Source organism: Ekhidna sp. (genome assembly GCF_040220215.1).
In the GTDB taxonomy this organism is placed as follows: Bacteria; Bacteroidota; Bacteroidia; order Cytophagales; family Cyclobacteriaceae; genus Ekhidna.
On the sequence record NZ_JAVJTR010000020.1, the window covers coordinates 57672 to 115342 of the forward strand.

At 42.5% G+C, this 57671-nt stretch carries 19 protein-coding genes (2 of these 19 cut by a window edge); 9 read left to right on the forward strand and 10 right to left on the reverse strand.

All coding sequences use genetic code 11. The features are described 5' to 3' along the window. The 8 genes from RIC88_RS14115 to RIC88_RS14150 all read right to left on the reverse strand — a co-directional run. Window positions 1-12973, reverse strand: the 5' portion of a protein-coding gene (locus RIC88_RS14115) for a non-ribosomal peptide synthetase (protein ID WP_350218199.1). 1433 nt of this gene lie to the left of the window's left edge; the window shows 12973 of its 14406 coding nt (coding positions 1-12973); the start codon lies at window positions 12971-12973; the stop codon falls past the left edge of the window. A gap of 38 nt (window positions 12974-13011) precedes the next feature. Continuing rightward, a complete protein-coding gene (locus tag RIC88_RS14120) occupies window positions 13012-13971 on the reverse strand; it encodes a cupin-like domain-containing protein (protein WP_350218200.1) in 960 nt (319 codons plus the stop codon). Beyond that, window positions 13943-25807 carry a non-ribosomal peptide synthetase gene (locus RIC88_RS14125; protein ID WP_350218201.1) on the reverse strand — a complete coding sequence of 3955 codons (11865 nt, stop codon included), beginning with the start codon at window positions 25805-25807 and terminating at the stop codon, window positions 13943-13945. The genes RIC88_RS14120 and RIC88_RS14125 overlap by 29 nt, the downstream gene beginning before the upstream one ends. A gap of 6 nt (window positions 25808-25813) precedes the next feature. After that, on the reverse strand, window positions 25814-30304 hold the full coding sequence (locus tag RIC88_RS14130) for a type I polyketide synthase (protein ID WP_350218202.1): 4491 nt from the start codon (window positions 30302-30304) through the stop codon (window positions 25814-25816). Between the two features lie 58 nt (window positions 30305-30362). After that, window positions 30363-33752: a non-ribosomal peptide synthetase gene (locus RIC88_RS14135; RefSeq protein WP_350218203.1), complete on the reverse strand. Its 3390-nt coding sequence runs from the start codon at window positions 33750-33752 to the stop codon at window positions 30363-30365. Between the two features lie 37 nt (window positions 33753-33789). Then, window positions 33790-40935, reverse strand: coding sequence for a non-ribosomal peptide synthetase (locus RIC88_RS14140; protein WP_350218204.1), 7146 nt, complete (start codon window positions 40933-40935; stop codon window positions 33790-33792). A gap of 138 nt (window positions 40936-41073) precedes the next feature. Then, the gene (locus tag RIC88_RS14145) at window positions 41074-42777 is read right to left on the reverse strand and encodes a carbamoyltransferase N-terminal domain-containing protein (RefSeq protein ID WP_350218205.1); all 1704 of its coding nucleotides are present in this window, start codon (window positions 42775-42777) and stop codon (window positions 41074-41076) included. 184 nt (window positions 42778-42961) lie between these two features. Next, window positions 42962-44557 carry an ATP-binding cassette domain-containing protein gene (locus RIC88_RS14150; protein WP_350218206.1) on the reverse strand — a complete coding sequence of 532 codons (1596 nt, stop codon included), beginning with the start codon at window positions 44555-44557 and terminating at the stop codon, window positions 42962-42964. A 523-nt stretch (window positions 44558-45080) separates the two neighbouring features. On the opposite strand from RIC88_RS14150, the gene RIC88_RS14155 reads away from it, so the two are divergent. The 7 genes from RIC88_RS14155 (at window position 45081) to RIC88_RS14185 (ending at window position 53676) form a co-directional block, all read left to right on the forward strand. Then, window positions 45081-45794, forward strand: coding sequence for a methyltransferase domain-containing protein (locus tag RIC88_RS14155; protein WP_350218207.1), 714 nt, complete (start codon window positions 45081-45083; stop codon window positions 45792-45794). Between the two features lie 26 nt (window positions 45795-45820). Next, a complete protein-coding gene (locus tag RIC88_RS14160) occupies window positions 45821-46657 on the forward strand; it encodes an O-methyltransferase (protein ID WP_350218208.1) in 837 nt (278 codons plus the stop codon). 81 nt (window positions 46658-46738) lie between these two features. Then, window positions 46739-49189 (forward strand): ABC transporter permease, encoded by a 2451-nt coding sequence (locus tag RIC88_RS14165; protein WP_350218209.1) that lies wholly within the window; start codon window positions 46739-46741, stop codon window positions 49187-49189. Between the two features lie 46 nt (window positions 49190-49235). Beyond that, the gene (locus RIC88_RS14170) at window positions 49236-49943 is read left to right on the forward strand and encodes a hypothetical protein (protein ID WP_350218210.1); all 708 of its coding nucleotides are present in this window, start codon (window positions 49236-49238) and stop codon (window positions 49941-49943) included. Between the two features lie 10 nt (window positions 49944-49953). Further along, entirely contained in the window at window positions 49954-50721 is a 768-nt protein-coding gene (locus tag RIC88_RS14175) for a hypothetical protein (RefSeq protein ID WP_350218211.1), read from the forward strand. Then, complete coding sequence (locus RIC88_RS14180; protein WP_350218212.1) at window positions 50718-52094, forward strand: serine hydrolase domain-containing protein; 1377 nt, start codon at window positions 50718-50720, stop codon at window positions 52092-52094. Before RIC88_RS14175 ends, RIC88_RS14180 begins: the two co-directional genes overlap by 4 nt. Before the next feature lie 229 nt (window positions 52095-52323). Beyond that, window positions 52324-53676 carry an ATP-grasp domain-containing protein gene (locus RIC88_RS14185; RefSeq protein ID WP_350218213.1) on the forward strand — a complete coding sequence of 451 codons (1353 nt, stop codon included), beginning with the start codon at window positions 52324-52326 and terminating at the stop codon, window positions 53674-53676. Here the strand turns inward: RIC88_RS14185 and RIC88_RS14190 are convergent. Next, window positions 53673-54986 (reverse strand): phage integrase SAM-like domain-containing protein, encoded by a 1314-nt coding sequence (locus RIC88_RS14190; RefSeq protein WP_350218214.1) that lies wholly within the window; start codon window positions 54984-54986, stop codon window positions 53673-53675. The genes RIC88_RS14185 and RIC88_RS14190 overlap by 4 nt on opposite strands. Window positions 54987-55381: 395 nt before the next feature. Between RIC88_RS14190 and RIC88_RS14195 the strand changes: the two genes are divergently transcribed. Next, window positions 55382-56074, forward strand: a complete 693-nt coding sequence (locus RIC88_RS14195) for a porin family protein (RefSeq protein WP_350218215.1) — start codon at window positions 55382-55384, stop codon at window positions 56072-56074. A gap of 319 nt (window positions 56075-56393) precedes the next feature. Then, window positions 56394-56903, forward strand: coding sequence for a hypothetical protein (locus tag RIC88_RS14200; protein ID WP_350218216.1), 510 nt, complete (start codon window positions 56394-56396; stop codon window positions 56901-56903). On the opposite strand, the gene RIC88_RS14205 is transcribed toward RIC88_RS14200, so the two are convergent. After that, a protein-coding gene (locus RIC88_RS14205) for an ABC transporter permease (RefSeq protein WP_350218217.1) crosses the window boundary here: on the reverse strand, window positions 56904-57671 show its 3' portion. It continues 1644 nt past the right edge of the window; 768 of the gene's 2412 nt are visible here — the last part of the coding sequence; its start codon lies off the right edge, out of view; its stop codon occupies window positions 56904-56906.

The following is a 57671-nucleotide window of genomic DNA, read 5'->3' on the forward strand; positions in this document are numbered from 1 at the left end:
GCAGTACATCATTAATTTCAGTATCTAAAGCATGATGTACCTGGGTTTGAATCCGCTCTGTCATATCTTCTGAAAGAAAGAGCATTTGTGTGTTGTTGTAGAAAAACCTTTTACTTGATGCGGCAATATCTTGAATTTTATTGGGAGCAACCTCCCAAGAGTTGTCGGTCCAAAATGCTGCCTCTGCAGTGAGTGAATCGCTATACCTCTGCAATTGCTGGGACCAGTACTTGAAGGAATCTGTCTTTGGTTGTAATCCCGGATCATTACCCTGATCAATTTGATCGTAAAGGATGGCCAAATCTTCCAGAAGTATTCGCCAGGATATACCATCCATGATCAGATGATGTACAATCAATCCAACTCGATCAGCGCCTTCTGCTGCGAAATGACAGACCTGTAGCAATGGTCCTTTCGTCAGGTCAATGCCTGATTGAATCTTATTACCGACCGCTTCAATTTTTGCATATATGTCTTCCGAAGAGGATATTTCTTCATAGGTCAGGGAGAAGGCTGCCTCGAGGTTGTCTTGATGCGTTTGTGACCAGACTCCATCTTTTTCGATAAAAACCATACGGAGGGCGTCGTGATGTGTCACAAGGTGGGTAAGGCACTGACGGATTACTTCATGATTAAGCTTTTTCCGGCTTTTCAATACGATAGACTGATTGTAATGCTCGGGGTGTGGGAGTTCGAAGTCAAAAAATGCCCTCTGGATTGGTGTGAGTTGAACCCTTCCTGTCACCGTCGATTGATCGATCTTCCGTTCTGCTTTCTTAATCAGCGCTGCTAGTGCTTGCACATCCTTGGCCCTTAGAATGTCCTGTACTTTCAATATCAGATCTTTTCGTTTGAGCTTTGCAGCAAGCTGGATGGATTTGATGGAATCTCCACCTAGCGAAAAAAAGCTATCTTTTAATCCAATAGGCTGATGGCCTAAGACTGCCTCCATCACGCCTACCAGCTCGATTTCTAAATCGGTCTTTGGTGCGACGTATGTAGTCTTGTTACCAAAGTCTGCAAACTCTCCCAGACGAGCCTTATCCACCTTACCATTTTTAGTAAGAGGGAAAGACTCCAACTCGACCCAATGATGCGGAATCATGTAGTGAGGCAGGCGTTCCTCTAATTGCAACTGAAGGGCAGTGGGAGTCAAATCCTGATTTTGAACGAAATAGGCAACCAGATGGTGACTTCCGTCTTCCATTTCAAGCATCTCGAGCGTTGCCTCCGTTACGCCGGGCAGTGCACCTAGCTGTTGTTCTACCTCACCGAGTTCTACTCTGAATCCATTAATTTTGACCTGATCATCTGCACGGCCAACGTAAACCAAATTACCATCGTCTCTCCAATACCCAAGATCACCAGTTTTGTACATCATGCCATCTGATTCATGAGGGTTGGGGATAAATCTTGATTTGGTAAGTTCTTCGCGATTGAGATAACCCTGTGCTAAGCAATCACCGCCAATATAAATTTCCCCTACAATTCCCATCGGCTGTAAGGCCAGGTCAGTACTGAGTACGTAAACACGACTATTGGCAATAGGTGTTCCGATAGTGATGTCTGAGGCATTGTCTACTTTGAAGACAGTACAGCCCACTGTTGCCTCAGTGGGTCCATACTCATTGTAGATTGGTATGCCAGGAGCTACTTTTTGTAATCGATCAACATGATATGATTGCAGCGCTTCTCCTCCCACTATTGCAAATTGCAGATTTGTTTCGCCAAGTACTTTTTCCTCTTCGATTATGGAGATATGGGAAGGCGTAAGCTTTATTCCGCCCAGATGATCGGTCAAATAAGCGTTTAATGTTTCTGCAATCTCATCTTCCTGTCTGAAGACTCTGAGCATTGACCCTCGCAAAATGGTGAAGAAGACGCAGCTGATGGTAAGATCAAATGATAAAGAAGTAAAGAGACCGAAAGATGCATTCGATCCCTCAGCAAAGTAGTGGCTCAATCCCCAGCTGACATAGTTGTACAATGAGTCATGACCTATTTTTACTCCTTTAGGCTGACCCGTCGACCCGGAGGTATAGATCACGTAGGAGGTGTCCGAAGCCCCTACAGCTACTGGATATGTCGTACGGTTCCACTTGTCCTGGCTGGAGATAAAATCTGCCAATATATTAGTGTCCAGGCAAGCTTTGCATTTGCTGTCCTCCATGAGGAAAGCCTTGCGTTTTTCGGGATATTTTGTATCTACAGGCATGAATGCTGCCCCAGACTTCATAATGCCCAATATTCCCGCGATGGCCCACGGGCTGTTTTCTAAGTGAAGTGCCACCAAATCTCCTTTGGCTATTTGGTGATCCGTCGCAAGGTACCAAGCTATCTGATTGGATATTTCGTCTAATTGAGCATAGGTAAATTGCTTTTCTTCCTGTGCGACAGCTACATCGTCAGCAGATGCAATGGCTTGCTTTGCAAAAAGATCCAGCACCGTGCCACTTCCAAAATCAACATGTGTGTCGTTCAGCTTTCTGAGCTTTTGAAGTTCATTTTCAGACAGGAAATTGATTTTATGCAGCTTAGAGGAAGGTAACGCTATGAAATTGCCGATCAGTCGGACGAAATGGTTCTGGATAGCTGTCATTGTCTCCCTGTCATACAACCGTTCATCGTAGCGGAACAGGATTTCCAAGCATCCGGGGGATGGCAAAATGATGATATTTAGTCCGTAATTATTATCTTCAAATACTTCCACTGAAGCCACCTGGAGATCCATTCCAAGCCCGTCCTTCACCTGATTGACTTCCTCGAAGAGCAACTGTTGAACCGGGAAGTTTTCAAACGTCAGGATATGATTGATGAGCTCCATTCCAAGCTCATTTCCTGATTGCACCTCTGCCAAACTCATGTAATGATGAGGAGTGGAGGCTATGGTTTCATCACGCACTTGGTGCAACAGGTCTTCCACGGTCATTTCAAAAGGGTCATATCTCACCCGCATCGGGATGGTATTGATGAAAAGACCGATCATTTGTTCCACACCATGCAGCTCACCAGGTCTGCCAGAAACAACCGTACCGTATACCACATCTTGTGCGTTGTTGTATCTGGCTAGGAGAAATCCCCAAGCTGCTTGCATAAGCACATTTTGTGTGATGCCCAAGCTGCGACAATACCTATCGAGCCGGTCGTACTCTTTACCTTTCAAGTAGTAGCTGGTTGAAACCTGTCTAACCTCCTCACCGTAAGATTGCTGCTTGCGCTTGGGCAGAGAAGCAATGGTTCCGTAGTCGCTCAGATAGTCACTCCAATACCGTAGGGATGTAGATTTGTCAAGTTTTTCTATCCACTGGATGTACTTCACGTAAGGTTCATTAGCCAACGGAGGTAATTCTGCCTGGTTAAGTTTATGATACAAGATTTGATAAAAATCGTTGATCAGGTATCCAACACACCATCCATCCATCAGGATGTGGTGATGACTCCAAATGAATTCGAAATTTCCCTCACCCATATCTAGGACCTTTAGGCGCATTTGTGAGGGATTTTCAAGATCAAACCCCTTCATTCTGTCCCTTTCCTTTTCTTCGTCCAGCCAGGTGTCTTTCGAGTCAAATTCGAGTTGTTTAGACCATCGGAGGAAAGTGAAGTTCCCACGGGCAGTGCTGTATACGATTTGTAGAGGCGTTCCTCCAACATCATTCCTGAAGCTGGTTCGCAAGACAGGGTGGCGATCAATGAGGCATTGAAAAGCCCATTCCAGCAATTCAGGGGAGAGATCTTGTGCGGAGAGACTGTATGACATTTGTTCCATGTAAAGTGTCTTCGAAGGCTCAGCCTGCCAATGAAAATACATGCCTAGTTGCAGTGGTGAAAGTGGGTAGGCATCTTCGAGTTCCCCACGATCCGCAAGCTTCAATACTTCGTACCATTGAAGTTGCTTGTAGGTCAGATCGGAAGGAGTCAGATAGGTTTTTTCTTGATCCTTCAAGAGCAATGCGTATGATGAAATCGCATCCTTAAAGTTTTTACAGAAGGCCGAGATGGTAGCTTCTAAGTAATGAACTGAAGGATAGTTAATTGTCAGCCTCAGTCCATCTTCAACGATGATCCCCACAACACTAAGGAATCCTTCATCGTAATGATCCTCTGCTATATTGGAACCCAATGATTCTGATGCATACTCAAATCGGTTGTCTGCGGTTTCTCCAGAAAAAGAGTTACTGAAATCCCCTAGAAAATTATACCCGATCTGGTAAGGAAATTCTCCGCTTAGGTATGAAGTGAAGTACTTCAACAGTCCGTATTCCAGTCCATTTTCAGGGATACTGCGTATTGCTTCTTTGGTCTGAACAATGTTTTCAATGTCAGAAGTATTGGTAGCGTATTTTAGGACATGTGGAAAAACACTAGTGAACCATCCTACGGTTCTGCTAATGTCAACAGCTTCGCATAGAGAGGTGCGACCATGACTTTCCATCCTTACCATGCACTCTTCTATCTGGAAGGTCTGGTGGATTGCCTTCGACAGTGATGTGAGCAAGATGTCGTTAATATCTGCTCGGCAAACTCTGTTGGACTCTCTCTGGATTGTTTCAACGATTGAGCGGGGCAATGTAAAGATTTTCTGTTTATCCTGTTTGATTTTGCTCGATCTCTCGCCAATATCAATAGGAAATTCAGGTAGCTGCCTGGCTGCCAATCGAATCCAATGTGTTCGGCTTTTTCCGATGTTTCTAACCTGCTTGCGCAATTGGAATGCCCATCTTTGAAAGGAGTCTGTCTTGAGAGGCAGCTTTACTGGAGTCCCCGTGGTGACTTGCTCATAAGCCGTGGCCAGGTCTTCCAACAAAATCCTCCAAGAAACGCCATCAACTATCAGATGATGAATAATTATGCCCAGTCGGTCTCCGTCTTGCAATCGGAAGTGCAGCACCTTCAGCAATCCCCCATCTAAATGTAGACTTGCTTGTGCTTTTGATCCTATTTTTCTAATATTATCAGATGGGTTAGCGGCTTCTGATAGGTCGAAATAGTCTACCTCAAAATGAGAATCATTGATTGCTCGATGAGACTGTTTCCAACTATCTCCCTTCAGTGAAAAAACGGATCTCAACACGTCATGATGGCATACTACAGCCTCCCAGGCCTTACCAATTGAAATCGTCTCCAGCTTTTCCCGGGACATCAGAAGCATTGACTGATTGTAGTGATTGGGTGTCGGGTGATTTAAGTCAAAAAAGGAAAGTTGAATAGGAGTAAGCAGGGACTCACCAACCACCTCTGATTGGTCAACAACCCTTTCGGCTACTTTTACCAAACGAGCCATCGCGTCAATCTGAGGATTTCTCAGCATGTCTTCGACCCTTAAGGCCCAGCCATGCTGATGTAGTCTTGATACTATCTGAATACATTTGATAGAATCCCCTCCAATGGCATAAAAATTATCTGTAAGACATACTTCTGAAAGCTGTAAAACATCTTTTAGTACCTTGACTAGTATCTGCTCCTGTTCATTCTTTGGCTGGATAATTTTTCTGGAAGCAGGTTCTGGATCAGGTGCGGGTAGTTTGCGCGTGTCAATTTTGCCATTGCTTGTAAGTGGGAAGTGAGCTAGCTCTATATAGGTATGAGGAAGCATGTGGGCAGGAAGACGATCTTCCAGAAACACACGTAGTTCATCGGTATCGACAGGTTTCTCCGATAGATAGTAAGCTACAAGTTTATTATCCTTTGAAATGAGCTTACAGTCCTTGACATAGGAGTGTGTTTTCAGGTTGGATGCTATTTCTCCAATTTCTACTCTGTAACCTCGAATTTTGATCTGTTCATCTGCTCTTCCTAGGAATTCCAACTCACCTTTTTTGGTCCAACGACCCAAGTCACCGGTGCGGTACATCTTGCCTTGTCCGAAAGGATTGGTGATGAATTTTGAAGAGGTCAATTTACGGTCTTGATAGTAACCTCGAGCCAATCCGGGTCCGGTCAGGCAGATTTCTCCAATAGCGTTTATCGGTGTTAATGATTCCCCGGGACCCATGAGATACACTTGAATGTTGGGAAGGGGAGTTCCTATTACACCAGGTATCCACTCCAAGTCAACTTTTCGAAGTACTCCTCCAATAGTGGCTTCTGTTGGTCCGTAGTGATTATACAATTCAATATCTGGGAATTTCTTGCGTATTACCTCTGTTATTGCTGGTGAAAGCACGTCTCCACCGAAGATCAGCTTTTTCTGAGGAACTAACTTGACGTTTTCCAGCGCTTTCCAGTGTTCCGGAACAATTTTGAAACAGTCGATAGAATGATGTTCGAGGTAGTCTTGAAATAAAGCAGCATTTAGCGTTGCAGATTTCTCCATTACATGTAGACAACCTCCACTAAGTAAGGCACCATACAAAGTGGTGTACCCCAAGTCAGCACAGAGTGAGGTAGGCAGAGCGAACGTCTGACATTCGTCAATGGAGATCGCTTCCACCATAGCCAAGTAGTAATTCACTACACTGCCATGGTTAATCATCACCCCTTTTGGCTTACCAGTAGACCCAGAGGTGAAGATCACGTAGGCCAGATCATTCGGATCAACTTTATGTAGATGTGAAATCGGAGTGATCTCTTCTACGTTCTTTTTGAAAAGGTCAATGAACGGTTGATCGATACAGAGTCCACCTACATCATTAAGAATTGTGTTTTTACGACTTTCAGGCAATTCCGGATCGATAGGCACATATGCCGCTCCCATTTTGAGTATGCTTAGGATGGCTATCACAAACCAGTCGCTATTCTCCAATGAGATACCAACTAAACAATCAGAGGTGACCTCTTGCTCATGATACAGAAAAGAGGCCATCTTGCTGGAGATCAGGTCGAGTTCGGTATAAGTCCAATGACGATCGGCAAAAACGAGGGCATCCTTACCTCCATGGTTCTGTGTGGTAGTTTCAAATAAGCTTAATAGCGTGTGCCCTGAGTCAGGAAGCTTCTTTCCTGTTCCAAAGGCCTTCAAACTCTCAAGTTCTTTTTCTGTAATGACTGTGATTTGGTTGAGTGGTTTTTCTGGTTGCTCCAGAAACTGCCGTAGCAGTTGCTCAAATTGTGCCTGCATTCGTTTGATTAGTTCGGAATGATAGCGCTCTTCGTTGTACTTGAAATCAACTTCCAGTCGCTGGTTTCCTTCAGATATGATAATTTCAAAATCGTAATTAGTTTCTCCAAAGGAGGTCAGAGAATCTAGTTTTAGCTCCACAGCCGAATCTTTCACCTCCATCAGGTTCTCCAACGGATAGTTTTCGAATACCAGTATATGGTCGAATAGGGTTCCTTGCATATCGCTGGTACGCTGCAGGTCCCCAAGGTTCAGATAATGGTGTTCCAGGCTTTGTGCAGCTTGATTCTGAATGGATCGAACCAGACTGCCTGGAGTATCTTGATCCCTATCAAAACGTATCCGAACAGGAACGGTATTGATGAAAAGACCGACCATCGACGCAATGCCTTCAAGTTCTGGAGTCCTGCCAGAGACGACAGAACCAAAAACGACGTCATTCGTGTGATTGTATGCGGCAAGGAGGTAGCCCCAGATGGCTTGCATCAGGGTGTTTTGAGTGCATGCATGATTCCCACAAAACGTGATAACTTGTTCCAGAGTCTTACCTTCGATACAGATGGAACTGGTTCTTAACGTGCGTAATTCTCCCTTGGAGGGTGTTGGGGGCGAGGTGATCTCAATATATCCGGCAAGATAATCGTTCCAGTATTGCTCTGAAATGTTGGGGTCAATTTGTTGTAGCCACTGGATGTAATCCGAGTAGGGTCGAAGCTCCGGAAGGGCTATTTTGATGTTGGTCGTGGCTGCCGAAAGTAGTTGATAGAATTCATTGACCAGGATACTCACACACCAACCATCCATTAGGATGTGGTGATGTGTCCAAACGAACTCGTAAGTCCCGGGTGTAACTTCAAGAACAGTGAGTCTCATTTGACCGGGTTCCAGCAAAGAAAATGGTTGGTTTCTATCCAATTCAATTTGGTTTTGTACCCAGGTTTCTGCATCCTTGCCATCGAGAGTTGGGTTTGTCACAAATCTAAATCTTGTTGGGACCTGCTTGTGAACAATTTGAAGAGGTATGCCTCCGTATTCGTTGTGGAAACTTGTCCTAAGCACGGCATGCCTCTGAACCAATTGGTCATAGGCCTTGGAGAGATATTCACTGTTCAATTTTTGGGACTTGATCCTGTAGGCTGTCTGTTGGTGATAAATGGAGTTCTCAGGTGCTGACAACCAGTGGTAATACATACCCATTTGCAATGGGGACAGTGGATAAACATCTTCCAGATTGTATGCTTCCAATACTTCCAGTTCATCAATTCTCAATGATTTGAAGGTTAGATCTGAAGGTGTCAATCTTGGGGTCCTGTCAGTTTGAGACAAGGATTCTATCAACTGCTCCAGAGAAGCTTGAAAGCACTCTGTCAGATTTCGGATCGTCTCCTCTTGATAGTGTATTTCCGAGTAATTGATGGTCATAGTCAGTTTCTCATTGACAACCATTCCAGCTACGCTGATAAATACCGGACGTTTGTTGGCTTTACTCACCTCCAGGCCAAAATTTTCCGCTGCATAGTCAAATAAGCGATCTTTATCACTTGCAGTTTTTACACCACTACCAAAGTCGCCTAGGTAGTTAAATTCAATCTTACCTTGAATATCAAGTCCCTCTTCATTTCCGAGGAACTTCAGGATGCCATAATCAACTCCATTATTCGGTATCTTGCGTAGTCCTTCCTTGATGTCGATCAGTGACGACTCTATATCCTCTGATGCCGAATCCATGACAAATGGATAAATCGAGGTAAACCAACCCACTGTACGGGTTACATCCACATGTTCCAGGATCTCTTGCCTGCCGTGCCCCTCTAATATTATCACGTATTTTTTGGCTTCAAAAACTTCCTCTAGAGCGATGCCCAGTGCCGTTAGCAATACATCGTTTATCTGTGTATGGTAAACTCGGTGGATGACGGTTTGAAGCAATTCGGTCTTTTCAGGACTGAGCGAAAAATGACATAGGCCGTCAAGGGTTGCAGTAGTTTCATAATTTCCTTTATCTATGGGTAAAAGAGGCAAATCGACCGTTGCCTGAGCATTCCAGTAGTCAGCTGCCGATGACCGGATTGGTGCGTAATTTCTGAGCTCGTTGGACCAGGTAAGATAGGCGTCGGTTTTTAACGGAAGTTTGGGTTCTTTGCCAGAGATGTTTTGATGGTAAAGTGTGGAAAGGTCTTCAAGCAAAATTCTCCATGAAATGCCGTCGCTCACCAGATGATGGAGTACAAGACCCAATCGGTAATTGTCGGATAGACGGATTATGCAGACTTTGAACAAAGGGCCGTGCTCCAAATCCAAGCATTCCTGCATTTCATCTCCGATTTCTTCTATCAATAGATCGGCTTCTCCTTGACCCCTAAGATCATGGTATTCCAATGTGAAGTGATCTTGATCGGTAGAGAGGCAGTGTTGTACCCAATTATTGCCTTGTCTTATGTATCTCATTCTGAGGGCGTCGTGATGACTGACCAAATGATCAAGACTTTTGCGCAAGGAATGTTCCTCTATGGGATCATTGCTTTTGAGAAGCACCGACTGGTTAAAGTGGTGGACATTGGGTAAATCCCATTCGAAGAAGTTAGCTTGGATTGGTGTGAGCGGAACTTCCCCAACAATTTCCGATTGCTCCACTTGTTTGACGGAAGTGGCCAGCTGACTAACCAACTCCAAAAGGTGGGATGTCCTTAGAATATCTCCAACTTTGATGGAATAGCCCTTTTGCTTCAACTTCGAAACCACCTGAATGGACTTGATCGAATCACCTCCAATATGGAAAAAGTTATCAGAAAGGCTCAAACCTTTTTTATTCAGTACCTCCTCCAGGGTTTCGATTACCAGATGTTCAAGAGGAGTGGAGGCTGCAACAAACTTTTCGCTTTTCTCACTTTGGTTGGGGTGTGGCAACGCTTTCCGATCTAGCTTGCCATTGGATGTAAGTGGAACTGAGTCCAGTGGTATCCAATAGTGAGGGATCATGTAGTCAGGCAAATGTTCAGACAGTGCATCACTAAGCGCGTCACCATTCCATCCATCTTCTGGAATGATGTAGCCGACCAGTACTTTTTCTCCATCTTCCCAAGCTATCGGCACACATACACCGTCTTTAATGCTAGACATCTGTCTGATGTGGTAAGTGATTTCCCCAGGTTCAATCCGGAAACCTCGAATCTTTACTTGATCATCCTTTCTTCCTATGAATTCCAATTCTCCGGCGTTGTTCCAGCGGGCCAAATCTCCGGTTCTGTAGAGTAATTCACCTTCCGCAAAAGGATTCGGTACAAAACTGGCACTTGTTTGCGATTCCAACCCACAGTATCCTGCAGAAAGGCTAGCTCCGGAAAGGCACAGTTCTCCTACTGCACCTAAAGGTTGAAGGGCCAGGCCGTCATTTAGTACATATACCTTGGTATTCGAAATCGGTTTTCCGATGGGTATAGGTTGTGACCAATCCGTGCCGACCTTGTGATAGGTGGCTACGACCGTGTTTTCGCTAGGTCCATAATTGTTGTAAATCTGAAATTTGGGTTTCTGATTCAGTTGCAGCCGATCTCCCCCAGTTAATACCACTAAATCATCTAATTGGGTATCCAGGCTTACAAGGTTCTGACAGATTTGTGTGGGTAAATAAATGTGACTTATCCTATTGTTAATCAGGAATTTCTCAAGCGCTGACATGTCATACCGAAGCTCTTCTTCGATTGGGAACAATGAGGCTCCTGACATGAGATAGGGGAATATTTCCCAGACGGAGGCATCGAAACCGATGCCGGAGTACAATGTACCGCGACTTTCAGGTACAAGTTCATACACCCTCTGATGCCAATGACACAAATTAAGCAAATTGCTGTGTGTGACCATTACCCCTTTTGGCTTTCCGGATGAACCAGAGGTATATACGATATATGCTACATTAGAGGAGGCCACATCAATGGGTGACCAATTTTCGGCGTCAGTTGCTTCCCTGTAAGCAAGATATGTTGACATGAAGTCATTGTTAATGCATACCTTACTCTGGCTGTCTTTCAACATGTAGTTGATGCGTTCTTCCGGATAGGAGGGATCAATCGGAACATAGGTGGCTCCAGCAGACAAGACTCCAATGACAGCAATAATGTAGTCAGCACTTCGATCCAAGCAGATACCCACTCGGTCGCCAATTTGGGTACCATGATCCTTAATCAGATGGCTGGCCAGAGCTCTAGTTTCCGAAGACAGGTCCTCATAAGTCCATTTCCGACCATGGTAGTTGAGGGCCAGGTTGTGGGGTGCTGACGCCACTTGACTATCAAACAACTGCATGAAATTTTGGTCCAAAGGGTATTCAGCGGAGGTTGCGTTGAATTGAATTTGTTGAAGATAAGTCTCTTCATCAGAAAGAAAATTGATTTGACTTACTGATGAGGATGGTGCCTGGATGAGATTTAAAAGCAATTCTTCGTAATGCGCAAATAATTGTTCGATCATCTCCACCTCGTAGACATCTGTGTTGAATTCTATCACGATACTGAACTGGTCAGCAAATTCTAGGACTTCAACATCCATGTCAAACTTTGGTCGGCATGTTCCTGAGTGGATCTTGTCTAATCCGAAGTTTTCATCGGAACGGAGGTCCACCAAGCTCTGATGGGAAAAGCTGATGTCAAATATGGGGTTTCTTCCTGGGGGTTGCGCCAAGTTTAATTCATCGCTCAACTGATCAAACGGATAGGACTGGTGACTGTAGCTTGAAAGACAGGTTTCTTTGACTTTTTGGAAGAAAGACAGGAACGCTTCTTCAGGATCAATATGTGTTCTCAAAGCTAATGTGTTGACATAAAAACCTATCTGATCCGTCAAATCAGCATGATCTCTACCAGCAATTGGGCTGCCAATAATGAGATCTGTTTGTCCTGTATAGCGATATAGCAAGACTTTCCATGCGGCTAATAACCCCATAAAATTGCTCCCGCCTTCTTTCTGACAGAAAGTACCTAACTGTTTCTTCAATGAACTTCTTAAATGCTTCACAATACGAAAGCCATCAAATGTCTTGAGATGAGGTCGGGTCTTTGATGATGGCAAATCTATACGCCCTAATTCACCATCAAGCTGGGCTAGCCAGAAATCTCGATGTGTGTCCAATGCCCCTTCCTTCAACTTGTGTGCCTGCCAGTGTGCAAAGTCTTTGTACTGGATCTCTAGAACGGGTAACTCCGGTGCAGAGCCACTGACCAGCGCATGGTAAAAGACCATGAGGTCTCTTTTCAAAAGATCAGTTGACCAAGCATCAGTGATGATATGATGCATGTTGTTGTAAAGCATATATCGATCATCATGAACCTTTAAAAGGGAAATCCGAAACAAGGGGCCGTGCTCCAGGTCAAATGGGATATAAGCATCTTTTTCTGCATATTGAGCTGCTATTGTTTCGGGATCCTGTTCTTGACTGAAGTCCAGTATTGTCAAGTTAAATTCAAATGTTTCTGCCTGTTTGATCCACTGTCTGGTCTCTCCCACGTCGTTTTCTAAGAACACTGTTCTTAGTATTTCGTGCCGGCTTATAATGCTGCGGATGGCATCTTTAAAGAGTGCTTCATTAATTGGAAAATCAATTACTTGAAGCGAGGGCAAGTTATAGGCGATCAGACCATCTTCCACTTGGGCTGCCATCCAGATTCTTTGCTGGGCATTGGAAAGCACATATGATTCTTGCTTTGGTGCAGGGGGTATGTTACTTACGCTTTGATAGGACTTCAAATAGTCGCTTACCTGTGACTTGGACTTCTTAAGTTCACTCAGTAGTGTTGGAGGTACCACCTTGTCCGGGCTAAAATGTATCTTAAGATTGCCGTCCTCCTTGAGCTCCAACTGGATCTCATGCTTTCTTAGTTCATCCAGCAGGTGATTGATATGATCGGTGTGGTTCTTCATGGTTTTTATTTTCCTAAAGTTCTCCTGGTAGGAGATAGCTATGAAACATAATTGAGGTATGACTGATAGAATGAAAACAACTTGTTTGAGGGGATCCCGAGAAACAGCCCTAATGCAACTATATAATTGTAGTAGACATTTTGGGAAGGAGCTCCACGGAAACCTGAAAGTAGACCTGTCCAGACACTTTTCTTCGTATGCCAATCAATATTAAAGGAAACTGAATTAGATAAGCCGTGCACCTGGTGCAAAGTCCCTGGTGGGATATACAAGATGTCACCTGACTCGACCAACGCCTTTTCTACTTTGACATTTGCAAAAGATGGAAACTTTTCGAAGTCCGGATGCTGAACATCCACATCTGACCATCTCCAGCTGTTCATATAACATTGATTTTTGTATCTGGAATCGATCAGATAGAACAATTTTGACCCAGTGACTTGAAAGAATAGATTATGAGTCACTAGTGTATCGAAATGCAGGGGGGTAAGACTGCCCTTACTTCCCATAAAGAACTGGACAAATTCCCACCAACGATTTCGATACCACCTGCTAAGGTATTCAACTGGGAAGGAGGTGATATCTGAGCGCAACTCTGGGATCAAAAGGAAAATTGGAACATCATGCAGGTAGGGTGGCAGCTCTGGGGAATTAGATTTGGTAAATTCAATTAAACAGTCGGAGTACTCCGCTAAAGTCATCGTCTTTTTTTCCCCTTTTGAGACATCACCTACTTTGACCGGAAGCTTATGATCGCTGGAAAGATTTGAAAAGAATTCAAGATTCCATTTATCTACTGCGGGCCAGTCTTTCATCATGCCCTTGATGAGTACGGGTCGTTGTTTTTCTACAAATTCCTTATAAAGTCTATCACGACCCAAGTGTTGCTCTACAGCAATGGTAGTTTTCGAAAATACCTGCTCTGAGATTATACGGTGATCAAAAACATCTTTATTCATCATAATTTCATTAAATTTCGATAGTACCTTTTTCTTCATCCGAATTGACATTGGCTCCACTCAGCCACAAGAGTCGGTGGATCTCAGCTGTGAGGTCCTGAAATTTAGTATGTCCCAAGACATAACCTATATCTAAAGTGATTTGAAATTCCTGCTCGATCCTGTTCACCAATCGTATGGCTTTCAGACTGTTACCTCCCTTCTCAAAAAAATCATCCTTTAGGTCGATGGTGTCATACTTCAGGATTTCTTTCCATAGCTCCTGTAATCTCAGCTCTACAAGTGATTTCGGTTCTTCTTTGACCTTCGCTGCTTGTTGATCTTGCAACGTTCTGGGGTCAGGTAGTATCTTTTTATCTAGTTTTCCATTGGCTGTCAATGGAAAAGTATCCAAGCGTACCCAGTGCTGTGGAACCATGTAGTCAGGTAGATAAGCGGATAATGAAGCTTTCATCATTTCAACATCCATATCACCTTCAGTGATGACGTAGGCTACCAGTTCTTTCTCACTTTCTGTCCAATCTATAGCTTGGCTCATTGCATCGATTACATTTTCCAGTTGTTTTAGGTGGTGATCGATCTCGCCAAGTTCAATCCTATACCCACGTACTTTTACCTGATCGTCTTTCCTACCCATGAACTCCAAATTTCCCTGCTGGTTCCAACGAGCCAGATCTCCGGTCAGGTAGAGCAGTTCACCTTCCTCGAAGGGATGTAAAACGAATCTCGATTTGGTTTGGTCTTTTAGTCCCCAGTAGCCAGCGGAAAGGCTGGCCCCGGAGATACATAGCTCACCTACCACACCAATGGGCTGCAAGGCCAGTTTGTCGTTTAGAACGTATACTTTCGTGTTAGCAATTGGTCTCCCAATAGGGATCGATCTTGCACTACCAGGACCTACTTGATGGTAGGTAGTTACCACCGTGTTTTCACTCGGGCCGTAATTGTTGTAGATCTCGAATTGAGGTTCTTTATTGAGTTGTAGTCGGTCTCCCCCTGTCAATACTTTTACATTCTCCAACCGAGCCCCCTTGGATACAAGGTTCTGACAGATCTGAGTAGGTAAGTAAGCATGACTGATAAGGTTACTGTTGAGGAACTCCTGCAGCTTGGTCATATCATATCTTGTTGTGTCATCTACTGGGAAAAGAGAGGCTCCCGACATCAAGTAAGGGAAGATCTCCCACACAGAGGCATCAAAACCAATTCCGGAGTACAGCGCCCCCCGACTGGATGAGTCAACCGCATACGTCTCTTGATGCCAGTAGCATAAATTCAGCAAATTCCTGTGCGTTACCATGACCCCTTTAGGTTTTCCTGAGGAGCCGGAAGTGTAAACCACATAGGCCAGACTTGATGGTGAAACCTTGACCGTCACGTCTTCTTTGCGGGTGAACTCCTTCATTCTTGATTGGAACTCTGTGAGCCTATCATCATTGATGCACGTCGTGCTCTGACTATCCGACAGCATGTAGGTGATTCGCTCGTCAGGATAGGATTTATCAATAGGTACATAAGCAGCGCCAGCATAAAGTACACCAAGAATGCTTAGCACATATTCTGCACTGCGATCGAGACATACTCCCACTCGATCACCAACTTGGACGTCATAGACAGTTTGTAAAAAATTAGCCATAGCTTGTGCTTCAGATTTAAGAGCCTGATATGACAATTCCTGACAGTCAAAACTCAATGCTAGTTGATCCGGATTGGACTTTACCTGAGCGTCCAGTAACTGTAAGAAAGTCTGATCAATCGGATAAGGAACATCAGTTGCGTTGACTGAGGCTAAAAGCTGGTTTTCTGAGGACGGCAGGATATTTAATGAATTGATGCTTTGATCCAAACCTTCAGTAAACGAATGAAGTATCGCTTTCAATTGGTGTGCGATCCTTTCCACACCCGCATCGTCGTAAACCTGAGCGTTGTATTTGAAGTTGATCTGAATCAGGTCTGCCTTTGGGGAAATCACCATCTCAAAATCGTAGTTCGTCTCGCCGTGAAGGTCTACGGAAAGTACTTCCATGTCTAATTGGTCAGCATTCCCATCACCAGATTTGACCATTTCTTCCACAGGATAGTTCATGAATACCAAAATGTGATCAATCAGATTCATACCAAGATCGTTGAGAGATTGCACTTCTGATAAATTCATGTAGTGATGCTCGTCGCCAGTTAGGGCGTTTTGCTGCATGCGTTTCAGTAAGGATAAAATCGTATCTGAAGGCTCAACCTGGACTCTGACAGGAATTGTATTGATGAATAGGCCAATGATATCCTCCACGCCTGGTAGTTCTGATGGACGCCCTGACACAACAGTGCCGAACACCACATCTGATATGCCGTTGTACCTTCCCAGCAAGCATCCCCATGCAGTCTGTAGAAGAATACTTTCAGTGATCGACAATTCAAGACAGCACTTTTGCAAATCAGCATGAAGCTTGCCATCAATGGTCAGTCCTTTGAACTTGATTTTCTTATCAGCATCTACGCCACCTTCCTTTTGTGCTGGTAAAGTGGCGGTTTCATGATACCCATGCAGATAAGAGCGCCAATAGTCCTCCGTTTTCTGGAAATCAAGTCTCGATAACCACTGCATATAATTAACAAATTGAACCGGAGTGCCCAAGGATGCCTTCTTTTTACTTGTCGACGCTGCTAATAGGGTGTAGAATTCCTGAATCAAGGCACCAACGCACCATCCATCCATAAGAATGTGGTGGTGGCTCCATATGAACTCGTAATGTCCATTTCCAAGGTCAAGGACTTTCAATCTCATCTGAGACGGGACAGCAAGGTCAAATCCCAGTGCCATGTCCATTTTCTTTTGCTTTTCAATCCAATTTTTTTGATGGTCCTGCATCCCTTTTTGCTCCCAAGACTCAAAAGCAAAGTGTCCCTCAATTTGTTGATGTACTATTTGAAGAGGTACACCCCCCAGGTCATTGCGAAAGCTAGTCCTAAGCACATCGTGTCTTTTTATAATCTCCTCATAAGCCCATCTCAGTTCCTCTTCCTTCAGTTTGGAAGACTTTACACTGTATGCAGTTTGCTCGAAATACAACGAGGTGGAGTTATCGGACAACCAGTGGAAGTAGATACCCGATTGCAATGGGGAGAGCTCATAAATGTCCTTTACGTTAGCGCCCTGTTGAATATCTTTGAGTTCATCCATTGAAAGCTTGTTGAACGTGAGGTCGGAGGGAGTAAGTATAGAGGGCATGGAAGCATCTGAAAGGCGATAGATCGTTGACTTCAAGCGCTTCTGATATGCCGCTATTAACCTTTCCATGGTAGCTTGCTGAAAATGCTCGGTGGGGTAGCTGATCGACAAGCTTATTTCATTATTCACTTGCATGCCTGAAATGCCTAATACACATGTTTCTCCGTTTATTGGGCTGATGTCCGATCCAATGGATTCCGCTGAAAACTCCAATGTTGTTCCTGTTCCGTCTTGGGTGCCTCCTGCTTGGCTACCAAAGTCGCCAAGGTAGTTGAATTCAATGGAGCAATCCATTGTCGATTCCAATTGATTGTGGAGATACCTCAGTATCCCATAATCCACTCCCTTGTTTGGAATTTGGCGAAGGGATTCTTTGATAGCAATTACCGTATCTATCTCGTCGTTGCTCTCGGATACTTCGAGAAGAAAAGGATACTCCGAGGTGAACCATCCCACAGTACGTGAAATGTCAAGCTCACCCATGATTTCCTCACGGCCGTGACCCTCCATGCTGATGGCAGTTTTTTGGATTCCAAAACTATCATGCAGGGCTAAACCCAATGCTGCAAGTAATAGGTCATTGATCTCAGTATTGTAGCGGTTGTGGACCTTGGTGATCAGCTTGTCCGTTTCGGTTGCGGACAGCCGGAATGAAAGCAGGCCATCCCTGATGAAGAGTTTGTTTCGCTTCCCAGAATCAAGTGGTAGGGGGTCTACTTGCTTACGAACAACGTTTATCCAATAGGTCTTGACATTCGTTTGCGCAGGTTGATAGTGAGCCAGAGAGGCAGCCCATTTTTGTATAGAATCTGTTTTTAGAGGGAGTTTAAGCCCCTTACCTACACTGATCTGACTGTAGAGGGTTGAGAGGTCCTCCAGCAGTATTCTCCATGATATGCCATCTACTAAGAGGTGGTGGATAATGACTCCGAGTCGGTCTCCGTCCTTCATTCGAAAATGGAGCAACTTCAGCATCGGGCCATCTTTTAGGTTAAAAGTTTCATGTCCCAGTTGTCCTATGGTTTGCATTCTTTCGTTGGCATCTTCTGCATGGCTCAGGTCTGTGAATTCTAACGCAAAGCACCTCCGTGCATCTGGTTCAAAATGGGCTGTCCAAGAGCCATTGGTCTTCCGGAAGACCTGTCTTAGTGCATCATGGTGGGACACCAGGTGTTCCAATATTCTGTCGAGATATTCTGTCTTCATAGGTGTTGCACTTTTTAGCACAACAGATTGATTGTAATGTTCTGGTTTTGGGAAGGGTAGGGTAAAGAAAGCTTGTTGTGCCGGCAGAAGCTGTGCTGAGCCTTCTACTTTGGATTGATTGATTTGCCTGACGGCGCGGTTCATGAAGAGGGCCATAGAGCTTAGTTCCGGGTTTTTGAGGATATCTGCGACTTTGATCTCAAAACCACGCTGCTTCAGCCTTGAAACAATCTGGATCGACTTAATCGAGTCCCCTCCAAGCGCATAGAAATTTTCATCTATGCTGATAGTGTTCCGCCCCAATAGCTCTTCGATTACTTCCAGAAGTACCTTTTCATTTTCCGTTTTAGGTGGTACAATTTCAAGGTCATTTGATACTACCTCTTGCTTTGGTAACGGAAGGGCTTTCTTATTGATCTTTCCGTTGGACGTCTGTGGAAACTCATGCAACAGGATCAGTTGAGCGGGGACCATGTATGAAGGTAATGTCTCTCTTAGGTGGTCAAACAGGTCTGCTTCAATTGCTTTTGGGTTCCTCCACCCAAAACTGGATTGCACGCTTCTTGTCGTATTCTTTTCCTCTTTTGCAGTTCTGATACCAAATACATTGTAGAGTCTTGTATTGGAGGTAAGCGATTCTTCCCGATCTATCGAAATGCTGAATCCATGTAGCTTGAGAAGTGTGGATATCTGCTGCAAACGATCGTCATAATCATGGACTTCAATGACTATTTGCTTGATTTTTGTCCAATCCGCTTCTTTGATTCCTGCTAGGACCAGATGCTCCACATTCTCTACATCAATCTTCAAGAGGTCGATGCTGGAAATGCTCTTGGATCTGATGAAATCAGAAATCGTGGTGGCTTCGCACGTCACACGCTGCGGCTTCAATTTCATGTCCAACAACTCTTCTAGTTCATTATTACCTAATGTGGAATTGTTGGTATGTGTAACGTAGGAAAGAAGAATGTTGCGGGCTTCCTGGCGATCATCCGAAACGGTAGAAAGCATGGTCATATCAGGATAATAGTTGAAGCTGATTTCGCCCTTCTTGTCCATCACTGCTAGCTGGTGAACTTCTCCAGCGATGCCATATAACTTCTGATTGATGCGCAGGTGCTCGCTTACTTCAGGCACAGGCTCAAAGGCATGTACAGTCACATCATTAGCGATTTGGTTGACAAATACGCCAAACAGCCCCACATTGGCACCGACATCCAGAACTACATCATGATCATCGATCTGGATTCCATGCCGCAGGTACTGTTGATCATCAAATATCTCTTTCCATAAATACTCCAATTCATTTTCATTCGGTCCAGCTAAAGGAGGTCTGTCTGGCAGGGTCTTTATTGATCCCTTAAGTTGGGTTTCTGCTCCTAATTTCAAATATTGATGAAGCAATGGGAGCACTTTTTGATCGATCTGTAAATATCCGATTAACTCTTTGTTGACTTGTTTGTCGGATACCACCACTTTGGTATGCTGGATTTCATGCAGACAAAGCAATGCCGCTTCTACTTCGCCCAGCTCTACCCTGTGCCCTCTAATCTTCACCTGATCATCCTGTCTTCCAAGAAATTCAAGATCTCCATTTGGAAGCCATCTTCCAAGGTCTCCTGTTTTATACATTCTGCCTTCAGGATAAAACGGGTCATTCTTAAATTTTTGTTCCGTCAGTTCTGCCCGATTCAGGTAGCCTCTTCCTACGCCGATTCCTGCCACACAAATCTCGCCCACCACCCCTATCGGTTGTGGTAGTCCGCCTTCACTAAGCACATAAATGCGATTGTTCATGATCGGTTTGCCTACAGGGACAATATTCGATTTTGGTGCTTCTGTCATAACATGGAATGTGATGTCATCTGAAGCTTCGGCCGGGCCAAACGCATTGATCACCTTTACGTCAGGATAAGAGACGAACCACTTCTCCAACATTTTGCGTGAAACGGATTCTCCTGCTACGGAAAGGTATCTTAGGCTGCTCAGAAACTTTATGCCTGTAATGGCTTCATAATCCATTATCACTTGCAGATGCGTAGGTACCATTTGTAAAATCGTGATGCCATGATCTTTAGCCATTGGTAGGAACTGATCCATTTCCAGTACGATATCGTCATCATATATGGCTGTTTGCCCACCTATGATCAACGCATTGAGCATTTGCCATATGGAGATATCAGAGGTGCAGATGGCAGTTTGCGCAAGAATTGTTTCCTCATCTAGTTCGAATTTGTCCACCATAGCCACCATGTGATTCATCATGCCAAGGTGTTCAACTATGGCACCTTTAGGTCTTCCGGTAGAACCGGACGTGTAGATGACATAAGCAATATGACTCGGATGAATAGGAATAGGCTCAAAATGGCTTGAATATTTATCTTTGATCTTTTTGAAGTTGGAGATCAGATTGGTATCAATCACATTGTTGCTTTTGCTATCCTCCAGCAGTCCATTGATCCGGTCTTTTGGAAAGGTTGGGTCAATAGGCATATAGGCGCAACCTAATTTGTAGATTGCGAGCATACATATTAACATCCATTCGTCGCGCTTGATCACCACAGTGATTAATTCCTCCTGCGATGGATTGAATTTTTCGCGAAGATGACAAGCCAACTGATTAGACAGCATGTCCACCTCTTGGTATGTCAATGTGTTATCACCGTACCGAACTGCAATTTGCTGGGGGGTGTCGTTAACAAATTCCTTAAAGTAGTCGATGATGGATTTTTCTGATGGAAAATCAACATCTGTATCGTTAAATCGTACCAAAATCTGATTTCGTTGGTCTTCTGAGAGAAAATCCAACGATCCAATCTCGGCCTCCGGCGCAAGTAGTAATTGATCCAGCAATTGATTGAAGTGATCCAATAGACTTTCTATCATGAATGAATCATACACGTCTAAATTGTAGGTAATGCTGTGACTTAAGCCATCAGGCTTTTCGATCACGTCAATTTCCAGGTCATATTTGGACATGCAGCTTTCTAAGGCTACAGGTCCTTCCTGAAATACTACATTCGCACCAGAGTTGTTTTGAAGCGAAAGTGTAATGTCAGTAATAGGATTTCGACTGGTGTCCCTAAAAATATTCAGGTCCTCCACTAGCCGATCAAACGGATAAGACTGATGATCAAATCCGGTGATGGTGGAGGTTTTGATTCGTTCTAATAGGCTTTTGAAACTATCCGATGAATCGAGATGATTTCTTAAAGGGAGCAGGTTGACATAGAACCCGATCTGATCATGAAGGTCAGGGTGGTCTCGACCCGCAACTGTAGTTGCAATGATGATGTCTTCACTTCCGGTGTAACGATGTATCAGGACGTTCCAAGTAGCTAGTAAACCCATAAAAAGGCTACAATTGTTTTTTTGACAGAATTTCTGCAGTTTTCGAGTGGCTTCTTTTGTTACCTTAGAAACTGCTCTTCTTCCATTGTTGGTCTGAAAATTTGGTCTAATCTTGGAGGAAGGTAGATCCACAATGGGCAGATCACCTTTGAGGAGGTCTAACCAATATTCTTTTTGTTTCCGCAAACGACCACTTTCGAGTTGCTCACGTTGCCAAACAGAAAAGTCCTTATACTGTATCTTAAGCTCTGGAAGTTTCGGTAAAGATTTTGACGAAAATGCCTCGTAGTAAGCATCTACATCCCTGATTAAAATTTGCATAGACCACCCGTCACTGATGATGTGGTGCATGTTGTAGTAGACAAGGTGCTCACCGTTTGGTAGGGTTATGATTTTGACTCGCACCAGTGGCCCTTGGGCAAAATCAAAAGGCTGGAAAGCATCCTCCTGAATGAGCTGCTGTGCCTGACCTATCGGGTCACTTGCTTTGGAAAGATCTTCCTTCCCAATTTCGAATTGGAAGTCAGAATAGGGGATGATTCGTTGTGAAAGTACACCTTCGTTATCCTCCTGAATTACAGTTCTTAGAATGTCGTGACGATGAATGACTGCATGGATCGCTTTTATGAACGCATCAATCTTATAAGATTTATCCAGATGTACATACGATGGGATATTGTAAGCTGCTGAGGCTCCTTCAAATTGACCGAGTATCCATAGACGTTGTTGACCGTCTGATAACGTGTAGGAGGGAGCTTTAGGCACACGAGGAATGGTAGTGTATTCTTGGACTTTGACCTCTTCCATAAACTTTAGGTGCGACCTGATAGTTGTGTGCTGGAAGAAATCCTTCACCTCCAGTTTTTTTCCAAGTTGCCGGGAATACAGATTCAGTAGCCGAACCATTTTAAGACTTTGTCCTCCCAGCTCAAAAAAGTCGTCTGTTACGCCAATTTCAGTTTGTTGCAGCACCTCTTTCCACATTTCCACGAGTTGCTTTTCTAATGGCGTCTTTGCGGCAACCAAGTTTCCTTGTTTTGTTGAGAGTGGGTCTGGTAATGCTCTGAAATCAATCTTACCATTAATTGTAAGTGGAAATGCCTCTATAGCGACAAAGTACTGGGGGATCATATGGGCAGGAATATGTGCAGACAGAAAAGCCCTGATCTCTCGTACCTCAAGGGAGGTTTTGCCAACGAAGTAGGCTATGAGTGCCAGCTCACGTTCTGTTGATAATTCTTTCGCAATTACAAGTGCTTCCTCTACGGCCTTGTGTTTCATTAAATGGTACCTGACTTCTCCTAGTTCTATTCTATGACCTCGTACTTGGATCTGATCATCCTTACGACCATGATAGTTCAAAGTGCCGTCTTTTGTCCACGAGGCGATGTCTCCGGTCCTGTACAATCGCTCTCCTGAGAGATAAGGATGTGCAATGAATTTTTGGGCGGTCAGTTCATCTCTATTCAAATAGCCCCTAGTCACTCCGAGTCCCCCCACATATAATTCACCTTCACATCCAAAGGGCAATAGCTGCTGATGTTCATCCAGAATTAAACAGGTGGTGGTGGGAATCGGCTTACCGATGTTGAGGTTCCTAGTATTCAGTTCAAGCTGCTCTAGCAAATTATATGTAACATGGACGGTGGTTTCAGTAATTCCATACATGTTAACCAGCTTTACAAGAGGGTAGCTGGATTGCCAGTCTTGAAGCTTTTCTGCAAAAAGCTTTTCTCCACCGAAGATTACCCACTTCAATTGCTCAGGGTTGGCCTTTTTCTCAAGCGTTGCGGAAGACAGTTGGTAAAACGCTGACGGTGTCTGGTTTAGTACAGTTACCTGTTGATCTAGTAGCAGATCAAGGAATTTTGAAGGTTGTCTTGTTGTTTCTACAGGAACGATTATCAGCTTCGCTCCGTGTGTGAGCGCACCAAATATTTCCCAAACAGAGAAATCGAAGCAGTAGGAATGAAACAGGGTCCACACATCATGCTGATCAAAATCGAAGGGAGTTTTCTCAGGTTTGAGTAATCGAACAACATTACGGTGCTCTACTAGCGTGCCTTTGGGTTTTCCTGTGGTGCCCGATGTATAAATTGCATAAGCTAGCTGGGAAGGGTGGATGACTACTTTTTCTTGCCTATCGGCGGATTTTTTGGAAGCCTTAAAGGCTGTCAGCATCTCTTCATTGATCAAAATCTCACTTCCACTGTCGTTGAGTATATAGTCGATCCGTTCGGAGGGGTAGTCTGGATCAATGGGAACATAAGCTCCTCCAGACTTAATAATGCCCAAAATAGCAATCACAAGCCACTCAGATCTGGGTAAACAAACTGCAATAAGTGTTTCAGGCTGAATATTGTATTGGTTCCTTAAAAAGTTAGACAGTTGATCAGATATCTTGTCAAGTTCGTTGTAGGTGACCTCAAGACCTTCGAAATGTAGCGCGATACGATCAGGGTGTTTTGCAACTTGATCTTGGATTAAGTCAACTATGTTTTTTTCATGTGGGAATTCTGAGTAGGTATCATTGAAAACACATAGGAGTTGATCTTTCTCCTGGTGAGTAATAAAATCCAGACGTGCAACTGCCTCATCAGGGTTGGACAAAATGGATTGAACCAATGATCTAAATTGACGGACAATTTGGAAGGCAAATGTTTCATTTATTACGTCTTCGTTGTACGAAACCCGAAAATGTAAATGGTTGCTTACTTCATGGAAATCAATGTCCAGATCAAATTTGGGCGTGGCGACTCCCTCTATGGTAATCTCCTCAGTGTCTATTATTTCTTGATCCTGAGGGGCTTCAAGGTCTTTCTGATCTACCCAGGTCAAGACGACATCAAAAATTGGATTTCTCCCCGTATTTCGTACTAATTCAAGGTCTTCTACCAGTCGGTCAAATGGGTACATTTGATGTGCGTAGGCCAAAAGGGCATTCTTTTTGACCTGATTGAGAAAAGTTCTGAATGATTGCTCCGGATCCAGTTGGTTGCGAAACGCTAGCGTGTTGACATAAAACCCCAACTGATCTTCCAGGTCTGGGTGTTCTCTTGCAGCAACAGGACTGCCTATCACAATATCGCGCTGCTGGGTATAGCGATAGAGTAGGAGATGCCAGCTGGCCAACAGTCCCATGAAAATGCTGGCTCCCTGATCGCTACAGAAGGATTTCAGTGATTTACTAGTATCCGCATCCAGATAGGCGGACAAACATTTTCCCTGAAATCTTCTCACTTTTGGTCTTTTGCCTGATCCCGGTAAATTCAAGACCGGCAATTCCCCTGAGAGCTGGTCAATCCAAAAATTTCGATGGCTGTCGAAAGCTGAACTTTCTATTTGATTCAACAGCCAATGTGAATAATCCCGATATTGTATGGATAAAGGTCTAGGTGTGAAATTTTTATCTTTTGATAGCTGGTTGTAGAAACTTAGCACATCACGCTTCATCACGGAAGTGGACCACCCGTCGGTGATGATGTGGTGTAAGTTGTAGTAGAAGATGAGGTTATCCTTCAGCTGTACCAGCGCTGCCCTCACAAGTGGACCTTGTACTAGATTAAATGGTTGTTGAGAATCTTTCTTAATGAACTGATCAAGCAACTGCTCAGCATCAGGCGACTTTCTCAGGTCCATTACTTTCACTTTAAATCCCAGCTCTTTCATTGGCAGCACTTCCTGAAAAATGACGCCTTCTTCATCTTCTCTGAAGACAGTCCGCATAATCTCATGCTGATCTACTACCATTTCAATGGCTTTGGCAAAAACCAAAACGTTGGTGTCGGAGGGCATCACATTCTTAGATGGAAGATTATAAGCCACTGAGGCTTCCTGAACCTGACTTGCAAGCCACAGTCGCCATTGGCCGGGTGATAGTGGATATCCACTGAGCTTGGGAGCCTTAGGTATTGAGACTGAATCATTGCTCTTACCGTATTTTTTCAAGAAAGAAATAAGCTTTTGCTTGTTCTCTGAAATTGTTTTAAGGAGTTCCTGATCCACGTCGCTATTTCCATAGCTCAATTCCAGGTCATCACCTTTGACCTCGATACCAATGTTTTTTTCTGCTAGTTGATTGATTAAGCTGTGCATGATTATTTAGATTCTTATGGTGATTGCTCCCTTTTTCCCGGACTGCATTTTTTTAACGTGTATTGCTGCATCAATTTCGCGTGCCAAGTCCCTTACATTGGGCATAGAAAAGAAATCGGTGACTTCCACGTTGACATTAAACTGTTTCTGCATTCTCTTGATCAACGCCATGGCCCGCAACGAATCGCCGCCGAGTTCGAAAAAGTCCGTGTCCACAGAAATGTCGTTTCTTCCAAAAAAGCGACGCCAGACCAACAACAGCTGCTTTTCAGTTGAGGCGAGTGCTTGCTCCTCTTTCCCTAGGGCAGCAGTCTCGTCTGTCTTACTGATTCCTTCATCTTGAATGTTATTGATTTGATTGACCCAATGCTCTAGACGTTGCTGCAGATCGGTGGTCGAGATAAATATCTGGTCCTCCTCCTTCCACAATAGCACTAGATCGATCAGTTTCAATAACTGGTCAAAGTGAATTGCTTTGCTAGATGGATCAGCGCTGAAGCCATCGAAGTTTACGCTTATCCAATTTTTGAGAAGACCATGTCCTTTAAGTGCGCGGAGGTAGTAGTCCATGACGCAATTGGCAGTCGCATATGCGGTGTAGCCCATACCTCCTAGCGAAACTGACAATGAGGAGTTGACAATGCAGAAGTCCAGTGGTTTGTCCCCAAACACGTTGGTCAAATTGATCAATCCCATAACTTTGGGGGAGAAGTGACTTTCAAAGTCCAGTTCACTTACTTGCATTATGCTGCTGTGAGATTCTTCTTTAGAGACACCAGCTGCATGAAAAACACCATTTATGTTTCCAAAGTGGGTTTCTGCTTGTCTTACAACATCTGAAAGCTGAATTCGTGAGGCAACATTGCAGGTAAAATAACGTACTTGACCACCTTGTTGCGATATTTCTCGAAGGCGTTGTATTTTGGCGCAAACTCGCTGATCGGAACCCTCATCCTCCAAGTAACTTTCCCACTGATCGCTATCAGGTAAAGAGGTTCTTCCAGTCAGGATCAACTTTGCATCGTAATGTTGGGCTAGCTGTTTGGAGAGGTTGAAGCCAAAGTCGCCTAGACCTCCGATCAAAAGGTATGTGCCTTGGTGTTTGAATTGTCCGGAGGAGTTATGCGTAGACTTGAGCTTCATAAAGGACTTGGAAAACCTATTTTTCTGTCGGTAGCTGATGTCGGTTCCGTCTTCTGTTCTTAGCTCTTTTACAATTCCCTGCAAGATTTGAGGTTGATCCCAATCTGATGAAGCGATGTCAACATGTTTTGTCTTGAATCCTGGGAATTCCTGAGGAATCACTTTAAGCAAAGCAAGTGCAAGTGATTTGTGAATGCTGTGTTCAGGCACTGGATTGAGTACTTCATGAATTTCATTGGTGATAACCGTCAAGCGATTCAATGTAATTTCTAGGTTTCGTGCACATCTGATGGCATGGATTATACTATGGAGGAAGTGGGTACTTGCTTCGACAAACTTATCTTCAAACGGTGCGGTATCCTCCTTATTTACCCCTAGGCAGTGGACTAGATGTTCTGGGTGAATGGATTGTTCTGAAAGCACTGAAAATAGCTCATTATGATCAGGAGCCTTCTCGATGTTTATTTGATAATGGTATGTGTCAATTTTTGCAAAAGAAGTGTCTGGATAGACGTACACGACCTGATGACCAAGCGTTTGTAGTCGTTCTCCAAGAAGCTCTGAAAACCCCTGTTGATCTGAGAAAAACAAAAAAGTTTGTGGGGGGTGGTACGGAGTTTCCAGCACCATAGGCAGTTTCGACAGTTGCCAGGTAGCGGAATAGAGCCACTGCTCCATTGGCCTGCGCTGATAGTTCGAATTTGTTTTCAACCTAGTAAGGTGCTGATTAATATCTACATTCACAGGGAAAGCCAATTTTTCGAAAGAGTAACTTGGTATGTTAACCTTACGAAGATTTTGTGATTGGTAAAACTGCTTCCATTCAATGGGGATACCCTCTTTCCAAAGACTCTGAAGTCCTTCTAACAATACCTTTAATTCATTCTCATCTTTGCTACCGGATAATCGGATCACTCTATGTTCTGGTCCCCTGTTATCATGCGAAAGTACAAATGCCCCCAGCGCCTTACCAGGACCCACTTCAAGGAATGTAGTGTGATTAGTCTGCAACAGATGTGACAGGCCTTTGGAAAATTGTACTGTATCCCGAATCTGTTTTGACCAATAGGTGGCACTGGAAAGCTCTCTTTGAGTTATTACCATACCGGTAAGATTTGAAATGAATGGGACTTCCATTTTCCTAATTTCAATTTCCGAAAAAGCCTGTGCAAATGGCTCTATGGCCCCTTCCATGAGATGTGAATGGAATGCATGGGAAGTCTTTAGTACGGTGTTGGTCACCTGATCTTTTTCCAGCCTTTTTCGGACCTGGTCAATTGATTCGGAGTTTCCCGAGAGCACCGCGGCTCCTGAGGAATTGATGGCAGCTATGCTTATGTCCTCATAGCCTTTGAGGTAATCATTCAATTGCTCTTCTGGTAGAATTACACTAAGCATATCACCTGTTGGCATATCCTGCATCAACTCGCCTCGCTTTATCACCAGCTTTAATGCGTCTTCAAGAGCAATGGCACCGCTCACACAAGCAGCGGTTAATTCACCAAGGCTATGACCTATCATGACATCAGGTTGAATTCCTAGGATGCCGAGCCAACGAGCGAGGGCCACCTCTACGATGAAAATAAGAGGTTGAGCATAGCGTGTTTGATCGATCGACTTGTGATTTTCCAAATGGATTCCTTTGAGCCCCTCTAGCCCATGTCTGGCGGCAATATCATAACATTCTTCCACCAGTTCTCTGAACTTGTGCTCTGTATCGTAGAGCTTTTTAAACATGGTCTTGGATTGTGATCCCTGACCAGGGAACATGAAAACTAAAAGTGGTTTTTCCCGGACCGGGACAACACCTTTTCTTACTTGTTCAGCCATATAAGCCATGCTGGCATGAGCATCTTGCTTGCTGCTTGAAATGACAGAAGTACGATAAGGAAAATTAGATCTGCCTACGTTCAACGTGTAGGCGATATTTTGTAGCGAGGGTGCATGATAATTTTGAAGAAATTGCTGGAAGTTCAGTAGCTGATCAGACAGGCTTCTTGGAGTTTTTGCAGAAAAATTCAACAGGTGCAAACCAATAGAGGAAGCAGTGGTTTCTTCAAGGGGGGGAGATTCTTCTAGGATAGCATGTACATTGGTGCCTCCTATACCGAATGAACTCACCCCTGCTCGACGGGGCCCTTCTGATGTCCATGTCTTCAGGTCTTTGTTTACATAAAACGGGCCTGCTTCAAAGTCAATTTCCGGATTGGCCTCCTGAAAATTCAAGCTTGGCGCAAGCTTTCGATGCTTAAGTTGCAACACCGTTTTTATCAATCCTGTGATCCCTGCAGCTACATCTAGGTGTCCGACGTTGGATTTGACAGAACCAATGGCACAACTATGCCCTTCTTTTTTCCCATATGCCAGATTCAAGGCCGCCAGCTCTACTGGATCACCTAACTTGGTTCCGGTCCCATGTGCTTCTATATATGAGATAGTCTCTGCAGCCACCTTGCTCCATTTGAGAGCTCTTAGGATAGCATCGGCCTGCCCTTTGACGCTAGGTGCTGAGTATCCGACCTTTTCTTTGCCATCGTTATTGATCCCGGTGCCTTTAATGAGTGCGTGTATGGGGTCTCCATCCTTCAGCGCATCTGAAAGCTTTTTGAGTACCACTACTCCTACGCCCTCTCCACCAACGGTTCCTGAGGCGTCTTTGTCGAAAGCACGGCAATGTCCATCTTTTGAGAAGATCATCCCCTCACGATATAGATAACCGCGTTTTGAATTGTTTCTTAAGTTGATTCCTCCGGCTATTGCCACTTTGCAGTCTGATAGCAATAATGACCTACATGCCAAGTGGACGTTGACCATGGAGGTGGAGCAAGCCGTAGTTGAAAATATAGAGGGTCCTTTGAAGTCGAGCGCATGGGAAACTATTGAACTCAAAAAATTGGTGTCAGCTAGCTGCTCTGCCACAAATTGATCAATCTCACCGGCATCTTTCGAAAAGTAAGTACTAGCCAGCCAATCACTGCTATTTGCTGCTCCTAAAAAAACACCTACGGGATTGACTTGACCGGGAACCATTCCTGCATTTTCAAAAGCCATCCACACTTGCTCCAGCATGATGCGTGTCTGTGGATTCATGAGCCTGGCTTCGGCAGGAGTGAAGTTGAAGAAGGATGCATCGAAATGTTCTTTGTCCTCTAAGTAGGCCTTGGCTTTGACATAGTTGGTCTGTGTAAACACTTCTGATTGTTCTCCAGCTTCTGTAAGCTCCTTATCTGAAAAGAAACGAATACTGGATTTGCCTGCTTCTAGATTATACCAGAAATCGCCAACGGTGGCCGCACCAGGAAATTTCCCAGACATTCCGACTATTGCTATTTCCAATCCGTTATATTCTGACATTAAGATTTGTTTTTTGAGTTCACTAGTGAGGGCCTTTTGGGGTTCATGCTAACAGGGATCAAACGTCATCCCGATTGAGCAGTTTTAACATTTCGTCTGCTTCTTTGACTTGATCATCAATTTCTCCTGAGGGGTGCTCCCCGGTAGTCTGCACATTTTGAATGTAATGAGATAACGACTCGATAGTAGTAAACTCAAAAAAAGCAGATACAGGTATGTCTGCTTTTAGTACGTCCATGATCTGCTGATGCATTTTGACAAGTTTCATGGAATTTCCTCCTATTTGGAAGAAATTATGATTCACACCAATTACCTCTGGTGGTACTTCCAGCAGGTCACTCCAAATGGATAGAAGTTGTCTTTCCAGAGGATTTTTGGGAGGGACCCGATCGTCTATGGGTTTGAGATCCATAGCTAACAACTTGGCTGTGTCCAGTTTGCTATTTTGAGTCATTGGAAATTCCTTGACAAGCCTAAAATGTGCTGGAATCATGTATTGAGGGATACGGTTTCCCAGAAACCTCCGAAGTTCGGCTGATGAAATGGCCTTTTTAGAGCGATAAAATGCTACTAGTGTAATTTCTCCAGCGACTTTTCGAGCCAGGACTACCGACTCTATTATTTGATCGTACGCATTCAGGTGATGCTTTAGTTCTTGTAATTCTACACGTTGGCCTCCTACTTTTACCTGATCGTCTTTGCGGCCTACAAATTCCAACCTACCATCCGATCTCCACCTGCCCAAGTCTCCTGTCAAATAAAGTCGCGTGCCTGGAATATAAGGGTTAGGAACAAACTTTTCTTGCGTTAATTCATCTTGATTGAGGTATCCTTTTGCCAGGCTCAGCCCGGAAAGCCCTATTTCGCCAACCACGCCTAAAGGTTGCAGCATAAGTTCTTCGTTCACAATAAATACATTGGTGTTGTCAATGGGCGTCCCGATCCCGAAGTATCCGTCTTCGGTAATTCGTTGACTCATCGTGGAAACAATGGCATTCTCCGTAGGACCATAAGCGTTAAAGAATTCAACGTTGGGGAGGATGTCCTTACATCTTGAGATCATTTTGCCATCCAGCTTGTCTCCACAAAAGACAGATCTTTTCAACTGGACTTTATCCGGTTCTTTCAAGCTATCGATGATCGAAGAGAATTGGACAGGGATCGTATAGAGGTTTGTAATGTAATTTGATTCAATCAACTGGGCTATTTTTTCTGGATCTTTACGGGTATCCTGATCAGCAATTAGCAGTGCACCTCCTGAGATCAAGGGGAGAAATGCAACAAGGATGAATCCATCAAAGCTGTAATTCATTAATTGCAGCATGACATCACCAGAATCCATCTTGGTTTCATTCTTTTGCCAAAGCATTGAATTATAAATTGATCGGTGTGGAATCATGACACCTTTGGCCTGGCCGGTAGTCCCTGAAGTGTAAATAATATAGGCCAACTCTTCCGCATCTATTTTGACCTCTGGATTGGTGTCTGGGAAGTTTGAAAGCTCCATGATCGCTTCCATTAAAAAAACATCATCTACAACTAGTACAACATCGCTGTCCTGTTGTAAAAATTGTTTTCGAGCATCGGGAGCTTCAGGGTCAATGGGAACAAAAGCAGCTCCCGCCTTCAATATCGCCATCATCGTGACCAGCACCCAGTCACTTAGTTCACATGAAATGGCGACTCGATCTCCAGGTAAAACACCTTTTTTGTTAAGTAGAAAATGAGCGAATTGATTGGTCCTTTGTCGCAACTGTCTGTAAGTTGTATGCTTAGAAAGAAAAGAGATTGCCAATTCATCTGGCATCTGATCGGCTTGCTCTTCGAATAAACTGATGAGGTTTGAATCCGGATCAAGTGCCTGTGATATTGGATTGAAGTCGCTGATCAGTATTGCTTTCTCAGCTGCGCTAAGCAGGTCAATCTGGGCTACTGGAGATGTATGATTTTTCAAAAGGTGATGGGCAAGATGTGCAAAATGATGAGTAAATGACTGAATGAGTTCTAAATTCAGTATGTGCTTATCAAACTTGACTTCCAAAACGAGTCGGTCACCCACTTTTTCAAACGTAATATCGAGATCGTATCTGGACACGCAATCTCCACGGTTCACCACCTGTCCAGCCTTAAGGTCATCACTGAATTGGCTAACCGATGACTGTCTCAGGGTCATGGTCAGGTCAAACAGTGGATTTCGGCTGGTATCTCTGTTCAGCGCTAGTTCGTTGACCAGCGCATCGAAAGGCATGTCCTGATGCTCGAATGCTTCTATGATGGATGCCTTCTCGTATGCGAGCAACTGTTCAAAGCTTGCCCGGGTATCGATGTTGCTGCGAATGACCAGCGTATTAACATAAAATCCAATTTGGTTTTCAAGATCAACGTGGTTCCTGCCAGCCAAAGGGGTCCCAACAAGAATATCTTGTTGCCCAGTATACCGGTTGGTCAAAATTTTCAAAACAGCCATGAGTCCGATGAACAAGCTTGCTCCGCGATCCTGGCAGTAGCGTTCCAGATCATTATGAACTTTTTTATCTATGAGTGTGATCAGATGATTTCCCGCACTCTGCTTCATTTTAGGGCGTGCTTGACCACTGCCAAAATCCAGTAATGAAATCTTGCCAGATAATTTATTTAGCCAGTATTTACGACTCTTTTTAATTGAATCTTCTTGCAGAAGGCCTTGCTGCCACGCTGCATAATCCTTGTACTGTATCCTCAGATCAGGTAGTGAAGCTGCTCTATTTGACATTAGAGCCTCATAATATTCGAAGAGGTCTCGTTTGAGCACATCCATTGACCACCCATCGCTTATGATGTGATACATATTGACATAGATGATCAGGTGATCTGTGGCAACTTGGAACAGTGCGATTCTGAAGAGGGGGCCCTTGACGAGATCGAATGGTTTAGCTATGTCCTGCGAAAGGTATGCATGCATTTGATCTAGTGGAGTTGGAGATTTGGAGAAATCCTTTTCAGTGATCTCGTACTGAAAATCTTTTGGCGCTGTGATCCATTGTTTGATTTCACCCTCCTCGTCTTTTTTGAACGTTGTGCGCAATATTTCATGTCTGGCTATGACGAGATCCAGAGAACGTTTCAAAACGGCTGTATCATGGCCACCCTTTAATTCAAATTGAGCAGGCACATTGTATGCTACACCGGCATCCGGATGCCTGCTTCGTATCCAAAGTCTCATTTGAGAATTTGACATTACATAGGATTCTTGCTCTGGTAACTTAGGTATTTGATCGCAGCTCGTCCTTGAATTGAGATTGGATAAATAAACGATCAGGTTCGTTTTGTGCGCTTTTACCTGTTGCAGAAGTGCCTCAGGAACTTTGGTTCCTTTATCAAAAACCAAGCTCAATTTATCACCTTTTTCAAGGTTTAGTCGGATGCCAGCCTCCTGAAGCTGTTGCAAAAGATGTTCTGTTTGATCCATAGTCAATTCTTGATTTTACACGATAGTTTAAGCTTAGTCATATTTCAATCACCTCAATGTCTGTGCCCTCTGTCCCAGTTTTGGAGAACCAGATCAGTTTGTCGATTTCCACGGCCATGGCCCTGATGTTGGGGAATTCAAAGAGGAACTTGATCTCTAGGTTCAGATCATACTCCTTTTGAATGGCATTTATCACCCGAAAAGCCAAGAGGCTGTGACCGCCGAGGCTAAAGAAGCTGGAGGTGACACTGATCTGATTTAGATTGAGAATATTGTTCCAGATCGTCACTAGCCGATGCTCCGTCTCAGACTCCGGAGGGACATAGGTCTCCATTGTCTTTTGGGAGAAACCATGTATGTCTTGCATCGCTTTTCGGTCTACCTTGCCACTTGATGTGAGAGGCAAACGATCCACCAAGACCACGTCCGTTGGAATCATATAGGAGGGGAGTGTTTTTTTCAACTGTTCCTGATACTCATGGATGAGTACCGCGGGCGATTCCCACCCAGAAAGAACCCCTGTCTTTAGCGAAGTCTCGGTATGACCAGATCGGCTAGATTTTCGGCCATAGATATTATATATTTTGTCATCTTGGGACAGCTGACTCTCTTGATCCAGTACAACTTCAAAGCCATGCGAAGTTAAAAGTTCACGAAGCCACTCGACTCTTCCATCGATGTCATGAACTTCAATTATTACTTGCTCAACTTTTGACCAATCTTTATTGTTCAAGCCTGATATCACGAGATGTTCAGAGTTTTCGACATCTATTTTCAACAGGTCGATCTTGTCAATCTTCTCTTCGCTAATAATGTTCGATAATGTGGTTGATTTGCACACCACCTTTCTTTTCTGGAGCTTCTCATTAAGAATCGCATCCAAATCAGCTTCAGTCAGGATGGTGCCATCGGTTTTTTTGATATAGGATTTTACCGTTGTTCTGACATCATCTTCCTGATTCCCGTGGTGGGAGAGGATGGACATTCCAGGATAGTAACTGAACTCTATTTCCTGCGCTTGATCTGAGACGGCCAGAGGGTAGGCCTTTCCAGCGATGTCATACAAGTCCCAGTTGGCCTGTAGAGAATTGTAAACCTCAGGAATTGGCTCAAAAGCGTAAATTTTTACGTCGGAAAGCAATTGGCGTATGAATACTGAGAAAGAACCGACATTGGCGCCTACATCAAAGACACAACTTCCTTCGCCAAGCTCAATGCCATGTTGCATATAGGTATTATTTTGAAATATCTCCTTATCTAGAAAACTAACTTCGTTTTGGTTTTTTGCGAACAGAGGGGAGCCATTCAAAAGGGTTTTTAAGTCGTTGGAATGCTGTCGCCCAATGCTAATTTGGCGCAGACATCTGTGCAACATGGGATATTTTTTTGCATCTGGTTGAACAAATGCTTTCAGCCAGGAGTCTGACTCGTTGGCATCCACTACGACTTCAGCGTGACTGATCCCATTTTGGATGGTTAATGCGTGTTGAATTTCCCCAAGTTCTATTCTGAATCCCCTGATTTTGACCTGGTCATCCGTTCTTGAAATGAATTCCAGATTGCCATCGGGCAAGGTTCTGACCAGATCGCCGGTGCGATATATTCGCCCATTTGGAGATAGTTTGAGGTCGGAAATAAATTTCTTTTCAGACAGCTCGGGGTGATTAAGGTATCCTCTGGCTACCTGAGTACCTGCGATATATAACTCCCCAATTACTCCTGTAGGCACAATTTTCATTTCTCGGTCCAACACATACAGTTGAGTGTTTGCTACTGGTTTTCCGATGGGTACCAAGGTTTCGTCACCAGTTACCGAATAAACGGTGACATCAATGGTTGCTTCTGTTGGACCATACAAATTGAACAATGCTACGGCTGGCATTGCCTCTCTGATCTTTTTGATCTGAGCGCTCAGTAGGGACTGGCCACTACACAAAATTCTACGAAGAGAAGAAGTACTGGATTTGGCTGCTAAGGCAAAAGAAGGAAGCATTGGCGGCACGAAGTGAATGGTGGTGATTCCATACCGATCAATGGCTTCATGCAAATATTGAGGATCAGCATGTTTGCCAGGCTTTGCAAGAGCAAGACTTGCCCCAGAAACCAGTGGCCAGAAAAATTCCCACACAGAGACATCGAAAGTGAAATTTGTTTTCTGTAGAACACGATCGTCCGCCTGCAACCTGAAGTAATCCTGCGCCCACAAAATTCGATTGACCAAGCTGTCGTGATCTACCATTACGCCTTTAGGTTTACCAGTGGTTCCTGATGTATAGATGATATAGGCCACATCCTGATGGGTAACAGGGATTGTCGTATTATCTGTACCTCCTGCCATCATAGGTTCGTCGAGATTGAGTATTGAGCACCTTGTGATTTCGCTGAATCTGCTTTGGTAGATGCTTGATGTGAGCAAAACATTTGCCCCACAATCTTCTAGGATAAAAGCAATACGCTCATTCGGCAATTCTGGGTCGACTGGCACATATGCGTTGCCAGTTTTCCATATAGCTAGCAGGCCAGCGATCATTTCAAGGGATCGGTCTAAACTAACAGCAATAGGGACACCACGCTGTGATGATTTGGCTAATATGGTAGTGGCAATCTGACTGGATCTTATGTCCAATGCTTTGTATGTTAACTCATCGTTTTCGAATAAAGCGGCGACTCGATCCGGGAATTTTAGTGCATTAGCTCTGATATGATCGATTACGGTTTGTTTTGAATCATAATTGACTTGAGGTCCTTTCCAATGATCAAGCAACATTTGCTGTTCACCATGAGCAATCCATTCAATGTCTGTATACCTGCCGTTTGGCTTGCTGATCATGTACCTGAGTACTTTCTGAAAGTAACTCAGCATACTCTTCATGGTACTTTCGGAGAAAATATCTGAATTGTATTCCCACTCCACCAATATTCCCTCTTCAGCTTCCATGTTTTCTTGTGCCGCTTGTTCCATGGGGGTCACCACTACCACATTGATATCGAACTTGGCTGATAAATTGTGAGAGTCCAACACCTCCAGTTCCAGACCAGGTAGTGTAAGGTGCTTGGAAGGAGTATTCATGAAACTAAAGAAATATTGGAACAACGGCATAATGCCAAGTTGTCTTTCAGGATTCACGTGCTCAACTACTTTGCCGAAAGGGGTATCTTCATAGGCGTAAGATTCAAAACAACATTCTCGAACTTTAGACAGCATCCCTAGCAAATCGTCTTCCTCGTTGAATTGCGTTCGAAGTACGAGGGTGTTGATCACCATACCCAAGAGCTGATCCGCAGCTTTTATGCGCCGATTGGCTACTGCTGTGCCAACTGTAATATCTTCTGTGCCACTGAATCTGCTCAACGTGATCTTGAATGCTGTCAGCATTGTTATAAATAAGGTCACATTATTGTGACGACTGAATGCCCGTAGCTCTTGGGAAAAGGTCTTGTTCCAACGCTCGATGATCAATATGCCATTTCCACTGATGGCTTCAGGACGTTGCGTTTTGTACGGAAGCGGGAGTTCAGGCAAATGACCATTGAGCTTCTTTTTCCAGAAATCAAGATGACTGGCTAACCTTTCCTCGTTGAAGAAGGATTGCTGCCAATAGGCAAAATCCTTGAATTGTAACTCAGGTTTTGAAAATTGATAGTTCGGATTTTTTGATAGTTCGGTGTAAGTTTCAATGAATTCTCGCAATAGGATACCTTGAGTCCAGCCATCATGGATCATATGATGTTCGCAAAACACAATAACCGACTCATTGGGAGACTTTTTCAGCTGGGTGACCCTTAATAGTGGCCCATTGTCAAGATCAAAGTCGTGAATACCCTCTTTTGCAATAAACTCATCAATCTGTCGTCCCTGTTCATCAGCACTTAGATGTTCGAGTGAAATTGTAGGAATATCCATTTCGAATGGCTCGTGAACTTTTTGATAAGGAATGCCATCAATCATGGGAAACGAGGTCCTGAGTGTTTCGTGCTTAAGGATAAGCATGGAGAAGGTCTTGATTAGAAGCTCCAAATCAATGGAGCCTTTCATTTCTATCGCTCGTGGCACATTGTAGGATTTGTTAGACTGGTTCAGGTGATGCAAGAACCAGAGGCGCTCCTGGGAGAACGAAAGCGGATAGTAGTCTTGTTGAGGAGCTTGTTTCAGTACCAATCTTGGGCTACTACTTCCTAACGATAGCAGCTCCGCTTGCTTAGCTATGGTTGGTTGTTCATAAAAATCTCGCAGAGTGATTTCTATCGCGCAAATTTCCCGGATATGACTCACGTATTGATTGGCCAAAAGGGAATGTCCTCCCAATTCGAAAAAGTTGGTGTGGATATCTACTTCATCCAGCCCAAGTAGTTTTTGCCAGATGTTGGCTACTGTTAGCTGTTCTGAAGTAGTAGGTAAAGTTTGAGCTGCGGGCGATTTTTTTATGGAGGCGGCTGGTAAAGCGTCCTCGTCTATTTTGCCACTTGCAAGCGTTGGGAACTCATTTAGCACCACAATGTGTTGTGGAATCATGATGGAAGGCAATTTCTTAGCGAGAGGGATCAGGTAATGTTCCTGCTCCTTCGCGTCAGCGATTAGGTAAGCTACCAGCACTACGCGCTGGGCTACTTCCTTCATGGCCAAATGACAATTTGAAATCGACTTGTCAATTGATTTCAATGCTTCCTCTACTTCTCTGGCTTCTATACGGTGGCCGAGAAAATTCAGTTGTCGATCTCTTCGACCTAGGAACACTAACTCACCCCTTTCGTTCCACTTTCCGAGATCTCCGGTTCTATAAACACGCTCCTCGTTGATTGTGGTAAATGACCGACTTGTTTGCTCCGGTCTGCCGTGATAGCGTATAGCCACACCTTTTCCTCCTAGCACAATTTCACCTATTGCTCCTTGGGGCAAAAGACTGTTTCCGTTCATCAAAAACACTTGACGATTCGTAATAGGGCGACCGATTGGAACTGGTTTTTCGTCGGAGGTAACATGATGGTAAAGAGCACATACAGTACTCTCTGTAGGGCCGTAGGTATTGTACACTTCATATCTCCGCCATAGCCTGGAGATGTGATCGGACTTTAAGACGTCCCCACCGCTGATCACCACTCGCAGGTTTAATCTATATTGATCGAAGTGCTCATTGAGATATTGTACTACAAATGGACTTGTGCTTAGTAGGGTGACTTTTTCACGCTCGCAAGTTGCTAATACTTCATGAAAATCCTTAGGATTTTCCTCAATTGCCAACGTGCCACCGGCGCTTAGAATGGGAAATATTTCCTCAACGGATGTGTCAAAGGAAAATGAGGATTGCTGCAAAACAACATCCTCAGCATTTAAATTGAAGTGGTCTTTGAAAGTACAGGTATAGTCGTAAAGAGACTCGTGAGAAACGACCACTCCTTTTGGATGTCCTGTAGATCCTGAAGTGTAAATAATGTAAGCAGGATCTTGTGATTTAGGACGAGTAGGTAGCTTATTGTCTTTACTCGAGTCTTCCAGCAACGACGTCAGTGTGATTTGAATACCTGGGAGAGTAGGGTAGGTCTTATCTACAATAAGATAGTCAAGGCCACAGTCCTCAATTATAAAATATTTACGTTCATCAGGATACGCTGCATCAATGGGAACATAAATACCACCAGACTTTAATATTGCAAGTAATGTTATGGCTGAATATTGAGATCTAGGCAGTAGGACACCAACCTTGACACCGGTACTCACACCATGTGCTTGCAGTTTGGTGCTCAGGGCATTGACCAACTCATTCATTTGATAATAGGAATAGTAATGCGCCTTAAATGCCAGCGCTTTTCGATGAGGATGAGCTGTGCAGACTTGTTCCCAAAGATCCAGAAATGTCTCTTCATCTCTTACTACCACTGGCCCTCTGGATATGTTCAGGATTTCCTGAATTTGATCATCGCTTGCAATTCCTACATCGTTGATTTGTGTTTGCTGAAGGTGATCAATATTTTCGAGAATATGACCTATTGAAACAGTAAGTTCCGTGGCCTCGTCCTCGGTCACATAGCCACTATTGAAGTCTATACGAATCCTTAGCCCTCCCGATTCATAACCGAAAACATGTATAGAGATGGGGTCGTCTTCTTGTCGGTTGCTAAGAGCCCTCACTTCACAGGGATAATCTCCGAACTCGCTGTCCTGATAATCAAAATTTTCAAGGGAAAACCTCAGGTCATAGAGTCTAGAGTACCTGTGAGAGAAATCAGCTAGTAGATGCCTGTGTTGATATTTCTGATGCCTGTAGCAGGAAAATAGATGTGCCTTGATGTCCCGAATGAGATCTGTGAATGACTTAGAACCAGGAACTGATATCGCGAGAGGAAGCACATTGAGAAATGGGCCGAAGATCTTCTTTTCGTCTCTACTGGTGCGTCCTAACGTTGGGACTCCGACATAAACTTGCTCAGTTGCATAGAATTTTGCAAACACGATGGACATCTGAGCCAACAGCATCTGAAATAAGCTAACATTGAATCTTTTGGCACATGCTTCCATCTCCCCCTTTGTTTTTTCAGAGATAATTAAGGTTTTACTGAAGTTTTTTTCCCGCGATGAGGTTCCGGAAAACACGAGCTCAGGGCCTTTCTTGTAGTTGTCAAGCCAGAATTCACGATCCTTTTCGAAGTCAGTAGAAGACTCGTACTGCTTTGTGCGAGCAATCTGGGAAGTGTAGGCACCCTGAGGTTCATGAAGAACTACCGGGTCTTTTCCGTGATACAGCTCACTGACTCCCTGAAAAAGGAGCTGAAAAGAGAAGCCATCCGAAATTACATGATGTAGCTTTGCATACCACACGAAAAGATCCTTTTCTATTCGGATCAAGCTTTGTTGCCAAAGTTTTCCTTCCTTGATATTAAAGGAAATCAAAAAATCTTCTTCGATTTGTTCGATGGCTTTTTCAAGCGTCTCTTCGCTTGAAAAAGCAAAGTTTTCTGAAGTATCAACAGGGTTCTCTTTGGTGTAGAAGGGCGTTCCGTTTTCTTCTTCAAATCGAAAGCTGAAAACATCATGCAGATTCACTAGTTTGTTCACAGATCGCGCAAATAGATCCACATCAATGGATCCATGAATGACTATGTATCCGCCTATATTATACTTCGCTGAGTCGGGATCTTTTAACTGATCTAACCATATAGCCTGTTGGATTGGAGATAACTGGTTCATAATTCATGTTGAAATGACAAATCATCGCTCAAATTTTAGTGACTTCAAATTTTCATATCAACTCATTTGGTTAGATTATTTAATTCTTAACTTCTTAACGTTACCCCACCTTTCAACAGGGTAGCAATTCTTTTAAACTCATTCGGAACCAACTAAATCCTTAGTGGGACTTAGCGTTTCGAAATGATGCTGAAATCCTTCTTTGATATATATTTGTCCATTGCTCCAAATGTAGTTGACCATCCCCCATTCCATTACACTTCGAACATCTGGAAAAAAACCTTTGCCACTATAATTTGCACTAGTGTTACAGAGAACAGGTACCGAAGTGATCTTCTTATATTCCCGTAACAATTCGTATAAAAAAGGGTTATCATGTTTACCCACGGTCTGAAGTCTGGCGGTTCCATCCAGATGAATAACAGCTGGTATTCGTTCAATCCAATCCTTTCTCACCTGATGATCGAAAAGCATGTAAGGGTCGGCACTACCTGGATCAAATATGGCTGGTGCATCTTCTTCCAGACAGATGGGTGCAACAGGTCGGTAAGGTTCGCGATTTTTAATACGATTCAATATATCTTTCATTTCGGGTGAATGGGCTGGTGCAAGGATACTTCTGCTCCCTAGGGCTCTAGGGCCTAGTTCGGCCGGTCCATCAATGATTACGACTGGTTTCTGGACTTTGGCCAGGAGTTCTGCCAGCTGCGTAGCATCACCAGAATACTGATGCCAGTTTTCTCCTATTTTTGTTCTCGATACTGTAGGACCTTGATAAACGTTCCAGCGGATGCTCCGATGTGCGCTAACCTCCATCAGTTTGGCACAGGCTGCTCCTAAAGCACTACCTGAATCATTTGGGAACGGATGCACCCATACATTGGAAAATAACCCACTATTCCTGATGGCACTATTCCATTTGATATTTAGTGCACAACCCCCCGTCAGGCAAATATTGTGTGTTTTGAAAGAGTGGCGAACAAGCTGTTTCCCCAATCCATCCAGCAATTTTCGTTGTAAAAAGACATGCATAGATGCCAGAATGTCTTCATTACTGAACTGTCCATCGTCATTGGACTTAAAACGCTGAACGAATGAATGGGGAAAGTTCAAAGAGAGCTCCAGGTGGTTTTTTACAATTGATTCAAATTGTTCTATCAATGCCTCTCGTGGTTGGCCTTTAGCAATAAATGCCATCACTTTTCCTGCTATGGATAGATCTTCTAAGTGATCCGGATTAGTCTGGTTGAATGGTTCGAAATACGACGCAAACAATTGATAAAAATTGCCAGTGATCATGAACAATGGACCTAGGTTTGAGACTTCATGCTGCTCATAATGATAGTGATAAAGTCTTGGGAACATACCGCCGTCCCACACCAATACATAACTGTCTTCCTCAGAGCTGGCAAAAGGACTGGTGCAGTAAGCACTGGCTAAATGTCCCGTTACATGCATAAATGACGAATAGTCTGCTGAGAAATCTGGTTCTAATAGAAGGCCAGAATTTTTTTTGGATTGTAGGATGTTCTGCTTCAGGTGTTTTTCCCTGTAATTACCTACCTGTAACCGCAGCTTTTCCCCCTTATAAAAGGTGTCAATCCACGAATCGGAAAGACCGGCCCAACCGTCAATCACAAAGTGATTGACATCAGACAATTTAATTCCATAATCATTCAGAAGCTTTGAGATCTGGGTCAAATCGTCAATGGCACTAAACCGCGCATTATTGCCAATTTTCTCCATCTCGATGCTAAATATCAGCTCATTGCCTCGTAATACCGCAACGGTACCATCATGAGTGAGTTTCAATCCACAGATAACAGGTTCTATGTTGTTCATAAAGATTATTAAAGCACTGAGACAATTAGATAGTAGAAGGGCATGAATGTTGGATGAAATCTTAGATGTACTATTTTTATATTTTTCATGTAAAAAAACTGAACCAGTTATAATGGAATTCAAACATCAATTTTAAAAAAGAATTGATTAATATTCAAAGAGTTGAAGAGTCAATTTTCTATTATTATATTAAGTTCAATTCCGAATTACGCATTTTACCTTGGTCCAGATGGATCAACCGATCAGCATGATGATAGTATGTGTCGTCATGCGTAACAGCTAAAATAGTTTTACCCTGCTTTTTCAGAGAGGGGATCAACTCTTCATAAAAGAACCTACGGAAGAAGGGGTCTTGGTCTGCAGCCCACTCGTCTAGGACGATAATCGGTTTTTTCTCCATGAGTGCATATATTAGTCCAAGCCTTTTGGTCTGCCCCTTTGAGAATCGTCTTCCAGCGTTATCTCGATAATCAGGAGAGATCAGATGACTTAGCTTCATCATCTCGACGAGATTGCGAAATTGAGGATTATCTCCAGTAGGGAAACCATGGTAATTGTATGTAAAAAGATGCCCTTCCGTGAATACCGAAGACATCAGTTGCTGAAATATGTGGGGGGATTCCTCAGTTTTACCATTCAGTAGCAATTGCCCTTCGGATGCAGGATATAGCCCAGTGAACAGGTTTACAAATGTACTTTTGCCTGAGCCATTTCCTCCTGAAATGAAAACGACCTCTCCTTGTTTAATGCTAAAGTCAATAGGTCCCAACGTGAAATTTTCCTGACCATTTTCATTGTGGTATCGAAAGGTCAACCCTTTAAATTCCAATGATTCAAATGTGGTCTCCTCTCTTTCGTTTTGTCCGTTTAAAATTTCTTTGAAATCTGCCTTGAAAGCCTTGATTCTTCTGATAGCGACTCTAAAACGAGTAAATGAAGCTTGGAGGTTAACCAATGCGGTAATAGGCCCCGAAATAAATAATAGTACAACTACATAAGATACCAATGCCTCAAATGAAATAAGCTCAAGTGCTGGCAAAGCGAATAATATGATGGCAAGTACAATATACATGCCGTATTGGCTGGTCATGCTTAGGGAGATAAATACAAAATTGACACGATAATCCAACTTTTCTGCATCCAGACGATTTGGGTAAAGGAACTTCTCAAGAAACATAACTCGTTTTCTTGCACTTATACGAAAGTTTTTGAAACCCTTGAACAGGTCATCTACATAGACATAGTATTGCTCTCCTAGCTTTCGCAGTTTCATGATGTCATCTGACATCAATTTCATCACTTTAAAATAGATTGTCGCTATCAATCCAATTATACCTACTATGATTGCCGCCGAGATAAAGGATAGCGTAAACATATAAATGACTCCTAATAATAACATAACGCCAGCACTTAATGTATTGGTCACTACGGCAGGTAGCCTCGCAAAGACCCTAATGTCCTCAATAATTGCATAGAGTCTTTGTGTCCCCATTTTTTCAAGGGTGGACAGGTCTGTATTGATGATTTGCTTAATCATGTTTCTTTCTTCCTCATAAAGGATTCGACAATTGAAATGGTTAAGATGTTTTTGGTAGAAAATGTTGATGCCATAGGCACCGAATACACACAGGAGGAAATAAATGGCAATATGATCGCTTAACGATCCAGGATCGTTGGTCAGTACCAAATTGATAATGTAGATCAAAATAAAATTGCTTAGCGTGCTAAGCAAGACAAATACTATCAAATAGAAGACCTGAAGTCTGGTGATTTTGAACATTTCTGGAAGTAGGCAAAAGTGATTGATGCTAAATGTTTGACTGGCTTTAATTTTAAAACTATAAACTTAGAGTTGTTTTCCAACTCTAGTTAGCACAAGGTGAATTCCTAGACCCCGATTATTTTCTGAGCACCCGGATATGCCTATCAAAGTGGCTAAATCAATTGTCGATTCACACAAGTGTGTCGTGTTGATTTGACTCAATGCTATGCCCGAATCGGTTTTGCTTTGCAATCGTTTCATTATTGTCCTTACAGTTTAGTTTAATATTATTCAAGGTGTAAATATGGGATTGAGCTTGCTCAGAGGGATTAATTATATTGCAGATAAAGCTTTGAATAGTTTAAAAACTTGAGGTAATTTGGGACAATATTTCAAAATATGAAAATTAAATATATAATAATTGGGATGAGTAAGGGTCTCCTCGGTTTTAAGTTCTCAAACTAGTTTTTGAAAGGCACGAGTAGAAGGGATAATTATTATTTTATCAAATTTGAAAACATAAATTTTTGATTATTCATTTATGGAAAAAGATGCAGGAGACAAAATATTGGTCAACAACGCTTCATGGTCATTTTCAGGTAAGGTTCCTATCACTTTCGAAGATCATATTCTCAAATCTGTTCCTTTATATCCACAAGGACATCAACTTATTTTAGAATTATCTGATTTCTTTCTCACTAATCATTCCATTTGCTATGACATAGGGTGTTCCACTGGTCTTCTGTTGGAGTCATTAGCTAACAGGCACTCCTCCATCAAATCTGAATTTGTTGGTTTGGATATTGAAGTAGATATGATAGAGTACGCTAACAATAAGCATAAAAAAGCCTCCAATGTCAATTTTATCCATTCAAATGTAGTAGAATTTGATTTTGAAAAAGCAGATTTAATTGTTTCATATTACACATTACAATTTGTCAGACCAAAAGTCAGACAATTAATAATCAATAAAATTTACAACACGCTAAATTGGGGAGGTGCTTTCATTTGTTTTGAAAAGGTCAGGGGCCCAGATGCTCGATTCCAAGACATATCTAATCAGTTGTACACTGAGTTCAAATTGAACAATGGGTATTCTCCTGAGAACATTATAACAAAATCAAAAAGTCTAAAGGGAGTTTTAGAACCTTTTTCGACACAAGGTAATCTTGATTTATTCAGACGAGCAGGATTTTCTGACATAACTACCATTATGAAATACATTTGTTTTGAAGGTTTCTTGATGATAAAATAAAGCGCATCACTTAAAATTGATAATTAATGCCACTTGATTCTAACTTTATAGAAATAGCTTATTCAAGATATAATCCTTACAGAAGAAGATCAGGGACCGAGCATGTAGCTATGCTCCTGTATTCTTTAATTAGAATGAGCCGATCAGAGATCGTTGTTGAATTTGGATCGGGTCATAGTACGCTCTTTATTTTAAGAGCTTTAGGAGACAATCTCGAAGACTTTATTGAAGAGAGGGAATCTCTCATCAAAAAATCCCGAGACTTGGGAGACTTATCTCTCAATTCAGAAGGTCAAATAGAGCAGGAGTTCTTAGAAATGGCACAAACCTGGTATGAGACTGGAGGTAAATCAGTCGGAAAAAAACCGAGCTATTATCTTGATAACTACAGTCCACACCTTTATGACTTTGAAGAATTGCCTAAAGATCATGAGTATGTGAAGGACTTACAATCCGTGGTCAACAAGTTAGGTCATGAAAATATTTTTACATCAATCACAAATCAGAAGTTTACACAAAAGTTACTTCCGGAGGATAGGTGGATTGATTTGGCGTGGAATGATCACTATGAGTATCGTGATTTTTTTTCTGAGTTTTGGCCAAAGATTAATCCTAAGGGGGGATTGCTTGTTTTCCATAATACAGTCTCTGTAAAGCAAAATATTGAAGACATAGATTGGATGAAGGAGCAAGTGCTGCTTAGCGGCGCTAATGACTTAGAAGTACTCAATCTCGAGGAACCCCACAAACTCCACCAAAATGGTTGCACCATTTTAAGGAAAACAGCAGGGTGTCAATCTGAGATATATCTCTCTGATCTGGGGAAAATCAAAAGAGACATAGAGCAATTGTTGATGGACTGAAATAGTATTTGATGGGAACAAGAAATTCAAACCTCCTTCAAATTTAAGATACAGGACAACTACACTTAATTACCTAATAAAATGTACAAGCACGCACTCATTATAGGTTTTAGAAATTTTATTCGTAGAAAAACCTTCACTCTTATCAATCTTTTGGGACTTGCTGGAAGTATGGCTGTAGGCTTATTGATATATCAGTTTATTCAATTTGAAAAAAGCTTCGACATATTCCATCCTGATTCAGATGAAATATATCGTATTGTGTACCACAGCAAAAGAGGCGAAGTAGATCTGGAATCTGGGATTTTTGGGAATTACGGACTGCGTGATGCCATTCAGCAGCAAGTTTCAGAAGTAAAAGAAGTCATCAGAGTTCACCCTCAGCAAGATGGTTTTGTTTTTGCAAACAGAGAGAAAGAACTTGTTTTTCAAGAAGACAATATCTGGTTTGTAGACGAGAAGTTCTTTACTGTTTTTGGATTTGAACTAATCGGAGGGTCTGCAGAGACTGTTCTGGAGAAGAAGCAGAGTGTAGTCATGACAGAAAGCACTGCTAAAAAATACTTTGGGAGAGATTCTGCATTGGGCAGGCAAATTAGTGTAAATGCAGGCTGGGCAACGAATACGTATGAAGTGACCGGCATTGTTGCCGATCCTCCCTCCAATAGCCACATGCAATTCGATATTGTTTTCCCGATGAAGCTTGTTTTGGAAAACAACCGCATTTACAATAGTGTAGATCATGGCTGGAAGCTCGATAATTTTGTCACTTACATAAAAGTAGCTCCCGGTTCGGCGTCTAAAATAGTGACTGAAAAAATCGATCAAATACTAGTAGATAGAAAAACTGAATTACTCGAAAGCGGAATCAACATTGAAACTTCATTGCAGAACCTCATTGACGTTCATTTAACTTCCGATTTTACGCGGGATATTAGTACTAATCACGGAGCCTCTCAAAACATCGCACTCTTTGCGGTTATTGTTTTTTTTGTCCTTCTGATTGCATGGATCAATTACATCAATTTATCCACAGCATTTTCTTTGAAAAGAACTAAAGAGTTAGGTATTAGAAAAGTGCTGGGTGCTCACAAGTTTCAACTTGTCGGTCAGTTTGTCATCGAGGCAGCTATCTATCACATCATTTCTTCTTTCATTGCACTTACTTTAGCATTGCTACTTCGGAAGTACCTGAATGGAGTCATTGGTATTGAGCTGGAGATTTCCATTTTGTATACATGGGAATTCTGGGTCTGGTATGTAATAATCATGATGATAGGATCTACGGTCTCGGGGCTATACCCATCGTTGTTGGTTTCGTCATTTAAGCCAGTGAGTATTTCTCAAAGCTTGAAAAGTTCCGGAAACCGCAGCAAATCGCAGAAGTTTTTGGTTGTATTCCAGTTCACTGTTTCCTTGTTGTTAGCTTCTGGAGCATTGCTTGTTTATCGGCAGATCACGTATATGCAAAATAAGGAGCTGGGCATAGATGCTGAGAAAATTTTAGTAATCAATGGTCCTAGAGCAGTTCTTGAATTGGCACGGCAGGGAAAGTTAGAAGAATTGAAAAACAGACATCAGTCGTTTAAAAACGAGGTATCCGGTTACTACAATGTAGCTGAGATAAGTGGTACGAGCTCCGTCCCTCTCAAAGGTGCTTTCTGGAGCGGTAATATCCGAAAATCTGGCGGGTTAGATAACACACCCTTCGAGGCAAATATTATTCTTGTGGATGAGAATTTTTTAAGGACTTATGAACTTGAGCTCGTTGCGGGGAGTAATGTCAGAGATGATATGTTTTGGTTAGATGACGGAGTGCTTATCAATGAAAAGGCTGTTGAAGCCCTTGGATTGATATCTCCTAAAGAAGCAGTTTCTCAAAAAATTATTCTCAGTGTTGGCGATACATTAAGGGTCTTGGGAGTTTTGAAAGACTTTCATTGGAATTCAATAAAAGAAAGCCAGGCTCCTTTTGTATTTGGTCCAGACTATTACAATGCTTATTTCACTGTGAGGCTTAATGCGGAAGTAACCAGTGAAACCGTCAAATACATCAGAAACGCCTACGCCAAATTTTTTCCCAGAGACTCGTTCAGTTATTATTTTCTGGATACGGAGTTTGACCGTCAATATCGTTCAGATCTACAGTTCAGAAACCTGTTTTTTGGTTTCACTCTTTTTGCTGTTCTTGTAGCATCACTGGGTCTCTTCGCACTGGTCTCTTTTGCTACACATCTCAGACTGAAAGAAATTACAATCCGTAAAGTATTAGGAGCGACCACACATTCTATAATGGTGTTGCTTTCTAGGGAATACATCCTACTGCTTATCATTGCAAATCTTTTGTCAGCTCCACTTGTATTTTATTTCGGAAGTGACTGGCTCGAAAACTATCCTTATCATACCAGTATTAATTGGACAGTATTCTTAATTCCCGGAGTGGTACTATTAGTGGTATCTGTTTTTACTGTAGGCTATCGCATTTTCCAAGCAGCTAAAGCAAGCCCGGTAAGCACACTGAGAACCGACTAACTGAATTACTATTGATCTGAATGAATGTAACTAAGAGGAATCCCTTATGATTGACAGTTTAAAAGACAATAAAACCCTTTCCGTCCTTGATGAGGCTGAGTGCCAAAAATGGTCTCAACAAGTTATGGACTTAAAGCATGTGTGGATTCATCGTCAAAAAGGTTTACATGGTTTCTGGACATTAGGGCGAGCTTCTTATCTGGATGGCACCTCTGCACATGGGGACGGTATCTCTGAAAACGAAGTTATTGCTCAAAATTTTGGTCCCCTTCTGAGTCAAGTGACAGAAGTACTTGAAAAGGAGCTGGGCAGATCGGCTTATACTTGTAGAGATTTTGCATTGCCCGGCTTTCACATTTACCAAGGCAATGAGGTGTTTCCAACTGGATTGGCCTATGGGGGGTCTGTCCATCTCGATAAACCTCACATACAAGCAGAATTCAAATTTGAAATTGAAGATGTGATTTCTTTTACGCTGCCACTCCGTCTCCCAGAGAAAGGTGCAGGACTCAACTACTGGGATGCTATTCCTGATTTTTTAGTTGATGAAGTTCCTAGCATGACTCCGTTGGCTCAAAAGTGGCTAGGCGATCATGCACATCATCACTGGTATAAAATCGGAGAAATGCTTCTTCACGATGGCAATACATACCATCAGATTTCGAATCTGGTACCCACCACCGAATCTGATTGGCGGATTACCCTGCAAGGACATGGAGTCTTGACAGAAGGTCGATGGTTACTCTTCTTCTAATGTCTTCACAATGAGAACTTTAGGAATTTTAACGGTTGGTCTGATTACTTTTTGTTTTTCCTGCACTCCCTCATACACCGAATACAATGATCTGATCGGGCTTTGGGGGTTAGAAGATGTTAACATCGACGGGTTTAATAAAAATTTTTCGAAAGACTATCTTCAGTTTCAACCAGAAGGTGTTTTCGCAGTAGGTAGCAGAAGGGGTGACCTGTCAGGCCTGTGCAAATTGCACGAAGACAAGCTGTATCTGAGAGCTGTTGGCTCAAGGTGGTACAATATAGACTGGGATTTGTTTTACAAAGATGATCAAATTACAATGAGTGGAAATCCCTACTACGGAGATAAAATCAACGCTGGAGGAATGCCTTTCATGACTCGAAGAGTCACTTTAAAATTCAGAAGGATCGAGTCCCTTCCCGATGATAAAGAATTCCTTGATAAGGTCCACGGTCGATGGGAACTCTACAAAATGAAATCAAAAGGTGTAATCAACAAACTCAGCGGTGTTTACTTTCTACTTTCCGAAAATTCAAATTATGTAATATCTGGTGACAAAAGGTATGCAGGTTCCGGTGTTGCAGTAGTCAATGCAAGGCACCGGAAGGTCTACTTTGAAAATCACGATACGGCGTGGGATATTCGATTCTTTGGAAAGGAACTCCGACTCACAAATAAAAGGATGAAGGTCGAATACAGTTTAAGAAAACCGCCCTTATCCTCAATTACTCAGCTAAATCAACAATTCGTCAAAACCATAAATCAATCAAACAAATGAAGAGAAAGTTATTACGTATATTAGGTTCATTAGTCTTGGTAGGCGCCATTTACACTGGATACCACTTTTCCAGACTATTGCCGCTTGCCACTGGTATGGGAGCGAAAACTCTCTGCTCATGCGTATGGGTTGGAGATCGAGCTGTCGATAATGTAGTAAAGAATGAATTAAATATCTATCCACTCTCATTGGTCAGCTATGGCGTAGATCGGCAAGACTCTTCAGCCACTGCATCTTTCTTGGGTATGTTCAAACGAACGGCTCAGTTTCGTCCAGGACTGGGATGCTTACTCAACGTGCCCGTACAGTATGTCAGCGGCTCAGGAGAATACCGCGTAACGCCTCCTGCTGACTCAATACTCTCCAATCCCTGGCCGGTCGGCAATGTTGTGAAGAAAAGATTTCCAGAGGAGATAGACAGTGTTCGTATGAAAGAAATTGTGAAAAAGGCCTTTGAAGACAAGACTGGTTTACGCCAAATGAGAACGATTTTGGTTGTGTATGATGGCCAAATCATCATAGAAGAGTATCGGGAAGGGTTTGGCCCCGAGTCCAAGCAGATGGGATGGTCTATGTCCAAAAGTATTCTCAATGGACTGATTGGTATGGCAGTTAAGAATGAGTTGATCTCGTTAGATGAAAGTTCATTGTTTCCTGACTGGACCGATGTGCGGGCAAAAATCACTGTGGATCATCTGATTACTCAAAGCAGTGGTCTTAAGTGGCAGGAAGACTATTCCAATCGAAGTGCAGTTACTGAAATGCTTTTTGAATCTCCCGACATGGCTGCCTATGCCATGGACAGGGCTTTGTTGACTCCTCCTCCTGGAAAGTACTTCTGGTATTCTAGTGGGAATAGCAATTTACTGTCTGACCTGCTTAAGCAGAGGATTGGCGAAAAGGAGTACCTTCCATTTATTTATGAAGATTTCTTGCATAAAATCGGAATGTACAATACCGTTATTGAGACAGATGCAAGTGGGACCTATGTAGGGTCCTCATACACCTATGCCACTGCCAGGGATTGGGCCAGATTCGGATGGCTCTATTGTCAGGGGGGGGCATGGAAAGGGGAACAGATCCTGCCTAAAAGTTGGATTGATTATACTACTGTGCCTTCGCCAGCTTCTGCAGAGGGAAATTATGGTGCGCATTTCTGGCTGAACCACGGTAGCAACGACAACCCAAATCATGTTGATGGTATAATTCCCGGGGTGCCGAAGGATGCATTTTGGGCGGATGGCTTTGAAGGACAGCGGGTTTTTATCATTCCAAGTAAGAAGCTAGTGATTGTTCGGTTAGCTATGACCAGAGGCAATAATCTAAATGAAAGAGCCTTTCTTTCAGAAATGATGGCTTGTGTAAAAAGATAATTTTAATTGTGTTTAATGTCAAAATATTTAAAATTACCAGACTTTCAACTATTAAAATTGGACCAAATTGTATAGTTGGGCAAGTCTGACTTTTGGTGCTGAGGAAGGGCATAGAAAGAACACAGAGTAAATGGAGGTTTCCAAATGGAGGTAGATGACATTATAAAAATTGCAAAACCACAGACTAATTCGTCTTTAAATATCTTACAAGATGAAAGTCAACTAAAATATGAACTTCGAAAGTTATTCCACAGAACAAAGGAGCTTGATACAGTTTCTTTCATCTCATTCAAAGGACCCAAAATTTCAGAATTTTCCTTATACAGAGGAACGACCTGATATTTTTAAAGGGGACTTGCAAGCGATGCCTACATTTGTAAACGAGAATCAAGTCACACACATTGCAGAAATTAGTCAAGAGTTGACAAGAATCATTACTCAAATTCCTGAGAAGATATTCAATAACAACTTGTCTTTGATGTATCAAAACTGGTTGGCTGATAATGAGATTCCAGAAGAACTTGCGGAACTAATACTTCTGAAAAATCTAGAGAATACGAACAACTTTGTTTGTCGAGGTGACTTTATTCTCACCGATAAAGGATTCAAATGCCTTGAATACAATGTAGCATCCAATATCGGAGGATGGCAGGCGGAACCAGCCAGAACAATGTATTTGCAGCAGGAAGTATTTAGGAATTTCATCGATCAAGAAGAGATCATTGTTTCTGTAAAAAATCCATTGTTAGAGATGTATAAGCATGTCATCAACATCGTTCCTTCCCATATCTCAAGGTTTAATGGAGAATTAAACTTGGCTGTATTCTACGATCCCAAAGATTCGTGGAATAAATATGGACATGTTTATTCAGAGCGAATCTACAAGAGGTGCCTTTCACAAAGTGGCTTGGACTATTCAGGGAAAATTGTTTTTTGTACTCCAGATGATCTTAACTTTCGAGAAGGTTGTGTCTTCGTGGGAAACTTGAGAATCCATGCCTTGATTGATCAAGGTCTCATATGTCCGATTCAAGTGTATTTGAGCCAATCCGATGGATTTATCTTATTGTTTAATGGATTGGCTGGTCATCTTCTTGGAAAAAAAAGTAACCTAGGAATGTTAAAAGAACCAGAAAATATGCGAAAATTCTCAAGTCACGAGCAGCAAATTATTGACACCTTGATCCCGGAAACTCACAGAATAAACTCATCTTTGATGCCCGAGTTCAAATCTCAGTTCGCGAATGGGAAAGATAATTGGGTTTTAAAGCAAGTTGATGGATCTAGTGGTCAAGGTGTTTGGGTTGGGAAAGAAACAGAACTGGATGAATGGGTGGCATTACTTAACAAGGCTTTTGATCTGAATACATACATTATCCAAGAATACGTGGAGTCAATTCCTATTACATATCGAAACAATCAAGGAGAATATACAGACCATAATGTTATCTGGGGGTTTTTCATATCTGGGAATAAATACTCTGGGGGATTTCTCAGAGTGTCTGAAAAAGGAAACAGACTTGTAATTAATTCGTTTACTGGAGCAAGAGAAAGCTATATGCTCGAAATTGAATCTAATTAGCAACTATTGATACCGCTATAGGGTAAGTTCTTTTCATAATCAAATGCATGATTTATCTGCTGCTTAATCGTTTCCTTATCTATTCCATAATAGTGCTTGATAATGATCTCAACACTCTTGCCCGTAATTTCTGAAACTGCCTTTGGTGAAATTCCTTTCTTGCCACATAATGAGATAAAGGTTTTAATAGCTATGTGAGATGTAATGACTTTCCATTTTGGAACATACTCATAGGATTTGTTGCCTGAGCTAGTTTTTATGAGCTCTACCTGCTTGTCTATCCCAGCTTCTTTACTCGCTTCTTTTATATAATTATTAAATTTTTGTTCGGACAGGCTGGGAAGCTCATAATTATATTTCTCTAAGATTTGAAGTGGCCTCTTGGTAAGAGGTACATAAATATCTCGTTGATTTTTATAGGCTCTCATCTCTATTGCACCATCATGGATGTGGTTTTTGTTGAGTCTCTGAAGGTCAGAATACCTTAGCCCAGTATAACAGTTTAAAACAAACACATCTCTTACTCTTTCATATTTCTCTTTACTAAACCTGAAGGATAATAATTGATCAATCTCCTCTTCAGTCAGAAATACAATTGTTTTCTCCAGTCTAGGCACCTTGATCTTATTTATGATGTCGGGGACTTTGTATGATCTATCTTTTAAATAGTTGAGGAGAACTTTAAGGTTCTTCAGTGTAGTACCTACTGAACTATCTGAGATTCCTTTCTCTTTGCCTCCTGGTTTTACTAAATCCGTATGAAGGAACTGTCTGAAGTTGTCAATGAATTCCAGGCTTATGTTTGAAATTCTCAGTGGTGATTGTAGTTTAGTTTTTTCGAAAGCAGTAAGGTGATAAATGGCTGTTTTATAATTAGCCTTAGTTCCATCACTTTTGGAGGTCTTATCCATAAATTCTTTAAACAATGGAATGAGCTCATAGTCAGAAGATGGGGTTATAATTTCCTTTTCAATAAACTTTGCTTTTACCAGGCTAACCTCAGGATCTATTTTGTTTAACTGAAGCTCGCGCGCTATCTCTAAAATTTTAGCTTTGGCTTGTTCAATTTTTGTGTTCACTAGTAAATCAGACTGCATTTTTGATTTGAAAAGGGATTCATTAACCCTTGTTTTTCTGATTCCCTTGATGGAATTCACCTTTTGATTTTTTTCATCCCATTTAGATGCAACTATTTTAATCCCGGAGCTAATGTCCTTTACTTTTTGCTGATGGCCGTATCTAAGGTATATAACAGCCTCACCATTAGCGTTTATTTTATTGCTTCTTATAAGTGATTTTACCGTTGCCATGACCCAAATATATAGTATAATAGGTCAAGTTATAGGTCAAGTTATTATACGATTTTAATTGTTATTATAAGTATTTAAAAATTATTAAAATAGATTTTAAGTTGATTAGGCTACTTTTAACCTATTTTGATTTTATTGGTTCGAATCCGACTGGAGGCTCTCAAAACCCACTCAAACGAGTGGGTTTTTTTGTTTATAGTTCGGATGAGAACCAACGAAGTTGGTCGAAAGCGAAGCTTCACGAGGGGCTGTGCGGCAGGGATTAGAGTATGAGTAATCCGACTGGAGGCTCTCAAAACCCACTCAAGCGAGTGGTTTTTTTGTTTTTCATTCCACTTTAGGTGACTTTTTCGTCATTGCCCGTCTAATCGTAAACATTTTCACACAATTAAAAAATGAAAACAACAATTAAAGTATTTGTGGTTGTAGCAGCGCTTGCGCTTGCCTATCAAGCCAGCGCACAGATTAAATTCGGCGTTAAAGGTGGAGTTAATATTGCCAATGTTTCAACAAACTGGAAAGGGGACTTTGCTGAAGATGAACCGGACTTAAAGTCTACATTTGGTTATCATATTGGTGCTATTAGTGACATTTCCTTCACTGACAAGTTTGGTTTTCAACCTGCTTTGTTACTATCTATTAAGGGGGCCAAAGATGAGGGGGCTGGATATAAAGATGTAACCAGGTTTACATACTTAGAGCTACCACTTAATGCAAGATATAATGTAACAGAGAGTTTCTCAGTGTTAGCAGGACCTTACTTAGGTTATGGTTTAAGTGGTAAGAATACTTACAAAGAAGACGGAGAGCAGGAAGAAAAAACAGACATCAAATTTGGTTCTGGAGAGATAGATTATGACACATTCGATAGCAGCGAGGAGATGCATGCAAGAGCGTTAGATTTTGGAATCAATCTAGGTGTTGGTTATAACATTTCTAAAATTACTGTTGGAGCTAATTATGGAATGGGTCTAAGTAACATCCTACCAACAATCACAAACGTTCCTGGCTTAGGAACAATTGATTCTGATGACTGGAAAAACTCTAACAGGGTATTCTCTGTATCTGTAGCATATTTTATCAAATAAGATTAAGAATTAAAGCTCTCAAAACCCACTTAAACGAGTGGGTTTTTTTATGTCTTTTTCTAAAAAGATGAGCCATAATATTACCTTTACCATAGCTCTGGTTCAGCAGTATACAAATCTGAGAATGTAACAATAAATGAGCTTGTTCGATGCGCTAGATCACGCCCACTATGGGGATCATCGAATGTGTTGACTTGCATCATAATCCTTCTAATAAGAGGTTTGATATAGGCTGGCCGGAGTTATTTTTCTTGCGGATACTTGAAGCTAACTTCCAAATTGTTGTAGTTTTATTATTGTTATGTATCCAAGAATGAAAATGAGATATCTCTTCACTTTTAGCCTGATGTCAATAGGGCTGTTCTCCAACGCTCAAATTTGCAAGTATGTGGTCAATGAACAAGACCCACTAACGGATGATATTATCCGGACAGTTAGAACCCGCCTTACAGGCCCGACTCCATACTACTATTTTTCTTACATCCGAAATGGAAGCGATTATAAGTTTAATGTTGAAGTAGGGGATTACGGAGAATTAGACAGCCCGATACCGAAAGATAGCGAACTGATAATGAGAGCAGGGAATGGAGAGGTCATCCGGATGAAAGCCATTGAAAGTTCTACCCCTGAACTTATTGATGATTTTGGAAGTAAGATCACAAGGTATGATATCACGTACCAGATGACCGAACAAAATATGAAAGATATTGCTGAATCTGGTATAGTCTTTATCCGCATTCAAGACATGAAAAATACATTCAGCGATCAGGAAATCCCGGCTGCAGTGGTGCAAATCTCCAAAGAGAACGGTGAATGTATTTTCAAGTAATTATTCTGCACGAAGTGTTTCACTGGGATTTTTATTCGAATTAACCCAAACCTGCGAAATGATTGTGGCAGTTGCAATGCTAAGGATTATAACAATAGTTGGGACAATTATGGTTGCATCAATTGCTGCATGAAATGCCATCTCATTTACCCAAAGGCTATTGATCCATAATCCTAGCGGAATGGCAATAACAGAACTTACTATAATGATTATGATGAAGCTTTTGGCCATCGAAAATGTGAGCGATCTGAAAGTTGCACCTAGCACCTTTCGAATTCCGATCTCCTTTACTTTCGTTTTTAGCTCAAAGCTGACCATCCCCAGAAACCCTAATCCGGTAATGGAAAGAGCAATTAATGCGATGTAAGTAAGGATGTCTCCAAAATCATAATAGAATTGGTAAAACTCATCCAACTGCTCATCTAAAAATCCTCCTTCAAACTCTCTTGTGGGATCGAAAGCTATCCACGCATTCTCAAAACGCTTAGCTTCATTGAACATGTCATCACTTTTGACTTTAAGGTAAGCATATTCATATCGCTCCGGCTGAATTCTTAATCCCATTGGCCTTATGGATTTCATCAAGGGCTCCCAATGGTAATCCTTTACTACGCCTATAATCATCAGGCCAAGCGTATCTAAAAATAGCGTTTCTCCAATCGCCTGGCTGGCTGATTCAAATCCATAGGTCTTTATTGCCGTCTCATTAATGATCAGAAACTTTTCGTTCTTGTCATCTGCTTTAGGAAAGTTATTTCCAGCTGCAAG

Excerpts from the sequence above, each read along its gene's own strand:
- RIC88_RS14195 (WP_350218215.1), top strand. The coding sequence starts at position 55,382 with ATGAAAACAACAATTAAAGTATTTGTGGTTGTAGCAGCGCTTGCGCTT.
- RIC88_RS14165 (WP_350218209.1), top strand. The coding sequence starts at position 46,739 with ATGTACAAGCACGCACTCATTATAGGTTTTAGAAATTTTATTCGTAGA.
- RIC88_RS14180 (WP_350218212.1), top strand. The coding sequence starts at position 50,718 with ATGAAGAGAAAGTTATTACGTATATTAGGTTCATTAGTCTTGGTAGGC.
- RIC88_RS14175 (WP_350218211.1), top strand. The coding sequence starts at position 49,954 with ATGAGAACTTTAGGAATTTTAACGGTTGGTCTGATTACTTTTTGTTTT.
- RIC88_RS14135 (WP_350218203.1), bottom strand. The coding sequence starts at position 33,752 with ATGGATCAAACAGAACATCTTTTGCAACAGCTTCAGGAGGCTGGCATC.
- RIC88_RS14170 (WP_350218210.1), top strand. The coding sequence starts at position 49,236 with ATGATTGACAGTTTAAAAGACAATAAAACCCTTTCCGTCCTTGATGAG.
- RIC88_RS14125 (WP_350218201.1), bottom strand. The coding sequence starts at position 25,807 with ATGCACAGCTTAATCAATCAACTAGCAGAAAAAAACATTGGTATCGAG.
- RIC88_RS14140 (WP_350218204.1), bottom strand. The coding sequence starts at position 40,935 with ATGAACCAGTTATCTCCAATCCAACAGGCTATATGGTTAGATCAGTTA.
- RIC88_RS14185 (WP_350218213.1), top strand. The coding sequence starts at position 52,324 with ATGAACTTCGAAAGTTATTCCACAGAACAAAGGAGCTTGATACAGTTT.
- RIC88_RS14150 (WP_350218206.1), bottom strand. The coding sequence starts at position 44,557 with ATGTTCAAAATCACCAGACTTCAGGTCTTCTATTTGATAGTATTTGTC.
- RIC88_RS14155 (WP_350218207.1), top strand. The coding sequence starts at position 45,081 with ATGGAAAAAGATGCAGGAGACAAAATATTGGTCAACAACGCTTCATGG.
- RIC88_RS14200 (WP_350218216.1), top strand. The coding sequence starts at position 56,394 with ATGAGATATCTCTTCACTTTTAGCCTGATGTCAATAGGGCTGTTCTCC.
- RIC88_RS14130 (WP_350218202.1), bottom strand. The coding sequence starts at position 30,304 with ATGTCAGAATATAACGGATTGGAAATAGCAATAGTCGGAATGTCTGGG.
- RIC88_RS14145 (WP_350218205.1), bottom strand. The coding sequence starts at position 42,777 with ATGAACAACATAGAACCTGTTATCTGTGGATTGAAACTCACTCATGAT.
- RIC88_RS14190 (WP_350218214.1), bottom strand. The coding sequence starts at position 54,986 with ATGGCAACGGTAAAATCACTTATAAGAAGCAATAAAATAAACGCTAAT.
- RIC88_RS14120 (WP_350218200.1), bottom strand. The coding sequence starts at position 13,971 with ATGAAGAAAAAGGTACTATCGAAATTTAATGAAATTATGATGAATAAA.
- RIC88_RS14160 (WP_350218208.1), top strand. The coding sequence starts at position 45,821 with ATGCCACTTGATTCTAACTTTATAGAAATAGCTTATTCAAGATATAAT.